Consider the following 57671-nt stretch of genomic DNA (forward strand, 5'->3'; position numbering starts at 1 on the left):
GAAACGTGTCAGCAATTAGCTTCATTAGGGTATGATGTAACGTACCTTCCTGTTGACAACGAAGGTCGAATAAACCCGAGCGATGTGGAAAAAGCAATTCGTAAAGACACGATATTAGTATCCATTATGCATGTGAATAATGAAGTTGGGACCATTCAGCCTGTTGAAGAAATAGGAAGATTACTAAAAAATTATCCAAAAGTCCTTTTTCACGTAGATTACGTTCAAGGCTGTGGTAAAGTACCTTTAGATTTATCTTCTGGCCTCATTGATTTATGTACGATTTCTGCCCATAAAATACATGGGCTTAAAGGGGTAGGGGCATTATATTTAAGAGAAGGTATCCGCATTTCCCCGCTTATGACAGGAGGAAGTCAAGAGCAAAAGGTTCGAAGTGGAACGGAAAATACGGCTGGTATTGTTGCCATGGCTAAAGCGATGCGTTTAACGATGGAAAAACGGAAAACAGAACTCCCCCGCATAATTGAAATCCATCAATTTTTACGTCAAGAGTTGGAGAAAATTGATGGGATTCAAATTAATACACCGACAAGTGGTCATGCACCACACATTTTAAACGTTTCCGCAATTGGCTTACGCGGGGAAGTCATTGTTCATTCCTTAGCGGAACGGGGAATTTATGTATCTACAACAAGTGCTTGCTCTTCCAAATTACAATCACCTAGTAAAACGTTAATGGCGATGGGGGCTTCTAAAGAAGCTGCCATTGGTACGATTCGCGTCAGCTTATCGTACGAAAATACGATGGAAGAAGCCCAACAATTTGTTGAATCTTTTAAGCAAGTGGTCGAAAATCTTTGGAAAGTAACGAGGAGTGCAAAATGAAGTACGATCGCATTGTTATTCGATATGGAGAAATGTCAACGAAAAAAAGAAACCGAAACAAATTTGTGGACAAATTAAAAGGAAACGTCCAGTCAGTGTTGAGTGATATCCCTAACTTGTCTATTCAAGCACGCCGTGAACGTATGTATATTGTCTTAAATGGAGCGGACGGGGATGAAGTTGTCTCTCGCCTAACTCACGTATTTGGTATTCAATCGATGAGTCCAGCGGTTAAAACAAGCTGGGACATAGAAGAAATTAAAGATGTGGCCTTAAAGCTTGTTCAAAAATTGCATGTCCCCGGAGGAACGTTTAAAATCTCTTCTAAACGAGCAGACAAAACGTTTCCTCTAGAGACAAATGAACTAAATCATACACTTGGGGCTCATATTTTACGTAATACACCAACCATATCGGTTGATGTGAAAAATCCAGACATTGATTTAAAAGTGGAAGTTCGTAAAGAAGGAGTTTATTTATCGAGTGAAGATATTTTAGGTGCAGGCGGCTTACCAGTCGGTTCAAGTGGTAAGGCGATGCTCATGCTTTCCGGAGGTATCGACAGTCCAGTAGCGGGATATTTATCATTAAAACGTGGGGTGGAGATCGAAGCCGTTCATTTCCATAGTCCACCTTTTACGAGCGAACGCGCGAAAGAAAAAGTACTCGATTTAGCAAAAAAACTAACAAAATATGGTCGGAAAATTAAAGTACATCTTGTTCCGTTTACTGAAATTCAGCAAAAAATTCATGAACAAGTCCCAGAAAATTATACGATGACATCTACAAGACGATTAATGCTTCGCATCACTGATATTCTTCGTGAAAAACATGAAGCTCTGGCGATAATTACAGGAGAAAGTCTTGGACAGGTAGCGAGTCAAACGTTAGAAAGTATGTTCGCTATTAACGATGTCACGAACACACCGATTCTTCGTCCGCTTGTGTCCATGGACAAGACAGAGATTATTCAAATAGCTAAAGAGATCGACACATTGGACATTTCCAATCGTCCGTATGAAGATTGTTGTACGATTTTTACTCCGCCTTCTCCAAAAACGAAACCGAAAAAAGAGAAAGTCCGTTATTATGAGAGCTTTATTGATTTTGAGCCATTAATTGAGCGAGCGGTGGAGGGGACAGAAACCATTATTGTCGATTCGAAAAAAGCCCAAGAAAAGAATTTATTTGACGATTTACTATAATTCTAATATTTTAGGAACTATTACCAATTGTTTTTTTTGTATGATGCCATGTGTTTTCGCAAAACATATACACACAAGGAGGTGAAAACACATGGCAAATAACAATAATAACCAATTAGTAGCTCCTGGCGCTCAACAAGCAATCGATCAAATGAAGTATGAGATTGCTCAAGAGTTCGGTGTACAACTTGGTCCAGATGCAACATCTCGTGCAAACGGTTCAGTTGGTGGGGAAATTACGAAGCGTCTTGTTCAAATGGCTGAGCAACAATTAGGTGGTTACGCAAAGTAAATAAGTGGATGGCTATAGAAGCGGAAGAAATTCCGCTTCTTTTATTTTTCGTAAAAGTTTGATTACTTTAAGAAAAGTGGCGCATTGTCTAGTCACATTATGTTAGTATGAATAAAAAAATGCTATTTATTGAAAAACATTTTATTTTTCAATTTTAAATTTTTTGATTATTTTATATAATTTATATATAACGCTTTCATTAAACAAAGGGGGAGAGAGTGATGAAAACAGGAGATTTGTTGGCACCAGAAAAATACAATTTAATCGAGGAGATTGAACGGTTTGCCAAACAATCAGAAAAAATTGCGTTAAAATGGGAGAATGAACACGGGGAGCAAAGGGAAGTTACATATGAAGCCCTTATGAAAAAAGCGAATCAAATTGGACATGTTTTAAAAAATCACGGTCTTAAACAAGGTGAAACGATCTTAATTATGCTACCTCGAATTATCGAGGCCTATGAAGTATACATTGCTGCTTTAAAATTAGGACTCGTCGTCATTCCAAGTTCAGAGCTATTACGAGCAAAAGATTTATCTTATCGTATTAACCATGGTGACGTAAAAGCCATTGTAGCGTACTATAAATACATTGACGAATTAGCGCAATTAGAAGAAGCGAAATCATTACCAAAATTCGTAATCGGTGAAAAGGTAGAAGGGTGGATTCATGTCGATTCATTAAGAGAAAAAGAGTCTGATGAATTGACAATGGCACCTACATCAAAAGATGATATGGCCTTTTTATCATATACTTCCGGTACAACTGGTAATCCAAAAGGAGTTATTCATACGCATTCATGGGCTTATGCTCACTTACGGACTGCTGCAAAAAACTGGTTGTGTATTAATGAAGGTGACACGGTATGGGCTACCGCTGGTCCTGGATGGCAAAAATGGATTTGGAGTCCGTTTTTATCTGTTCTCGGTTCTGGTGCAACAGGTATTGTCTATCATGGGAAATTTGATCCAGAGAAATATTTACAACTTTTAGATAAATATGATGTCAATGTGTTATGTTGTACCCCAACAGAATACCGTTTAATGGCTAAGGTCGATGACTTACACAAATATCAATTAAAAAATTTGCATAGTGCAGTGTCAGCTGGTGAACCGTTAAATCGAAAAGTCATCGATACGTTTAAAGAACATTTTGGCGTAACCGTTCGTGATGGATATGGTCAAACCGAAAATACGTTACTTGTTGGTGTGCTAAAAGGAATGGAAGTTAAACCAGGTTCTATGGGTAAACCAACACCTGGGAATTATGTCGAAATCATCAATGATAAAGGAGAGCCATGTGGTGTTGGAGAAGTAGGAGACATTGCGGTGCATGTCGATACCCCAGCGTTATTTAAAGGATATTATAAAGACCCAGAACGAACAGCTATGCAGTTTAGAGGAGATTGGTATATCACAGGAGACAAAGCGAAAAAAGATAAGGATGGATATTTCTGGTTTGAAGGACGCGGAGACGATATCATTATTAGTTCTGGATATACGATTGGACCGTTTGAAGTAGAAGATGCGTTAGTGAAACATCCAGCCGTAAAAGAATGTGCGGTTGTCGCTAGTCCAGATGAAGTACGCGGGCATGTCGTTAAAGCATTTATTGTCTTAAAGCAAGGAGTAAATCCGAACGATCCAGATCTAATACCAGCTTTACAAGAACATGTGAAAAAGCTTACGGCACCATATAAATATCCTCGTAAAATTGAGTTTGTCGATGATTTACCGAAGACAGCGTCCGGAAAAATTCGTCGCGTAGAATTACGTCAACGGGAGTTAAAAACATTACAAAATTAATCTTATTCGTAGTCGAGAGCAAAGATAGCTCTCGATTTTTTATGGAAACATATTTTAAGTTGACTAGTAAAACGGACAATTTCAAATAAATGATGAGATGGGTATGTAAAGTTTTAAAAGAGTAAAATAAAATGTCGAGATTTGCTAGTGACAATTAATTAGCTCAATCCGGTAAGTAAAATCAAATAGTGGCAAGTAGAATTACATAATTTCCAAAAAATCTCTCAATTTAGATGGAAATAATAACTATGCAAAAAAATCTTAAAATGGATAACAAATATATCCAAAAACTTAAATAGAAAGTTCCAATTTCATCTTGCCGCGTTAAAATGAATTATAAAAAATTATTTTTATTACAAAGCATTTGCTTATTAAAAAAAAACAGGAAGTTTCTCCAAACAATACGAAATAGGAAACGTAATATAAGATAATTATAAAGTCCAAAAAAGGAGAAAGAACGTATGGGAACATTATGGTATGGTGGAACGATTTATACAATGGATAAAGAAAATGAACAAGTAGAAGCTGTTTATACTTCCAATGGCGTTATTCAAGGAGTCGGTCCTTTAACACAACTTGAACAAGTGTTTTCTTCCAGTATTGAGCAGCGCATAGATTTAAAAGGGGCGACAATGCTACCAGGGTTAGTTGATAGTCATATGCATTTAATTGGTTTAGGAGAAATGTTGCACCGTCTCGATTTATCAACGTGTCGTTCAAAAAAAGAACTGCTTACGAAAGTGAGAGAAAAAGTGAACGAAACGAAAGACGGTGAATGGATTATCGGAGAAGGATGGAATGAAAATTTGTGGGCAGACGCTGATGAGTTAACTCGCTGGGATTTAGATCCAATCACGAACATCCATCCTATTTTATTGAAGCGAGTGTGCCGGCATGCTCTTGTTGTCAATACTGTTGCACTGAATCTATGTGGAATAACCGAGCAAACAAAAGAGCCGTTCGGAGGAGTGATTGAACGAAAAAATGGAGCACTTTCGGGTGTATTTAAAGACGATGCTCAACAACTGATATTCAATCGAATCCCGAAAGCTTCTATAGCTTATTTAGAGGATGCATTAAAACGAGCGATTGAACATTGTTGGAAGCATGGGATCGTCGGAGGCCACACGGAAGATTTAAGTTATTATAGTGGTTTTAAAACTACGTATCAGGCATTCCACCACGTCATTCACGAATCGGACTATCCGTTTCGGGCCCATTTATTAGTCCATCATCACGTGATTGATGACTGGTACAAGGAAGGACACACGTATTTAAGTGGTACGCCTTTTATCCGTTTTGGTGCGATGAAAATATTTGCTGATGGGTCTTTAGGAGGACGAACGGCTTTGTTGAGCGTCCCTTATACCGATGACCCGTCAACTCAAGGAGTAGCCATTCACACGTTACCAGAACTAAAAGAGCTTGTCCAAAAAGCGCGAAAAATGGAACTGCCGGTTGCCATTCATACGATTGGAGATTTAGCTTTTGAATATGCGCTGGAAGCGATATCTGCTTGCCTACCAAAAAATGGACAACGAGACCGCCTTATTCATGCACAATTGCTTCGGGAAGAATTAATTAGAAAAGCTCAATCATTACCAGTTGTCCTTGATATTCAACCTTTGTTTGTCGCATCTGACTTCCCTTGGGTACTTGAACGCGTGAATAAAAATAACATACCTTACCTTTATGCTTGGAAAACGTTACTTAACGCATCCATTCCGTGTGCAGGTGGATCGGACGCACCAATCGAACGAGTGAATCCGTTTCATAGTATTTATACGGCGATTACTCGTAAAAAACCGAATGAACCAAGTACCGCCTATCTACCAGAAGAAGCGTTAACTCCATATGAAGCCTTTCGGTTGTATACGGTAGGAAGTGCTTATGCCGCACAAGAAGAGAATAAAAGAGGATGTATTAAAAACGGACATGTTGCAGATTTCACCATCGTTAACCACGATGTTATGAACGTACCACCGGAGCAGTTGTTGAATTCGGAAGTGGTAATGACCGTCGTCAATGAAAAAATCGTCTACTCACGTAAGCAATAATATTGTCAATCATCCTTTTCCCGACTTATAATGAAGATATTTCGAGAACAGAAATGATAGGAGAGCGGATGACATGAAGCAATCAGAGAAAACGGGGATCTTTTATGCAGCGTTCGCTTATTTGTTGTGGGGGTTATTACCGATTTACTGGAAACTGCTAGAGCATGTTCCAGCCAAAGAAATTTTAGCTAGTCGCGTATTTTGGTCATTTTGGTTTATGGTCATTGTCTTATGCATCGCCCGACGACAAGCCGAATTTCGCGAGACGTTAACGGAGGTCATCCGTCATCCGAAAAAAGGTTGGGCCCTTGTCATCGCTGGCTTTTTAGTAACAGGTAATTGGTTTATTTATATTTGGGCCGTTAACTCAGAAAAAATGGTAGAAGCGAGTTTAGGTTATTATATTAACCCGCTCGTCAACGTGGTGCTAGGAATTTTTGTATTAAAAGAAGTCGTAAATCGGACTCAAATATTTTCCTTTTTGTTAGCAGGGATCGGGGTCATGATCTTAACCGTTTCATATGGCAAGTATCCTTGGGTCGCTTTTAGTTTGGCCTTCACGTTTGCCCTTTATGGATTAGCGAAAAAACTTGTCAAAGTCGATTCAGCGATTGGTTTAACTTTAGAAACAATGGTGGTAACACCAATGGCCTTCATTTATATGATTCATTTATTTTTACAAGGAGAGCTATCTTTTCTTGCACATACGTGGACCACGGATGTCCTATTAATCGGAGCAGGAGCTGCCACGGCGATTCCCTTGCTTTATTTCGGGAAAGGGGCACAATTAATCCCGTTTTATATGCTCGGATTTTTACAATATATTGCACCAACACTTACTTTGCTATTAGGAGTATTCGTATATAAAGAAACCTTTTCAAGTACCCATTTATTAGCGTTTACGTTTATTTGGGTAGCCCTCATACTCTTTTCTGTGTCTAAAACAAAAAGGTACGAAGCATTCGGGAACAAATGGAAAAACAAACGGTCGCTCAGTACATAAAAAAGGATCTGCTTTTTCGCAGATCCTTTTTTGCCCATTATAAAAATATCCGTTTCACTTTTTCCCAGAACGAGTTATCTTTCAGTTTTACAGTTTTAATTTTTTTGTCGCTTAACTTGATTTCTACATGTTCCACATGTTGCAAGCTTAAGGCTTCATTATCCATTCCCATTGTTGGATACGTACTACCTTCTGGTACAATTTTTAATGTTAATTGTCGATCACCACTTAAAATGAACGATGATCCTAGCGTTCGATAACGGTTGTTGTTTAAAGAAGCTAATTCACTCACTTGTAAGCAAGGTAACAGAGGATCGACGACCGCCCCATTCACCGATTTGTTGTAAGCAGTGCTACCAGTTGGTGTGGAAATGATCATTCCATCTCCCCGGAACGTTTCAAAATGCAGTTGATCGATAAATACGTCCATAACAAACGTTTTAATAATACTTGAACGGATCGAAAATTCATTTAAGCAATGAAATGTTGTCCCATGGTCAACCGTCACATCGATGACAGGGTATCTTCTTACTTCGATTTGCTCTTTTGTCATGGCATCAATCATCTTCGAATGGTCATGCAAATCAAAATCGCAGTACATGCTCAGCTTCCCAGTGGTAGAGATGCCGGCATACAAACAATCTTGGCGGAACCCTGTTTTACGGACGGCTTGTAAAAAGGTACCATCTCCCCCAATGCTAACGATGATGTTGGCCTCTTGGGGATGTTCGACGATGTGGAATCCATAACGTTTCGCTAAATCAATTAACGGGGTAATTTGATTTCGTAAATCATCATGATAGAAAAAATATAAATTTCGGCGATCGTTCATAATTAGTCCTCCTTTTTTTAAAAAAATTGTCCAATATTTATTAATTTTGTTAGAATATTGATAAGTATTTTTAGTGTACCATTTATTTGAAACTTATTTAAACGAAATTCGTAGAATTAAATGCAAACATGAAAAAGGAGGCATACATGAATGAATAAAAAAAGGTGGGGAGCCCTCGCTATCGCAGCAGGGATTTTTATTGTTTCCATTGTGGTTAATATGGCGTCCATGGCCTTTTCAAGCGATTTTGAAAAAACGTTTAATTCATTGTTTTTAGAGGAAATGGATCAACCGTTTAAAGAAAATGTAGTCGAAGATGGTGATCCATTTAATAAAATTGCGGTGTTACATGTAGAAGGAGTTATTCAAGACACAGGTGATACAGTATCTTTTTTCGAATCTGTTGGATATAATCATCGGTTATTCATGGAACAACTAAATGCGGTGAAAGAAGATGATTCCATCGCAGGAGTCGTTTTACGGGTAAACTCTCCTGGTGGTGGTGTTGTGGAGAGTGCCGAAATTCATGAAAAATTAGTTGAAATTATAGAAGAGACCAAAAAGCCTGTGTACGTTTCTATGGGTTCCATGGCTGCTTCAGGTGGATATTATATTTCTGCGCCAGCAACGAAAATTTTTGCTAGTCCGGAAACGTTAACTGGCTCATTAGGAGTCATTTTACAATCCATTAATTATTCGGAGCTGGCAGAAAAATACGGTGTCGAATTTGTTACAATAAAAAGTGGTCCGTATAAAGATATTTTGAGTCCAACAAGACCAGTAACGGAAGAAGAAAAGAACATTTTACAAGAATTGATTAACCGTTCGTATGAGGGATTTGTAAAAGTCATCGCTGAAGGACGCGGAATGTCGGAAAGTGAAGTTCGTAAAATTGCAGATGGTCGTATTTATGACGGTCGCCAAGCGAAGCAATTAAATTTAATTGATGAATTTGGTTATTTAGAAGATGTGATCATCGCTATGAAGGAAGATTTAGGAATCGAAGATGCGCAAGTGATTGAATACCAACCAAGCTTTGGGTTTGAATCATTTTTTGCAATGAGCGCACAACGCTTCTTCCATGGAGACGTAGAATTGGCTAACTTAATGCAACTGTTATCTCGACCAAATTCCCCTCGGCTGATGTATTTATATTCGGAGTAAAGGGGGTTATTGTGTATGACACAAGAAGAAAAACGCGATAATGTGCAGCAAGAAGCGATGGAAGAAACGGCTTTTGAATTAACTGAGCCGACCAAGGTCGAATCCAAACCTTCTGTACATGTTCCGTCGTATGACATTCATTATGCCGGGTTTTGGATGCGCTTTTGGGCTTATTTAATCGATTTAATTGTGATTGGAAGTTTAAAATGGTTGTTCATTCACCCGACGTTTCGCTTCTTTGATTTACCGATAGATAATGACATGTTCTCGCTGTATTGGTTTTCAACGGGTATTGTCTTCTTTAGTTATTTCATCTTTATGACGAAATTTTTCGGTCAAACGATCGGGAAAATGATCTTTGGACTAAAAGTGATTTCATTAAAAAGTGATAAACTTACTTGGGATACGGTTCTGTTCAGAGAATTCATTGGGAGATATATTAGTTCTACCGTTAACGTGCTTTATCTTTTTGTTGCCTTTCTTCCGAAAAAGCAAGGCATTCATGATATATTTTCCGATACGACGGTTGTTCATGAAAAAACGGTTTTACTTCATAAACCCGCTGTTTAAGCGGGTTTATTTTTTTAAATATTGGACCATAATGGGAGGGGAAAGGTTGGGGAAAAGTATGATTGTATTTGGCATCATTATCTTTCTATTTTTTTTACTTGTACTCCTAAGTGTGACGAAACTTTTTATAGACATTGAAATCAAACATGGGTATGACAACGATCATATACGCATTACGTTTTCTATCTGGTTTCGCATCATTCGCTATACAATAGACATTCCGTTTGTAAAGATTGATACGAAAGAGGCCAAAATCGTTTTTCAAGAGCAAACAGTTGAAAAAAGTGGGGAAAAGAAAAATAAGAAAGAGCGTTCTATCACACCGGAAAAACTACTACGCAGCCTTCATAATACAAAAGAAATCATTCGTCATGTCGTCAAATTACATAAAATTGTGCATTCATTTTTACAAAAAGTATCGGTACAGCACTTAGAATGGCATACCGTTATTGGGTTTCATGATGCGGCTCTTACCGGCGTCATTACAGGAGGAATTTGGAGCATTAAAGGTTGGTTTCTTCGATTTCTATACCATCACTTGCAAGTCAAATCACACCCATCGTTAACAGTTACGCCTTCGTTTCAACAGGCTGTAACGCAAATCGCATTTTCATGTATGATTTATTTTCGTATCGGGCATGCTATTTTAGTAGCGATAAAAATGATCAAGCATTGGCGTGGAGGAAAAGTTACGTTCAAATCAAAGACTCCTTTTTCTTCGATTAAATGAAAAATATGACCAGTTATGTAAGGAGGCGTTGTCATGTCTGATCATCCCATTGAAGGCTTAATGACGACCGCAATGGAAAATTTAAAAGAAATGATTGATGTCAATACAATCATCGGAGACCCTGTAGAAACGCCAGATGGGAGTGTGATCCTAACCGTTTCTAAGGTTGGGTTTGGATTTGCGGCAGGTGGTAGCGAATTTATGCTTCAAGACCAGGAGCTATCTCAACGTGGTCAGTCAAAACAACCGTTTGGCGGCGGAAGTGGCGGCGGAGTTTCCATTACACCAATTGCTTTTCTAATCGTAAACAGCCAAGGAGTAAAAATGCTCCATTTAGATGAAAGCACCCATTTATTAGAAAAAATTCTTGATTTAGCGCCAAGTGCAATGGAAAAGCTGCAGCATATGTTCAAAAAGAAAAACGATAACAAAGATGAGATTAATCCTAACCAGTATACCGATTCCTATAAACAAGATTTTGATATATAACAATCATAATTCGGAGAAATTCTTTTCTCCGATTATGATTGTTTTTATTTGATAAAAAACAAGATATTTCGGTATGATGAAGAGGAAGAAGATCGTTAGGAGGAATCGCAATGGTAACGTTCAAAGGGAAAAAAGTTACATTATTAGGAAATCAGGTGCAGGTAGGGGATAAAGCGCCGAACTTTACAGTATTAGCGAACGACTTATCAGAAGTAACATTAGACGATACGAAAGGTTCCGTTCGCCTCATCAGCGTAGTACCTTCTCTTGATACTGGGGTTTGTGATGCACAAACACGTCGTTTTAATGAAGAAGCGTCTAAATTAGATAATGTAAAGGTATTAACCATTTCAGTTGACCTTCCATTTGCTCAAAAACGTTGGTGCGGGGCAGCTGGTGTTGAAAACGTTCAAACATTATCTGATCATCGTGACCTTTCTTTTGGTAAAGCCTATGGAGTAGCTATTAAAGAATTACGTTTATTAGCACGTGCTATATTTGTTGTCGATTCCTCAGACACAGTAACCTATGTTGAATATGTTGACGAAGTGACGAATCATCCAAATTACGAAGCAGCAATTGAAGCGGCAAAAGCAGCAAAATAATTTTTCATCTTAGACTCCCCGTTTAATTCGGGGAGTTTTTCATTCAACTGTTGTTCTTTTTTAATCCATGATAAAATAGGGCGATAGAATGTAGTCAGGAGGAATGAATGGTGAAAGTTTCGCCAGTAGAACAATTATTTACGGCATTTGATGAAACGGCAACGTTGCTTGAAGAAGAACTATCTTGCACTTATTTAGAAGCACTTGCTGAAGCCGGAGAAGACTTTTTTCATTATACTGTACTTCAAGACGAAGTGAGCGAAGTTACAAAAAAGCGTATTCAAAAAAAAATAGAGGAAGTAAATGTCGATCGGTTTTCCAGTGAACAAATTCGAAAAGCATTTCAACTGTGTATTTTAAAGGGAATGAAAAAACATACGCAGCCTCATCATCAAATGACACCTGATTCCATTGGCTTAATTGTTAGCTATCTTATAGGGAAGTTTATGAACACTTCTTTATCATTCTCTTTACTAGACCCGGCCATTGGAACAGGAAACTTAGTGTATACCATTTTGAACGGGATGCCGGAAAAGCAAATTCAAACATATGGGGTCGATGTGGACGATGTACTCCTAAAGTTAGCATATACAAATGCCAATTTACAAAAGCATTCCATTCAACTATACAATCAAGATTCGATAGCACCACTTCTTGTTCCAAAAGTAGACGCTGTTGTATGCGATTTACCAGTTGGGTACTATCCTGATGATATTAGAGCCCAAGAATATCGCTTAAAAGCAAAAGAAGGACATTCATATGCTCATCATTTATTACTAGAACAAAGTATCAATTATACAAAAGATGGTGGATACTTGTTTTTTGTGATACCTAATCATTTATTTGAGTCTGATCAATCGAAGCAATTACACGAATACATTAAAGAGGTTGCCAACATTCAAGCAGTATTACAGTTGCCTTTATCCATGTTCAAAAGCGAAAAATTAGCTAAGAGTATTTTTATTTTGCAAAAGAAAAAAGACGGCGTGAAACCACCGAAGCAAGTATTACTTGCTCAATTACCAAAACTGTCCGATGGTCAAGCGATGGAGCGATTTTTATGGAAGGTAGACAATTGGTTTGAAGAAAATAACTAATCTTTAGGCTGGAGTTAAATACTTCAGCCTTTTGCTATGAATATTTTTCAAAACAATTCGAAAATAATTACATTAAGATGAAAACGATAACAATCATGAGAGGTTCTTGCAATCTTTAAGAGTGAGTGATTAAATGGAGAAATGGATATGTTTTTTTCGGACACCGAATTTTTCACATAGAAGGAGCGGTATAAATGACTAAAATTATTGCAATTAACGCGGGAAGTTCATCGCTTAAATTTCAGCTTTTTGACATGCCGAAAGAAACGGTCATTACGAAAGGAATTATTGAGCGAATTGGTTTAAATGATTCTATTTTTAACATTACATTAAACGGAGAAAAGAAGAAGGAAGTTTTAGATATTCCAAATCATGAAGTAGCAGTAAAATTGCTTTTAGATAAATTAACTTCGTATGGCATTATTAATTCCCTTGACGAAATTGAAGGAATTGGACATCGGGTGGTCCATGGAGGAGAAGAATTTACAGATTCTGCATTAATTACGGACGAAGTGTTAGCAAAAATCGAAAAGCTATTTGATTTAGCTCCGCTTCATAACCCAGCGAACGTAACGGGAATTAAAGCGTTCCAAGCAGTGTTACCAAATGTTCCAGCGGTTGCGGTATTTGATACAGCATTCCATCAAACAATGCCAGAAAGCTCCTACCTTTATAGTTTACCATACGAATATTATGAGAAATTTGGAATTCGTAAATATGGGTTCCATGGAACGAGCCATAAGTATGTTTCCCAGCGGGCAGCTGAACTATTAGGTCGTCCAATTGAGCAATTACGTCTCATCTCTTGTCACTTAGGTAATGGGGCAAGTATTGCCGCAATTGAAGGTGGAAAATCGATTGATACGTCGATGGGCTTCACACCGTTAGCAGGTGTCACCATGGGAACTCGCTCAGGTAACATTGACCCCGCATTAATCCCATACATTATGGACAAAACCGGTAAATCCGCTGATGAAGTGTTAGAGATTTTAAATAAGAAAAGCGGAATGCTTGGAGTGTCTGGTTTCTCTAGTGATTTACGTGACATTGAAGACGAAGCAGCAAAAGGTAACGAACGTGCTGAACTAGCCCTTGAAGTGTTTGCTAACCGTATTCATAAATATATTGGTTCATACGCAGCTCGTATGTGTGGTGTAGATGCGATTATCTTTACGGCTGGAATTGGGGAAAATAGTGATGTGATCCGGGCAAAAGTATTACGCGGACTTGAATTTATGGGAGTATATTGGGATCCATCTTTAAACAAAGTGCGTGGAAAAGAAGCGTTCATTAGCTATCCACATTCTCCAGTAAAAGTATTAGTGATCCCAACGAACGAAGAAGTGATGATTGCGCGTGACGTTGTGCGTGTGGCAGGATTATAAATTTTTTATGGATCAGCTAAGAGAAATTCTCTTAGCTGTTTTTTTTGTCTTTGCAAATGGTACTTCCTCTTAGGATAATATGCTTTCTTAAGTACATTTTAAGCCATCGTTTGAAAAGAGAAAAATATGGTATACTAAACGTAATATGGATGAATGTGGAGGTTAAAATAAATGGTTTGGTCTGAAAGGGAGCAAGCATATTGGAATGAAATTCTTGACTTTGAAAGGAACCTCCTGCAATACGAACCGAACGACTTTGAGCTTACATATGAAAAATGGTTAGAAAAAGGGTTGACGCTTGTCCCAGCGGAAACGCGAGAACTATTTTTTGAGCAATTTGATCAACTGTTTTTTCATATTCATTCCCTTCTTCAAGGTTCTCAATTTCAAATGGATGCCCGTGATCGAATTTTAACCGCTGCCCGAGCGTTTGATGATACAGTAGAATCTATTTCTGATTTGAAGCGATTGTCGATCGACCAGCTTCATTATATTGCTCAACAGCAAAGCTCCAGGCATCGAATTTATTCTCTTCTTCAAGGCGCAGCTGTTGGGATAGGTGGAACTTTAGCTTTAAGCAGTGATTATTTGGCGATGACTATCATCAATTTACGGGCAGTACAATTGATTTCCATGTCGTACGGTTACGAGGTAAATTCACCGTATGAAATGATGACATCGTTAAAAGTGTATCATACATCGACGTTACCTTTACGTTTACGTGCTGCCGGATGGATGAAATTGAAAGAGGAGATTGGAGACGAGCACTACTTTTATTTTGGTTCAGAAAAGTTGACGAATGAAACTTGGTTGCAAGGACCGTTGAAACAAGTATTAAAAACAATGTTGATTCTAACTTTTAAGAGAAAGCAATTTTCAGGAGTTCCTTTCATCAGTATGGCTATTGGCGCTGGGGCCAACTATCAACTGACGCGCAATGTCACGAACATGTCCGAAAAATTTTATCAAATGCGCTTGTTAATGGAAAAACAAGCCCAAACCTAATGAAAAGGCAAAAGGCATCATGCTTTTTGCCTTTTTTGATTATGTATCCGCTTTTTTCACTGTGATGTGCCCTTGTACTCGATACCAAATCCATAAATCGTTAATAATAGACGCAAGTTCTGCTATCTGTTGATTGATTTGACATGATCGTTCAAATTTTTCTTCTTCCCCTAATTGGTGTTGCAGCATGTCAATTTGTTGCTCTACCTCTCGAATCCGATCAGGAATTTGCCCACGAATATGCTCCCATTCTAATAAAATCCTCATCTGTTCTTCTTTTAAATACTGCTCCCACTCTTTGGACAAGTGAGGGAGGTAAATACCAAGGCGTTGATCCCAACAAAAGTAATTTGTCATTTTTATCATCCTTTTTACGTGTGAATTCCTATGTCTATTGTAAGGGACTTTCATTATTTTTACTAACTACTAATATTTATTCAATTATATAAATAAATATTGAAATAGTACTTAATAAGTGCTATCCTTTTACCATAGAAAATAAGAATAAATTATTATTTGTTTGTATTTTTATTCAATTAAGGAGGAGGACAATCCAGTGGCGGAAAAGGTAGTATTAGCGTATTCTGGGGGACTTGATACATCTGTTGCAATACAATGGCTAAAAGATCTAGGGTATGAAGTGATTGCTGTTTGTTTAGATGTTGGAGAAGGAAAAGATTTAGAGTTTATTCAAAAGAAAGCTCTTCAAGTAGGGGCGTTAAAAAGTTATGTGATCGATGCGAAAGAAGAATTCGCCAACGAGTATGCGTTAGTAGCCCTTCAAGCTCATACGTTATATGAAGGAAAATATCCACTCGTGTCCGCTTTATCACGTCCGTTGATTGCGAAAAAATTGGTGGAAATAGCAGAACTCGAAAGGGCAACAGCGGTTGGGCACGGTTGTACGGGGAAAGGAAATGACCAAGTTCGTTTTGAAGTTTCTATTAAAGCTTTAAATCCTTCGTTAAAAGTGGTGGCGCCTGTTCGTGAGTGGAGCTGGTCGCGTGAAGAAGAAATCGAATATGCAAAACAAAGAGGAATTCCGATTCCAGTCGACATAGATAGCCCATATTCTATCGATCAAAATTTATGGGGAAGAAGTAACGAATGCGGCATATTGGAAGATCCGTGGGCTGCACCACCTGAAGAGGCGTACGATTTAACATCTTCAATTGAAGACGCTCCCGATAAGCCTGAATGGATAGAAATTGAATTTGAAAAAGGAGTACCTGTAGCGATAAATGGACAGACTTATCCTCTTTACGAACTGATTTTAACGCTCAATCAGTTAGCAGGTAAGCACGGAGTTGGGCGTATTGACCATGTAGAAAATCGATTAGTCGGTATTAAATCACGTGAAGTATATGAATGTCCAGCTGCGATAACTCTTATCAAGGCGCATAAAGAACTAGAAGATTTGACACTTGTTAAAGAGGTTGCCCATTTTAAACCGTTCATTGAACAAAAATTAGCGGAGCTCATTTATAACGGATTATGGTTTTCCCCATTGAAAAATGCGCTTGTGTCATTTTTAAAAGAAACGCAACAAGTGGTGACAGGTACGGTACGAGTGAAATTGTTTAAAGGTCATGCAATCGTAGAAGGTCGAAAATCACCGTTTTCGTTGTATAATGAAAAGCTTGCTACGTATACGGCTGAAGATGAATTTGATCATTCTGCAGCTGTCGGGTTCATTCAATTATGGGGACTTCCAACAACGGTTCATCGTATGGTGCATCAATCGGAGAAGGTGACAAAATGACAAAATTGTGGGGAGGCCGCTTTACGAAAACGGCGGCTGAATGGGTAGATGCTTTTGGTGCTTCCATTCCTTTTGACCAAGAACTTGTCTTTGAAGATATCGAAGGAAGCAAGGCGCACGCCCGTATGTTAGGAACATGCGGCATTCTAACAGAAGAAGAAACGAATAAAATTCTTCAAGGGTTGCAATCAATTCAGAAAAAAGTCGAAAAAGGGGAAGTCGAGTTTTCGATTGCACTGGAAGATATTCATATGAACATCGAAAAATTGTTAATCGATGAAATCGGACCGATTGGAGGAAAATTGCATACAGCACGAAGTCGGAACGATCAAGTGGCTACCGATATGCACCTTTATTTGAAAAAGAAAGTGAAAATGATTATCGAGGCCATTGAAGAAATGCAACAAGCACTCCTTCATCAAGCGGAACAACATGTAGAGACAATTATGCCTGGATATACCCATTTACAACGTGCACAACCGATCTCATTTGCTCATCATTTAATGGCGTATTTTTGGATGCTTGAACGTGATAAAGGACGGTTGAAGGATTCGTTAAAACGAATCGACTACTCTCCTTTAGGTGCAGGAGCGTTAGCCGGAACTACTTTTCCGATCGATCGTTCGTTCACAGCGGCCGAACTGGGGTTTACTAACATCTACGAAAACAGTATGGATGCTGTAAGCGATCGTGATTTTATCGTCGAATTTTTAAGCCATGCATCGTTGTTGATGATGCACTTATCACGCTTAGCGGAGGAATTCATTTTATGGTCGAGCCAGGAGTACCATTTTATCGAACTAGATGATACGTTTGCTACGGGCAGTAGCATCATGCCGCAAAAGAAAAACCCGGATATGGCTGAGCTCATTCGTGGAAAAACAGGACGAGTGTACGGTCATCTTTTCAGTTTGCTAACTGTTTTAAAAGGATTACCACTTGCGTATAACAAAGACATGCAAGAAGACAAAGAGGGGATGTTTGATACGGTTGCTACCGTTACTGGTTGTTTAAAGATTTTTACGGGTATGATTGTGACAATGAAGGTAAATCACATGAATATGGAACAAGCAACAAAACAAGATTTTTCAAATGCAACTGAGCTAGCCGATTATTTAGCGAGTAAAGGCATTCCGTTTCGAAAAGCTCATGAATTGGTTGGAAAGTTAGTATTATTATGCCTGCAAAAAGGATGTTATTTAACGGATTTAACGTTAGCTGAGTTTCAGAAAGCATCTCCATTAATTGATGAAGATATTTACAATATCTTATCTCCTTACGAAGCAGTAAAAAGACGTAATTCCGATGGTGGAACAGGCTTTCAACAAGTAAGGAAACAAATTGAAAAAGCAAAAAAATTGCTTCATCCAAACTTATAGTTCTGCTCCCTCTTTATTTCGAAGAAGAGAATTACTTAATTGATGGAAGGCCTAAGGACGACTAACACAACATACGGGGCATGGCGAGTGAAATATTCGGAAACGCTACCTAATTGGAAGTCCATTTTTGGAGAAGGAGAACCAGCTGGCAATCATGATGTGCTGATATAGGTTAACACTCCTTTCCTGTTTATAATTGACATTTTTAAAAATGGATAATGCACCCCTTTTCTCAAATACTAATGCTGTATTAAAAAGAGGAAAGGGGTATTTTATGAAAAAACGTGAGCCAAAAGAATCACTCACATACGACGAAAATGGGACTGAACAAGTGAGTCAACAAATTATGAATGCCTATTTTTCAGGCAGTATGGACGAACAAGAGGAATTTTTTCCTTCAAATAACGAGGATCCAAATGAACGATAAGGCACTTTCATAGTGCCTTTACATATTCTTGCTCCTGTTTGTTGAATTAGGTAATACCATTAAATTTGTTTAGCATTTTTTTTGTGAAAATGTTATATTAATTATGATTTGTCCCTATTGTACTAATTTTTTTATGAATTTTAACAGGAGGTTGGCATTATGCGAATCGGGGTACCTAAGGAAATAAAAAACAACGAAAACCGTGTTGCCATGACACCTGCAGGGGTCGTCAACCTTGTCAATAATGGACATGAAGTGTATATCGAAACAGGTGCTGGACTTGGCTCTGGTTTTACAGATGACGATTATAAACAAGCTGGGGCTGTCATTGTTAACACAGCAGAAGAAGCTTGGTCGATGGAGATGGTAATGAAAGTAAAAGAGCCATTACCAAGCGAATATCAATACTTCCGTGAAGGATTAATTTTATTTACCTATTTGCATCTTGCGCCAGAACCAGAATTAACGAAAGCGTTAATCGATAACAAAGTTGTTGGAATCGCTTACGAAACCGTACAATTACCGAACGGTTCGTTACCACTATTAACACCGATGAGTGAAGTGGCAGGTCGAATGGCTACGCAAATTGGTGCTCAATTCCTAGAAAAAATTTACGGAGGAAAAGGAATCCTTCTATCTGGAGTTCCTGGTGTTCAACGTGGAAAAGTTACCATCATCGGCGGTGGTGTAGCTGGTACGAACGCTGCAAAAATGGCAGTCGGACTAGGTGCCCAAGTGACGATCATCGACTTAAATCCAGATCGTTTACGTCAATTAGACGATATTTTTGGAAGCGATGTCACAACATTAATGTCAAACCCTTACAACATTGCCCAAGCGGTAAAAGATTCTGACCTAGTTATTGGAGCTGTGTTAATTCCAGGGGCAAAAGCTCCTAAGCTTGTGACAGAAGAGATGATTAAATCAATGAAACCTGGTTCTGTTGTAGTTGATATTGCGATTGACCAAGGTGGTATCTTTGAAACGACGGACCGCATTACGACTCATGATAACCCAACCTATGAAAAACATGGCATTGTACACTATGCCGTGGCGAACATGCCAGGTGCCGTTCCACGTACTTCAACAATTGCTTTAACAAATGTGACTGTACCGTATGCGTTACAAATTGCGAATAAGGGTTACAAACAAGCGTGTTTAGACAATGAAGCGTTATTAAAAGGAATTAATACATTAAATGGATATGTCACATACGCAGCAGTAGCGGAAGCTCATGGACTAGAATACGCTGATGCACGTAAGTTATTGGAGCAAATGTAATATATAATAATTAGGGACTGGCCAAACGTCAGTCCCTTTACTTTGATGAAAACATGTAATCCATTTTATTCAATGATTTTTAGTTCTTTCGGATATTTTGTTAACACTTCTACACCATCTTCTGTCACATAAACATCGTCTTCAATGCGTACACCCGCTACATTTGGAACATAAATTCCTGGTTCAATAGTAAAAACCATCCCTTTTTGAATCGTTAATTCATTGGTAGATGTAATTGACGGATATTCGTGAACACTAATTCCAAGCCCATGGCCTAATCGGTGAGGGAAAAAGTCTCCATAACCGGCCTCGTGAATGATTTGACGAGCAATTTGGTCTAGGTGTGATGCAGTTACCCCCGGCTTTGTGGCAACGACAGCTGTTTCTTCCGCTTTTCTTACCGTTTCGTAAATCGCTTTTTGTTCTTCGGAAATATCTCCAAACGCTACTGTCCGCGTAATGTCCGAGCAATATCCTTCGTAAACGACACCTAAGTCAAAAAGGACGAGATCGCCTTTTTTAATTTTCGTTAAACCTGGCGTACCGTGCGGAGAAGCGGCATTAGCCCCAGTAAGAACCATAGTAGAAAATGACATTTCAGTAACGCCTTTTTTCTTCAATTCATATTCAATCGTCGCAATAATCTCTAACTCTGTTGCTCCTTCATAAATGGCATTTACACCCGTTTCGATGGCAAAATCCGCGAGTGCTGCCGCTTTACGAATTGCCGCCAATTCTTGGTCATCTTTAATCATGCGTAGCTCTCGTAATTTTTCTTCAGCGGAAACAAATTGGACGTTTGGGAAGCGTTTCATGATTTCTTCATAGCGCTCGACATTTAAATGTACTTTTTCAATTCCCCACGTCGGTTGTTTTGGTAAGCGCTGATGAATTTTTTGTTGAATGATGTCCCAAGGGTTTTCGGTGTCTTGATACCCGATGATTTCATATTCCCACCCGGCATTTTTGACATCATTTTGTTCCATAGCAGGGCAGATTAAAATTGGTTCACTTTGTTGGAAGACTAGAAGGCCGAGTAAACGTTCATGAGGCTCGCTTCGGAATCCACTAAAATAAAAAACATTTTCTTTCGATGAGACGAAGCAAACGTCCATCTCTTTTTCTTGCATCCAGTTTATCAGTTGTTGTAAACGTTGTTTCATTCATCCAGTCCCCTTTTTTTATTATGTATACCTTGAGATTATCAGTAACCATCCCATTTGTAAACTTTTACTCACTGTTCATCTTGGTAAACATAGCGAATGATATATTTAAAATATTAATTTAGAAGGAAAATGTCATTCTAAAGAGAATAGTATCGATGGAGGACAAATTAGAAAGGGGATTTGTATGAAAGTTTCATTCCATGGCCATGCGGTTGTAAAAATTGAAACAAACGGTACGCAAATTTTAATCGACCCATTTATTAATGGAAATGAAATAACGGATTTAATTGTAGAAGAACAACGCCCAGATGTGATTATTTTAACGCACGGTCATAATGACCATGTAGGAGATACGATTGAAATTGCTAAAAAAAATGATGCCCTTGTTGTTGCCAATTATGAATTAGCTACATACCTAAGTTGGAAGGGACTGCGTACCCATCCAATGCATATTGGTGGTGCCCATCACTTTGATTTTGGAAAAGTAAAATTAACTCCAGCCCTTCATGGTTCAGGATATGTAACGGAAAATAATGAACTTGTATATATGGGGATGCCGACAGGTGTATTGCTTACAGCTGAAGGGAAAACAATCTATCATGCAGGAGATACGGGATTGTTCTCAGATATGAAACTAATTGGAGAGATGAACGACATCGACCTCGCGTTTTTACCGATTGGAGATAACTTTACGATGGGACCAGAAGATGCAGCGGTCGCCGCGAAGTTTTTACAAGCGAAAACAGTTGTACCAATTCATTTCGATACCTTCCCGAAAATTAAACAAGACCCAGAGAAATTTGTTCAGCTTCTTGGGGAAGGCATTCAAGCAAGAGTTATGAAAGCTGGAGATGTTATCGAGTTATAAGAAATGCAGGACTGACCTGACTTTATGATAAAGTTGGGCCAGTCCTTTTTTATAGGTATGATATGGTTTACCTTTTGCATAAAATGAGAAAAACGAGAGAGTCGATGCATAATGGAAGGGGAGATTTTCGTGAAAGCCAAATATATTTTATGTATTCTTGTCACTTGTTTATTATTGTATATCGCATTACCATATTTCTCGTTTTCTGGGACTACATTACGAATTTTGTTTGAAGGAACATGGTTAGCTTTTGCTTTTGTTGTCATATCAGGAAATGTTGTCGCCCTTCTCTTTTCTGTTGAACGAAGTATACGGCCAGTACGAAAAAAAGAACAAAAGCAAGAAGGCAAGCGAATGTATCATTCATCAAGCCGTTGAATACCCTTCCTTTTCTCTTTATAATGATAGTAAGTTGATATATGGGCGAGAAAAGGGTGAATGGCTTGGCGACAAAGCACGAACAAATTTTACAATATATTGACCAACTGCCAGTTGGAGAGAAAATCTCGGTCAGACAAATTGCAAAAGCGCTAAACGTAAGTGAAGGAACTGCTTATCGCGCGATCAAAGATGCCGAGAATAAAGGATATGTGAGCACAATTGAACGTGTCGGTACGATTCGAATCGAACGAAAGAAAAAAGAAAATATTGAAAAGTTAACCTTTGCCGAGGTAGTTAATATCATCGATGGACAAGTACTTGGCGGAAAAGCGGGACTACATAAAACATTAACGAAATTTGTTATTGGCGCCATGAAGCTGGAAGCGATGATGCGATATACCGGAGCGGGAAACTTACTCATTGTCGGAAATCGGACAAAAGCCCATGAACATGCACTCAAAGCAGGAGCAGCTGTATTAATTACCGGTGGTTTCGATACAGAAGATCATGTGAAAAAGCTGGCCGACGAATTAGAATTGCCGATTATTTCGACAAGCTACGATACGTTTACGGTTGCGACAATGATTAATCGGGCGATTTATGACCAGTTAATTAAAAAAGAAATTGTGTTAGTTGAAGATATTTTAACCCCATTAGAAAAAACGGTTTACTTGTCCGTAAAAGATACGGTAGGCAGCTGGTACGAAAAAAAACGAGAAACGCTTCATAGCCGTTTCCCAGTAGTAGACCAAGGTTTAAAAGTGCTCGGTATGGTCACCTCAAAAGATGTGATGGGTCAAAACGAGGACACCCCTATTGAGAAAGTTATGACGAAATCGCCAATTACCGTACATGGCAAAACGAGCGTAGCTTCTGCCGCTCATATGATGATTTGGGAAGGGATCGAACTGCTCCCGGTGGTTGATCAACAAAACAGACTAATGGGGATCATTAGTCGACAAGATGTTTTAAAAGCGTTGCAAATGATACAACGGCAACCCCAAATTGGCGAAACGATTGACGACATCGTTGCTGCACAATTAACGACTCTTGAAGATGAACAAGAAGAAGATGTTTTCCAATTTGAAGTAACCCCGCAAATGACAAACCAATTAGGAGCAATTTCCTATGGAGTATTTACCTCATTAGTGACCGAAGCAACTAACAGAGTATTACGGAATCATAAAAAAGGAGATTTAGTCGTAGAGAATATGACTATCTATTTTATTAAACCGGTTCAAATTGAGAGTAAAATCACGATTCATCCTAAGGTACTAGAAGTCGGCCGAAAGTTTGGAAAGGTCGATGTAGAAGTTTTCAATGAAGGGGTATTAGTCGGTAAGGCATTAATGATGTGTCAGCTTATTGACCGATAGAAAAGGGACGCCTAATGAGACGTCCCTTCTTTTTCAATCGATTATTCGTTTATTTGTTTTAAAAAGTATGGCAAATAATGACGATACGCTCGATATCCGGACCAAGCGCTTAAGCTTCCGATAAGAATAAACAGTCCGCCAACAATGTATGTAACGGTTGTATGGTATAAGAAAAATTGATTTAAGCCAAAAAGGGCAACAAACAGTCCGAGAGCGATACTTGATTTACTAGAGATCCATTTCTTTTCTAAATCGTTTTTGCTTCGAAAGTAACGCGCTTTATAATAGACGTAAAAGGATAACGAACTAATAATCAAGATAACTAATACTGGCATTGTTGTATCCCCCATTTTCTACTGTCATTCCCCTTTATTGTAACGGCATTAGAAGAAAAATGCCAATAAAGATATATAGAAAAGGAGTCAACCAATATGAAAGAGACGATTTTACAATTAATTCAATCCTATGAAACCATCATCGTTCATCGCCACGTCCGCCCTGACCCGGATGCATACGGTTCGCAAGGAGGACTAGTGGAAATTTTACAAGCATCGTTTCCGGAAAAACAAATTTTTGCCGTAGGCGAAGATGACCCATCATTACAATTTCTCCGGAAGGTAGACCAAGTTGATGATCAACAATTTGAAAATGCCTTAATAATTATTTGCGATACGGCGAATAAAGAACGAATCGACGATGAGCGATATCGATTAGGTAAACAGGTGATAAAAATCGACCACCATCCAAATGAAGATCCATATGGGGATGTTAATTGGGTAGAGACGTCGGCTAGTTCAACGAGTGAAATGATTTATGAATTTTATTTGTTTGGAAAAGATAAAGGATTGAAAATAACAGACGAGGCAGCACGCCTGTTATACGCTGGGATTGTTGGGGATACAGGGCGTTTCTTATATCCAAGTACGACAGAAAAAACGTTTCGGTATGCCGGTGAATTAGTGAACTATTCCTTTGACCGAAATGAATTGTATAACCAACTATATGAATTAGAAGAAAAAGTCGTTAAATTACAAGGATACGTACTGCAAAATTTCCAAATGTACGAAAATGGAGCTGCTTTTGTTACGATGAAAAAAGATTTGCTCGAGGAGTTTCAAGTCACTCCTTCTGAGGCCTCCCAAATTGTTAGTATTTTAGGAAACGTAAAAGGAATTAAAGCATGGTGTTTCTTCGTGGAGGAGGAAGACCAAATTCGCGTCCGCTTACGTTCCAAAGGTCCAATTATTAATGAAATTGCCAAAAAATATCATGGTGGGGGACATCCTTTAGCAGCTGGTGCCTCCGTTTATTCTTGGGAGGAAGTTGAAAGCGTTAAAAAAGATATTTTAGATGTTTGCGACCCACATCAATAACTGAAGTACAAAAGAGGGATATTTTTTGGATCCCTCTTTTTTTACTCCGCAAGCCTGAGTTCTAAATACACATAAATAGTTGTAAAAAAATACAATTCCTTAACGACAAAACGGTATCGTTTTTCGTTTATTTTGATTGTTTTATTTTCAATCGTCTTCTTTAACAATTCACGGTTTTTAAACACCACTTCTAAATCTTTAGCTAGTAACACTTGTAAATCTTTTTTAACCGCCTCTTCTGTTAAGAAAATGCTATGCTTATCTTCAATTTCGTACCTTTGGAAGTTCGTAATTTTTACTTTAATATCTTGTACTTTTAATAGTTCTTTATTTTTTTTGTTCACCGCGATAAACTCTTCCTGCCAAATGGAGATACTATGTTTTAATTCTTTAATTTCTTCTTGTTGCTGATCAATTAACTTCGTTTGTTTTTCTTGGAGCGAACCGAAGATAAATAAAAAAATGAGCCAACTAATCATCCCTCCTAAGGCAACGCCGGCAAGAAAACGTTGCATGTGCGGTTGGTGATGGTAAGACGATACCCTCATGAGGTAATGTACTCCTGTGTAAACCATTTGATGATAAGGGCTCCGGTTTGGGCACCACCTAGTGCCGAAAGAATAAGTAAAAATTGTTTAAATAAGTCTTTCGTTTCTCCCTCGATTAACCCTCGTTCCATATGATAAACCGTATCGAACGTTCCACCGATAGCTGCGACAATCGCCCAGATGCGAAGTAACTTTGATAAACGATAAATGTGAGTAAATGGAGGTTCTCCCGTTAAAAAGGCCGCTAGCCCACCGATAATCGATCCTCCGAGAATAACGCCTAATGCAATAAAATAACTATTAAAAAACGTCGGAAAAAACGCTTCATTCAAACTGATCATCCTCTCATGATCAAATTACGCTTTAATACACTATATGGGACAAACATAGAAAATATGTGACGGTACAAAAAGCGAACATAATTTCTTTTTTATAAAAAGGAATCTATAATGAAAGTAGCATAAAAAAGGAAGTGAAGAGAGTGTCGTTCGTTCATTTACAAGTAATGAGCGCTTACAGTTTATTATCAAGTACAATTTCGATTTCCTCTCTTGTAAAACAAGCGCTAAAGCTAAACTATTCAGCTTTAGCGCTTACGGACCGAAATGTTTTGTATGGGGCCATTCCTTTTTACAAGGAATGTATGGCCCATGGAATTAAGCCGATTATCGGTTTAATGATTGATGTGGAAAGTGTACTCGAAGAAGACAAAGCATTTCCTCTCGTATTATTAGCACAAAATAACGAAGGATATAAAAACTTAATTAAACTATCAAGTGCTTACGGAACTAAAGGGGTCTCCGGCGTCCGATTAAAGTGGTTGCAAGCGTATCGGGATGGAATCATTGCTATCACTCCAGGAATGGAAGGAGAGATTGAGCAATGTCTTCTCCAAGGAGATCAGGAAGGGGCTATAAAAGTCGCTGCAACGTTTCGAAGAATTTTTCCACAGTTTTATTTAGCACTCCAACATTTAAACAAAAAAGAAGAACGGACGTTAGTTCCTCAAATAAAAGAGTTAGCCCATTCGTTAACCATTCCACTTGTAGCTACAAATGATGTTCGTTATTTAACAAAGGAGGACGCGTTTACGTATGAATGTCTTGTGGCGATAAAAGAAGGACGTATGATAAAAGAAGATGAACGACTAGAAGATACCAACCATTACCTTAAGTCAAAAAAGGAAATGGTCGAACTCTTTCAAGATGAGGTGGATGCTCTAGAACAATCAGTTTTAATTGCCCAAAAGTGCCATGTGGAACTTTCGTTTGATCAACCCCACTTGCCGAAATATCCATTGCCATCAAATCAAACAGCTAGTACATTTTTGCGTACCCTTTGTGAACAAGGATTGAACGATCGTTATTCGGAAGTCACCGAAAAACATCGAGCACGGCTAAACTATGAACTACAAGTTATTGAGCAAATGGGGTTTGCTGATTATTTTTTAATCGTCTGGGACTTTATGAAATTTGCACGCAAAAAAGGTATTTTAACTGGTCCCGGGCGGGGATCGGCAGCTGGTTCGCTCGTCGCTTATGTACTACATATTACCGATGTCGATCCATTAAAGTATGGTTTGCTTTTTGAACGGTTTTTAAATCCGGAACGTATTACGATGCCAGATATCGATATTGACTTTCCAGATCATCGTCGGGAAGAAATCATCAATTATGTTGTCCAAAAATACGGAAGCATGCATGTCGCCCAAATTATTACATTTGGTACGTTCGGGGCAAAAGCGGTCATTCGAGATTTAGGAAAGGTGTTCGGTTTTCAAAATAGAGAAATTGATCAATTGTCTAAGATGATTCCGTCCAGAACGGGTATTACTTTAAAGGAGGCGTATCAAGAATCTGTTCCCCTCCAACAATTTGTTCAATCATCTCCCGTTCATCAAACCTTTTTCCAAACGGCCGTCAAGCTTGAAGGATTGCCGCGCCATACGTCAACCCATGCAGCGGGAGTGGTCATTACCGATGAACCATTAACAGACATTGTACCGATTCAACGAGGGCAACAAGATTTTTATTTAACGCAATACTCAATGGATGTGTTAGAAACGCTCGGAGTTTTAAAAATGGATTTTTTAGGCCTGCGGAATTTGTCAATCATTGAACATATTTTGCACATGATTCAAAAAGAACAAGGAGTACGTATCGATATTCGGTCGATTCCACTCGATGATGAAAAAACGTACCAATTGTTAAGCCGTGGAGATACGTTAGGAATTTTCCAATTAGAATCAGAAGGGATGAGACGCGTATTACGTGAGTTGCGACCAACGCATTTTGAAGATATTGTGGCGGTCAATTCGTTGTATCGTCCTGGACCGATGGAGCAAATTCCTCTCTACATCCAACGGAAACACGGCCGTCAAGCCGTACCGTCCATTCATCCAGATATTGATCAGATTTTACATACAACGTACGGTGTGATAGTGTACCAAGAGCAAATTATGGAAATCGCAGCCGAAATGGCCGGTTTTTCATTAGGAGAAGCAGATTTACTTCGGCGTGCGGTCAGCAAAAAAAAGAAAGAAGTGCTTGACCGTGAACGGAGTCACTTTGTGGAAGGGGCCTTAGCGAAAGGGTATGATCAAGCAACAGCAACCTCTGTTTATGACTTGATTGTACGTTTTGCCAATTACGGATTTAATCGCAGTCATGCCGTTGCCTACAGTTTGATTGCCTATCAAATGGCGTACTTAAAAACACACTATCCACTCGCTTTTTATGCGGCGTTATTGTCATCGGTGATTGGACATGAACAAAAGATTAGTCAATACGTGATAGAGGCGAAACAGAAAGGTTTAACCATTTTGCCACCTTCTGTCAACAACAGTCATTATGTCTTTCAAGTGGAGAATAACGGAATTCGGTTTAGTTTAGCTGCCATCAAAGGAATCGGCGGAGCCGTATGGAAAGAAATTGCACGTAGTAGGCAGCAAAGGCCATTTGAAGATTTATTTGATTTTTGCTTACGCGTGTCATTAAAAACGATTAATCGCTCTGTTTTAGAATCCCTCGTGTTATCAGGTAGCTTTGATGATTTTGGAAAAGATCGGGCAACGTTATTGGCTACCATCGATGTTGCCCTCGAACATGCTGAATTAGTAAAACCAGATGATCATTTTACTTTATTTCAAGATGACGAGTCGCTCTTTTTAAAACCTAAATACGTTGAAGTAGAGCCCATGTCGCTTGATGATAAGCTAAAGGCGGAAAAGGAAGTATTGGGTATTTATTTAACTGCTCATCCCGTATCTCCATATATTTCTTTGTTCCAGCGGTTAGGTGCGACAACTATTTTTCATGTTTCGGAAGGGTCAGATGTTCGTCTAGGTGTTTATATTTCAGATCAGAAAACGATTCGCACAAAAAAAGGAGACGTGATGGCGTTTGTCCAATTAAGTGATGAAACGGGCGAAATCGAGGGGGTTCTGTTTCCGAGAGTGTATCGTCAATATGCCTCATTATGTCAAAAGGGAAAGGTTGTATTCGTAAAAGGGAAAGTCGAGGACCGGCAACTGAAAAAGCAATTGATTATCCAGCAAATGTACAACCTGGAAGAAGCGAAACAAATGGAGAGTGATTTGAAAAAAGGATTGTATATCAAAATAGAGAAACAGCGGAATGAGCAGGCGGACTGGTTACAAATAAAAAACATCATTGAAAATTATCCTGGCACTTTCCCGGTATATATATATCACGAAAAAAATGGGAAAATAATACAATTATCAAGAAAAGAATGGGTCTCTTATTCGAACGACTGCCTTCTCCAATTAAAAAATCTTTTAGGAGAGAAAAATGTTGTGTTTCGAAAGTAGAGAGGCTGGAATTACAACACTGATCAAAAGAAAAAAGGAATAAGATGCTCATTAAGTGAATGTAAGAATCAAAGAAGAAATTCTTTACATTTGTTAGAATTATGTTATATTTGTAAGAGATTCATGTGGTCAGACCACTAGGTAGGGAAAAGAAGTCTGAACTGTTGAAGGAGTGTATACCCATGACATTACGTGAAGAAGCATTACATATGCATCGTGTTCATAGAGGAAAACTTGAATCAAAATCAAAGGTGGAAGTTCGTAATGCGAAAGATTTGAGTTTAGCATACTCTCCTGGAGTGGCTGAACCTTGTAAAGTGATTTACGATAAGCCGGAGACGGTTTATGACTATACGATGAAAGGAAATATGGTTGCTGTCGTATCTGACGGGACTGCCGTATTAGGATTAGGAAATATCGGTCCTGAAGCCGCTCTGCCAGTTATGGAAGGAAAAGCGGTATTATTTAAAAGCTTTGCGGGAGTAGATGCGTTCCCGATTTGTTTGAATACGACTGATGTTGATAAAATTGTCGAAACGGTAAAATTATTAGAACCAACTTTCGGTGGAGTAAACTTAGAAGATATTGCCGCGCCAAACTGTTTCATTATTGAGGAACGTTTAAAGAAAGAAACAAACATTCCAATTTTCCATGATGACCAGCATGGTACAGCGATTGTAACAGTTGCGGGGCTTGTGAATGCTTTGAAACTTGTTGGCAAAAAAATGTCCGAAATTAAAGTTGTTGCTAACGGGGCTGGCGCAGCAGGAATTGCCATTATAAAGCTTTTATATAGTTATGGTGTTCGAGACATTATTATGTGCGATTCGAAAGGTGCTATTTATGAAGGGCGTCCTTATGGGATGAACGAAGTAAAAGCAGAAGTAGCTAAGTTTACAAATAGAGATAGATTGTCAGGTAGTTTAGCAGATGTTATTAAAGGAGCAGATGTCTTTATTGGTGTGTCTGTAGCGGGTGCTTTAACGGAAGAAATGGTTCGTTCAATGAATAGGGACCCAATTATTTTTGCGATGGCAAACCCGGTTCCTGAAATTATGCCAGAACAAGCAAAGGCAGCAGGAGCTAAAGTAGTCGGGACAGGTCGATCTGACTTCCCAAACCAAGTAAATAACGTACTTGCATTCCCTGGAATTTTCCGCGGGGCATTAGATGTTCGTGCGACCCACATTAATGAAAAAATGAAGGTAGCGGCAGTAGAAGCCATTGCCGGACTTATTGAAGAGCATGAATTAAGCCCTGATTACGTCATTCCAGCTCCGTTTGATCCACGAGTGGCACCAGCTGTTGCTGCTGCGGTGGCTAAAGCAGCTATGGAAACTGGTGTTGCACGCTTAAAAGCTGATCCAGAAGAAATTCGAAAACGGACGATGGAAATGGCGGTCATTGGAAAAAGTGAGTGATGAAAATGAATACATCGCGCTCACAATCAAAGGTATATATTGAAATTGTGGAAAGTATCCGTGAAATGATTCAAAAAGATGGTCTGCAACCAGGAGACCGTCTTCCTTCTGAACGAGAATTGAGTGAGTCTTTAGGGGTTGGACGTTCATCTGTACGAGAAGCGCTTCGTTCCCTTGAATTGCTCGGATTAATTGAAACAAGAAGAGGAGAAGGTACGTTCATTCGGGATTTTAAAGATCATCGACTCGTTGAGCTGTTAAGTACGTTTATTTTAACCGACGGAAAAGTGCAAGAAGACATTTTACACACACTCTTTTCCGTTGAACAAGCGTGTTTATTGCTTATGAAGCGTCAAGCTACTTTCCATACCGACGTTTTTAATGAACTTTTGCATGCCGACAAAAATGAAAACGGTGAACATTTATGGCGTAAACTGTTTTCAGTACTAGACAACCGTTTACTAATGAAAATTTGGTCAATACTTTATGAATACGTACATCCTTTAAATCGAGAAACAAACATATCGGTTGAATCTTTTCAACATTTAATTCAAGCACTTGTAAACGGGACGGAAGAGGATGTCATTTTGCAATATAGACGTATTCGCAATTTGTCGGATGCTTAACGACACCGTATTACAAACAATTAACGCATTTTAAAGTACATTGGTTAAGACAAACATCTTTAACAGGAAAGTCGAATGCCTTACGTAAGGGAGGGTCATCATTGTTAAAGGAATTATTTGCGAAGAATAAGAAAAAGAAATACGCCACCATCCCTTCAGAAGCAGCCAAACAAGATGTGCCTGAAGGAATTATGACAAAATGTCCACAATGTAAAAAAATTATGTATACAAAAGAGCTTGAAAAAAATTTAAAAGTATGCTCGCATTGTGGGTATCATCACCAAATGAATGCCCATGAACGTATTCAAAGCTTACTTGACGAAGGATCATTTCAAGAATTTGATCAAAACATGGTTTCTACAAACCCGCTCCAGTTCCCTGACTACTTAGAAAAACTAGAAAAGGACCGTCAAAAATCTAAATTAAATGAAGCTGTTGTCACTGGAATCGGAAAAATTAATGGCTTTGAAGTGGTCATTGCGATTATGGATTCAAGTTTCCGAATGGGAAGTATGGGTTCGGTCGTAGGCGAAAAGATCACAAGAGCAATTGAATTAGCGATGGAACGATCATTACCTTTCATTATTTTTACTGCTTCCGGTGGCGCACGGATGCAAGAAGGAGTTTTATCCTTAATGCAAATGGCTAAAACGAGCGCTGCATTAAAAGCGTTTAGTGAAAAAGGTGGACTCATTATTTCCGTGATGACTCATCCGACAACTGGTGGGGTATCAGCAAGTTTTGCGTCCCTAGGAGATTATAACTTTGCTGAGCCCGGTGCATTGATTGGCTTTGCTGGACGTCGAATCATTGAACAAACGATTCGCGAGGAGCTTCCTGAAGATTTCCAAACGGCCGAGTTTTTATTAAAACACGGTCAATTAGATGCGGTGATTTCCCGTCTAGAATTAAAGGACAAGTTAACAACAGTCTTAGACATCCACCATGCTGGAGGTGAGGGCGGATGGTAAACACGTTAGAATTTGAACGTCCGGTCGTTGAACTGCGCCAAAAAATTGCCGAACTAAAAGAATTCACGAAAACCTCTGACGTGGATTTGTCATCTGAAATTGAAAAATTAGAGGCAAGACTTGAAAATTTAGAAAAAGAAATATACGAAAATATGAAGCCGTGGGATCGAGTACAAATTGCTCGACATCCACAACGACCTACAACGTTAGATTATATTTCTTATTTATTTACTGATTTTATGGAATTGCATGGGGATCGTTTATACGGTGATGATGAAGCCATTGTCGGTGGAATTGCGAAATACCACGGGTTACCGGTTACGGTCATCGGACATCAACGCGGAAAAGATACGAAAGAAAACATTCGTCGAAATTTCGGTATGCCTCATCCAGAAGGCTATCGAAAAGCGTTACGCCTCATGAAACAAGCTGAAAAGTTTTCACGTCCGATTATTTGTTTTATAGATACAAAAGGGGCGTATCCTGGGAAGGCTGCTGAAGAGCGTGGCCAAAGTGAAGCTATTGCTAGAAATCTGTTTGAAATGGCTGGTTTGAAAGTACCGATTGTATGTATTGTCATCGGTGAAGGTGGAAGTGGTGGAGCGCTGGCATTAGGAGTTGGAAACCATATTCACATGCTTGAAAACTCAACTTACTCTGTTATTTCTCCTGAAGGTGCAGCAGCGCTTCTTTGGAAGGATTCCTCTTTAGCAAAACGGGCGGCAGAAACGATGAAAATTACGGCTCCAGACTTAAAAGAACTTGGCATTATTGATGAAATCATTCCAGAAGTACGTGGAGGAGCTCATCAAGATGTGAAAGCTCAAGCGGAAGAAATCGACAAAGTCTTAAAAACATCGCTTCAACAATTGATGCAGTTAAGCGAAGACGAATTAGTTGCTCATCGATACGATAAGTATAAACAAATTGGTAAATATACAACAATCCAAACATTGGAAGAAGTGAAATCATAATGAAACCACAGCTGACTCAACACCTCATTGGGTCAGCTGTTCCTTTTTTGAAAAAATTTAGACAAATTTAAAACGCTTTCAGTTACCTAATAATTTCGTCTTTTTTTAACTCAGTTGAGATACATTTCTCTTCATGTTATGTTAGAAATGCTTGAAGTGTATATAAAAAAAGGGGCATGAATTCCTGATAGATACTGTTAAATTTAGGAAATGACGTACATAGTAATACTAGAACTTTTTTACATCTGATACGTCTTCCTTCAAATGTCTCATATTTGTCATACGCTTAAATAAGTTTAAGCACAATACATGTGAAAGAGTTAACAAATTGTTGGAGGGATCTTCAAATGAAACGAATTGGTGTTTTAACGAGCGGTGGCGACGCACCTGGTATGAATGCAGCTGTTCGAGCAGTTGTTCGAAAAGCGATTTACCATGGATTAGAAGTATACGGTGTGTATCAAGGGTATAATGGATTAATTAATGGAAATATTAAGAAATTGGAACTCGGTTCAGTAGGAGATATTATTCATCGTGGCGGCACGATTTTACGTTCAGCACGTTGTGAAGAATTTAAAACAAAAGAAGGACAAGCAAAAGGGATTGAACAATTGAAAAAATTTGGAATCGAAGGGCTTGTTGTTATTGGCGGAGACGGTTCATACCGTGGAGCTCAAAAACTAACAGAACAAGGCTTCCCATGTGTCGGTATTCCAGGAACTATCGATAATGACATCCCAGGAACAGATTTTACGATTGGTTTTGACACAGCGTTAAATACCGTGATTGAAGCGATTGACAAAATTCGCGATACAGCAACGAGTCATGAGCGGACGTTCGTCATTGAAGTAATGGGACGGGACGCTGGTGATATTGCGCTATGGTCTGGGCTTGCCGGTGGAGCAGAAACGATTTTAATTCCAGAAGATCCATTCAACATCGACGAAATTGTCGAACGCCTTCGAAAAGGACAAGAACGTGGCAAGAAACATAGTATTATTGTTGTTGCTGAAGGAGTTATGAGCGGTACTGAGTTTGCTCAAAAATTAAAAGATGCGACAAATATGGAAACGCGTGTCTCTGTATTAGGGCATATTCAACGTGGGGGTTCTCCAACTGCCTTCGACCGAGTATTAGCTAGCCGTTTAGGAGCACGTGCAGTAGAATTGTTATTGGAAGGAAAAGGTGGCCGGGCTGTTGGAATCGTCAACAATAAGCTTGTTGATTACGATATTCTTGAATTATTTGACATGCCACATCAATTGGATCTCAAAATGTATGAATTATCAAAAGAACTTTCGATCTAATCGTATATAACAATGGAGGTTTTATACGCATGAGAAAAACAAAAATTGTTTGTACCATTGGTCCTGCAAGTGAAAGTGTTGAGAAGTTAGTACAACTAATGGAAGCGGGTATGAACGTCGCTCGTCTTAACTTCTCTCACGGAGACTATGAAGAACATGGACAACGGATTAAAAACATTCGCGAAGCAGCAAAAATCACCGGGAAAACAGTAGGGATTTTACTTGATACAAAAGGTCCAGAAATTCGTACACATACGATGGAAAACGGAGCGATTGAATTAAAAGAAGGTACTAATGTCATCGTCTCCATGAAAGAAGTTGTTGGAACACCAGAAAAATTCTCGATCACCTATCCAGGTTTAATTGATGATGTAGAAGTTGGTTCAAAAATATTATTAGACGACGGATTAATCGGGTTAGAAGTCACTCAAATTGATAAAGAAAACGGTGAAATTCATACGAAAGTATTAAATAGCGGAACATTAAAAAATAAAAAAGGTGTGAATGTACCTGGAGTTTCCGTCAAACTTCCTGGTATTACAGAAAAAGATGCGAACGATATTGTGTTCGGTATCGAACAAGGTATTGATTTTATCGCTGCATCTTTTGTTCGTCGAGCATCTGACGTATTAGAAATTCGTGAATTACTTGAAAAACATCATGCAACACACATTCAAATTATTCCAAAGATTGAGAATCAAGAAGGCGTTGACAACATCGACGAAATTTTAGAAGTGTCAGACGGCTTAATGGTTGCGCGTGGGGACTTGGGAGTAGAAATTCCGGCTGAGGAAGTACCGCTTGTGCAAAAAGCATTGATTAAAAAATGTAATGAACTTGGAAAACCTGTTATAACGGCTACACAAATGCTTGATTCAATGCAACGCAATCCACGTCCGACTCGTGCCGAAGCAAGTGACGTTGCCAATGCAATTTTTGACGGAACTGATGCTATTATGCTTTCTGGAGAAACTGCAGCTGGTTTATATCCAGTAGAAGCAGTACAAACAATGCATAATATTGCTTCTCGTGCAGAACAAGCGTTAGATTACCGAAAAGAACTTTCTAATCGTACAAAAAAATGTAACCACACCATGACAGATGCGATTGGACAATCGGTTGCACATACAGCTTTAAACTTAGATGTGAATGCGATTGTGACACCGACGGAAAGCGGCCATACAGCTAAAGTCATTTCTAAATATCGTCCGAAAGCCCCGATTGTTGCAGTTACATCTGACGAATCAGTTTCACGTCGTCTTGCCCTTGTATGGGGAGTGTATCCACAATTAGGTAAGCGAGTAGATACCACAGACGAAATGCTTGAGATGGCTGTTCATGAAAGCTTAAATAGCGGTATCGTTTCTCACGGAGACATTGTCGTTATTACAGCAGGTGTTCCTGTTGGTGAAACTGGTACAACGAACTTAATGAAAATTCACGTCGTTGGCGATATTTTAGCTAAAGGTCAAGGAATTGGTCGCCGTTCCGCATACGGGAAAGTAGTTATTGCTAAAACGGCTGAAGAAGCATTACAAAAAGTGACAGAAGGATCTGTTCTTGTCACTTTAGGAACAGATAAAGAAATGATTCCTGCGATCGAAAAATGTAGTGCAGTAATTACTGAAGAAGGCGGATTAACAAGTCATGCCGCTGTGGTCGGTATTAACTTAGGCATTCCTGTCATCGTTGGTGTAGAAAATGCGGTTGGTATGTTAAAAGACGGACAAGAAATTACCGTCGATGCTGCTCAAGGTGTTATTTACAATGGACATGCCAGCGTGCTTTAATTGATGGTAAGACTGACTTTTCCTGTTTTTTAGGGAGAGTTGGTCTTTTTTTATTAAAAGGCTATGTTATGTTTCATTGTTGATTTTTAGCAAGTTGTTCACACGGCGGCGACTCCAGCGGGAACAATAAGACAAGCAAGACCCTTACTTGAGCGTAGCGAGGGAAGCGGCTTGCGGCTTGCGGCTTGCCCGCGGAAAGCGTCCGCCACAAGCGTAATGTATACATATCAACAGTATCATTTAACTGAGCCAATTAAAAATATTGTGTACTCATATGATAAGAAATGGATAGAAACCGATGATAGTAGAAAGTATAAGGGAAAGGTGTCAAGTAAAATGTTGTATAACCTTTGGTACATACTTTTAGATAAAAATATGATATACTTTCACATAATAAAAAAGATGGGGGATCGATTTTTCGAATGAGATACTTGATTTTATTATTAATTGTTATGCCTGCCTTAGAAATTGGGCTGCTTCTATATTCAGGAAAAGTGTTAGGAGTATTACCAACGGTGTTTCTCATTATTTTCACAGGGGTATTAGGTGCCTATTTAGCTAAAAAACAAGGATTAGATATTTTGAACCAAGCGAAAAAAGAACTACAATACGGTCGAGTACCAAGTGAAGCAATCATCGACGGATTATTTGTTCTTGTTGGAGGTACGGTGTTACTTACGCCCGGGTTTATTACTGATACACTCGGATTTTTATTCCTTTTCCCATACACACGTCGATGGTTCAAACCTCTCGTTTATCGCTTGTTTCGAAAATGGATTGACAAAGGGAATATCATTATACTGCGGTAACTAAAAAGAGCTGACTGCTTAACCGGGTCAGCTCTTTTTAGTTGTTAGTTTGTTTTTGGTCCCATAATAAAATTCCATACATCACGAAACACATTCGCTCGATTTAGTGCGGATAGTACCACTAAAGCGACAGGCCCTAAAATGAGTCCTAAAAATCCAACAAGCTTAAAGCCAACAAATAAGGCGACCAGCGTAGCGAGTGGATCGAGCCCGATGCTTGATGATAAAATTTTAGGTTCCATAAATTGACGCTGAACAACGACGACCAAATAAAGAACTCCTAATCCGATTCCTAAACCAATATTACCTGTTACGATTTCATAAATAATCCAAGGGACAAAAATGGCCCCTGTTCCTAAATAAGGTAGAATATCGACCACTCCGATAATTAAGGAAATGGTAATCGCATAATCTACTCGCAAAATTAACAAACCGATCAATACGATGACAGTTGTGATTGAAATCAATGTCAATTGAGCACGGATGAAACCAACTAACGCTTTCTTTAAATCATTAAATACGGTCCGCCCACTCAATTGAGCTTTTTCTGGTAACCAACGGACGAATAGATTTTTCAAGCGGTCCCAATCTTTGCTAATAAAGAATGTAGCCAACATAGAGAAGACTAGGACGGTCGCCACGTTTGGAATCCATGAAATTAAAATAGGTAACTTTTGAAAAAAGGATTGAATAAACGTTCCAACGCTTGAGGCGATTTTTTCACCTGTGTTTTGGATATTCTCTATAATCGTTTCTTGCTGGCTAGCGTCTAAATTATTAAAAAAGCTTGAAGCGTAATTATAAAACGGAATGACTTGTGCGGTAATTAACTGCTCTCCATATTCAATCAATGTGGCAAAATGTTTTGGGACGATTTGTGCTAAATAGTCAGCTCCTGACACAATTTCAGCGATTAGAAGCGTAATTAGCCCTATCAACACCCCGATAATAATGACCAATGCAATAAAAACAGCAATTCCTCTTGGCATTTTTGCTTTTTTCTCTAATAAGTTCACGAGTGGATTAATCATTAATGCAATTAAAATAGCAATAATAAATGGATATGTCAGCTTTGACAATTCAATCAATGCCCATCCGCCAAAAAAGACGATGCCGACAACGAGTAAAAATCGAATAGTGCGATTTATGTAGACAATGTTCAATCATTTTCCCTCCTATATCAAGGTTATACTTTAATTTTACGTGTCCTCTCTTCTAAAAAAAAGTACTAATCTACTCTACGAATCAAACGAATTGGAGATTCAATTATCAAGATATTTTTTCACTTCCTCAACATGATTTCCAGCCTCCACTGTTTTTATATGTTTTTCTAAAAAAATATTTTTTAAATATTTTAAGTTGTTTGGATTCACAAAAGTCTGATAATTGTTTATAATAAGAATGTAAGCGCATCCCAATTTTATCCTTCATTTGTAAAACGATTTGGACAAGCAAACTGTAGCAGTGTTGAACAAGCGCTCGCTTGTCGTTTGGAAAAGCTTTTTACACCCACTCATAGTTTCATGAGTGATAGGGAAATTATAAAGGCAAAGGAGAGATGGTTTATGACAGCTACTCGCGGTCTTGAAGGCATTGTAGCGACAACATCTTCAATTAGCTCCATTATTGATGACACCCTTACATATGTTGGGTACAACATTGATGATTTAGCAGAACACGCAAGCTTTGAAGAGGTTATTTATTTGCTTTGGCATCGTCGTCTACCAACAAAAGCTGAATTGGATGAGATTAAAAAAGATTTGGCAGAAAATGCGGAATTACCGAAAGAAGTTCTAGACCACTTTAAAACATATCCAATTAAACAAGTTCACCCAATGGCAGCTCTTCGCACAGCGGTTTCTTTATTAGGATTATTTGACCCTGAAGCGGACGAAATGACAGAAGAAGCGAACTATCGTAAAGCGATTCGTTTACAAGCAAAAATACCAACAATTGTTACTGCGTTTTCTCGTATTCGCAAAGGGTTAGAACCGGTAGCTCCACGAAAAGATTTAAGTTTTGCGGCTAATTTCTTGTATATGCTTACTGGAAACGAACCTGATGAAATTGCGGTGGAAGCGTTTAACAAAGCGCTTGTTTTACATGCCGATCATGAATTAAATGCGTCTACATTTACGGCTCGTGTTTGTGTTGCGACCCTTTCCGACGTGTATTCAGGTATTACATCGGCCATCGGTGCTCTAAAAGGACCTTTACATGGTGGTGCTAACGAGCAAGTAATGAAAATGTTAACAGAAATTGGATCTATCGAAAATGTAGAACCATATATTCACAACAAGTTGAACAATAAAGAAAAAATTATGGGCTTTGGCCATCGCGTTTATCGTAAAGGTGATCCTCGTGCAAAACATTTACGTAAAATGTCTGAAAAACTGACGAAACTTACAGGTGAACCTCATTGGTATGACATGTCTACAAAAATTGAAGAAATTGTTACATCTGAAAAAGGCTTACCACCTAACGTCGATTTCTATTCTGCGTCTGTGTACCATAGCCTAGGAATCGATCATGATCTATTTACCCCAATTTTTGCCGTAAGCCGCGTATCCGGATGGTTAGCTCATATTTTAGAGCAATATGCAAACAATCGTCTCATCCGTCCGCGTGCTGAATACACAGGTCCTGGTAAGCAACAATACGTACCAATTGAACAGCGTGGATAATCCTCTATTTACAAATATTAAAAATATTGATTCAATAGTTATTGAATAAAGGTTAGAGGCGTCATGCTTTCTAACCTTTGATATTGAAATTGGAGGGAATAGCATGTCACAAGGTCAAAAAATCACTGTAGAAAATGGAGTATTAAACGTACCAAATGATCCGATTATTCCATTTATTGAAGGAGACGGAACAGGTCCTGACATTTGGGCAGCAGCTTCCCGTGTTCTTGACGCTGCAGTAGAAAAAGCGTACAATGGCGAACGCAAAATTGTTTGGAAAGAAGTCTACGCAGGTGAAAAAGCATATAAAAAAACAGGTGAATGGCTACCACAAGAAACATTGGATACGATTCGTGAATATTTACTTGCGATTAAAGGTCCACTTACTACACCAGTTGGTGGAGGTATTCGTTCATTAAACGTTGCGCTTCGTCAAGAACTTGACTTGTTTGTGTGCTTACGTCCAGTTCGTTACTTTGAAGGTGTTCCTTCTCCAGTGAAACGTCCACAAGATACAGATATGGTCATTTTCCGTGAAAATACAGAAGATATTTATGCCGGTATTGAATATGCGAAAGGAACGGAAGAAGTAAAGAAAGTTATTGATTTTTTACAAAATGAAATGGGCGTGAAGAAAATTCGCTTCCCAGAAACATCTGGTATTGGTATTAAGCCAATTTCTGAAGAGGGTACAAAACGTCTCGTTCGTGCCGCTATAAACTATGCGATTAAGGAAGGACGTAAATCAGTCACCCTTGTACATAAAGGGAACATCATGAAATTTACTGAAGGTGCGTTTAAAAATTGGGGTTACGAATTAGCTGAAGAAGAATTTGGAGATAAAGTATTTACATGGGCACAATACGACCGTATTAAAGAAGCGGAAGGTGTCGAAGCGGCAAACAAGGCTCAAGCAGAAGCAGAAGCACAAGGAAAAATTATCGTAAAAGATGCTATTGCAGATATTTTCTTACAGCAAGTGTTAACACGTCCACGTGAGTTTGACGTTGTTGCCACAATGAACTTAAATGGTGACTATATTTCTGACGCATTAGCGGCCCAAGTTGGTGGTATCGGTATCGCACCAGGAGCAAACATTAACTATGAAACTGGACATGCTATTTTCGAAGCAACACACGGTACCGCTCCAAAATATGCTGGTTTAGATAAAGTCAACCCATCTTCTGTGATCCTTTCTGGCGTGCTTATGCTTGAACATTTAGGATGGAATGAAGCTGCTCAACTGATTATTGAAGCGATGGAAAAAACAATTGCTTCTAAAGTGGTTACTTATGACTTTGCTCGTTTAATGGAAGGCGCTACGGAAGTAAAATGTTCCGAATTTGCCACAGCTTTAATCGAAAATATGGGTTAATATTAATAAGAGAGCTTACCGATTTGGAAAGCCTCTTACATAAGTTGAAAAGAATAAAGGGGGACGTAACAGATGGCAATGAAGCGTAAAAAAATCTCAGTCATTGGTGCAGGATTTACTGGAGCAACAACGGCCTTTTTACTTGCTCAAAAAGAACTAGGGGATGTTGTGCTTGTGGATATTCCTCAATTGGAAAAACCTACAAAAGGTAAAGCCCTTGACATGCTTGAAGCTGGACCAGTACTAGGGTTCGATGCGAATATTATCGGAACTTCTAACTACGAAGATACGAAAGACTCCGATATTGTCGTCATTACAGCAGGTATTGCGCGTAAGCCAGGTATGAGCCGGGATGACTTAGTACAAACAAACCAAAAAATTATGAAAGAAGTTACAAAACAAATAGTTAAATATTCTCCTAATTGTTATATTATCGTTTTAACAAACCCTGTTGATGCGATGACATACACTGTATATAAAGAATCTGGATTCCCGAAAAACCGTGTTATCGGACAATCTGGTGTTCTTGATACAGCTCGTTTCCGCACATTTGTTGCGCAAGAACTAAATCTTTCTGTAAAAGATATCACTGGTTTCGTCTTAGGTGGACACGGTGACGATATGGTACCACTTGTACGTTACTCTTATGCTGGTGGTATCCCGTTAGAAAAGTTAATTCCGAAAGATCGCCTCGATGCGATTGTTGAACGGACGCGTAAAGGTGGCGGAGAAATCGTTAATTTATTAGGTAACGGGAGTGCGTACTACGCTCCAGCAGCGTCCCTCGTTGAAATGGTAGAAGCGATTGTGAAAGATCAACGTCGGGTTCTTCCTGCTATTGCTTACTTAGAAGGAGAATACGGATTTGAAGGTATTTATTTAGGAGTTCCAACCATTTTAGGTGGAAACGGACTAGAACAAGTGATCGAACTTGAATTAACAGAAGAAGAAAAAGCAGCTCTAGAAAAATCAGCTCAGTCTGTTCGAAATGTTATGGCGGTATTAGTTTAATCAATGATTTAGTGTCGAGTGGAGAAAACTCCCTCGGCACTTTTTTATTGAATAGTATTGATGAAATAATTTTTCTTTGAATGGGGATGCTAAAAATGATATAATTATAAATAACAGAACATAATGATAATTCGATATTTTATATACAATTATTTTTATTATAAATTGTAACCGTTTTCAAAATAATGGAGGTGCTAGGCATGTTGTTAGGAAGAAAAATTAAGCTAGGTCGAAAAATTGGAGAAATTAGCGTTGGAGAAAAGCTATCGTTAACAGAGAAAATTGAAGACAAAGACCTTTTACTCTATTTGGGATTAACAAATGATGCCAATCCACTATACATTCAACACGATTACGCGTCACAAACTCCGTTTAAAAAACCAATCGTGCCAACTGTAATGATTAATGGAATTATTACATCTGCTATCTCGAAATACTTGCCAGGTCCTGGATCACATGTTGTTGGTCAACAACTGGAATTTCCAAAACCAGTGTATCATTACGCAACAGTGGAATTCTTATTCGAAATAATTGATATCGATTCGAAAAATCATACAATCATCGTAAAAGTACAAGGAACAAACGAAGAGGGAGAAACGGTTGTTCAAGGAACGGTATCTGTATGCCCTCCGCATAAATTAGAGCAAATGACAGGAAGAGCATTAGAAAACTTCTAATATCATCCCACTACATTTTCTAATTTTTTTAGAGTGCTCCAAGCGAGCGCTTTTTTTATTAATCATTTTTCAGTAATTCCATCGATTTTTTAGTAAAAAATACAAAGGAGAAACATTGGGTTTTTTCACGTCATTTTATATAATAAAAAGAAAGAACGGCTTGCTTATATGAAGGGGAATAAAATTTTTGGAGGAGCTTATGAGTATAAAAGTACTAGTTGTTGATGATGAACAATCAATCAGTACACTTCTTGAGTACAATTTAAAACAAGCAGGCTTTGATGTAATAACCGCCTCTGACGGAGAAGAAGGGAAAGAAAAAGCTATATCTGAAAAGCCAGATTTTATTATTTTAGATTTAATGATGCCCAAATTAGATGGCATGGAAGTATGTAAACAATTACGACAACTAAAAATATCTACGCCGATTTTAATGTTAACGGCAAAAGATGATGAATTTGATAAAGTATTAGGGCTTGAATTAGGGGCAGACGATTACATGACCAAGCCGTTTTCCCCTCGGGAAGTCGTCGCTCGAGTAAAGGCAATTTTACGCCGGACGCAGCATGAAGTCAAATCTTCTCTGTCTGCTGAACCAAAAGATTTTATTCAAGTTGGAGACGTCAAAGTGTTTCCTGAACAGTATGAAGCATATTTTCAAGATCGTTTGTTGGAACTGACTCCGAAAGAGTTCGAACTACTCCATTACTTAATGAAAAATAAAGGTCGCGTCATGACTCGAGATCAGTTGTTAAGCTCTGTTTGGAATTATGATTTTGCCGGTGATACGCGAATCGTTGACGTCCACATCAGTCATTTGCGCGAAAAAATTGAACAAAATACGAAAAAACCAACGTATATTAAAACCATTCGGGGCTTAGGGTATAAGTTTGAGGAGCCAAAACGTTCATGACCCGCTTTAAAACGAGATTATTATTTGCACTTATTACATTAATTTTTACTGTTTTTATTGGTCTCGGGTTACTCCTTGGTCAATTGTTTCAAAACTATTATTTACACGGATTTAATGAACGAATGAAGAAAGAGACCGAATGGATTACGCATTTCATCGAAAAAAGCGGTGGAATCGATGAACTCAATGAAGAACAACTGCATCGCTTTAGTGACCTGATGGATTTACGTTTAACCATCATTCGGATAGATGGGACGGTTATATTTGATAGTGGTTCTAAAAAAGAAACGGTACCTGGCCATCAGGCAATGATAACGAAAATAGGCAAAGTATCGAAAGAAAAAGGTTATGAATCGCTGAATGGCGATATTCAATATTATTGGCAGTCCATTAAAGACGATGCACAAGAACGAGAAGCGTATACGGTCGTTAGCACTCAAATAAATGTATTAGAAAAAGTGAATCGGCAAATTTGGATTTTGTTAGCCGTCACTCTCGGCATTGCTTTAGTGGTCATTATTCTGCTTGGTGCTAAAATTACCGATCGCTATACAAAGCCTATTGAGTCGGCTACGAAAGTCGCTATTGAACTTGCAAAAGGGAATTACCGGGCCCGGACGTATGAAGACCATGTAGATGAAACAGGGATGTTAAGCACATCCATTAATATATTGGCACGTAATCTTCAGGATATGGTAAAAGCCCATTCTATGCAAAAAGATCGGCTGACTACCTTAATTGAAAACATGGGAAGCGCCCTTATTTTAATTGATGCTCGAGGCTACGTCAGCTTAATCAACCGGGCGTATAAAGAAATTTTTCAAGTACAGCCATCGAAATTTTTATTTAAACGATACCATGAGGTCATTGAGCAAGAAGAAATAAAAAAATTAATCGAAGAAGTGTTTATGACAGAAAAGGGGATTCGTCGCCAAATTCTCCTCCCATTAAAAATTGAACGAAAGCACTTTGAAGTTTATGGCGCTCCGATTATTGGGACAAACGATGAGTGGAAAGGAATTGTCCTTGTTTTCCATGATATTACCGAGCTGAAAAAGTTGGAACAAATGCGCAAAGACTTTGTTGCTAACGTTTCCCATGAATTAAAAACACCGGTCACCTCTATCAAAGGGTTTACAGAAACATTGTTAGATGGAGCGATGCATGACCCTGAAACGTTAAAACAATTTTTAACGATTATTTTAAAAGAAAGCGATCGTTTACAAAACTTAATTCATGATTTACTTGATTTATCGAAAATTGAACGGCAAGGATTTACGTTGTCTATCGAACAGGTCCATTTAGATAAACTATTAAAAGAAGTAGTGGCCGTTCTAGAAGGAAAAGCAAAGGAAAAGCAAATCCAACTGTTGTATGAAGAAAACGGGGCTCCAGTTATTGAAGGGGATAACGCAAGATTAAAACAAGTGTTTATGAACATTATTAGCAATGGAATCAACTATACTCCTTCTGGGGGAATAGTGAAAGTCTCTATTCATGAAAATGAATCAACAGTTACCGTCAACGTTAAAGATACAGGTATTGGAATTGCGGAGGAAGAAATTCCGAGAATTTTTGAACGTTTCTACCGTGTAAGTAAAGATCGAAGTCGCAATTCTGGAGGGACTGGGCTTGGTTTGGCAATCGTAAAACATTTAGTAGAAGCTCATAAGGGAAAAATAATGGTAACAAGTCAATTAGGGGTAGGAACGACATTTTCGATTGTTTTACGAAAAAAACTTTCTCAAAAAGGATGATTATTTACAGTCTCTTTACATTCCTTTTAATTGGAATTAATATACCGTTGCTACAATTGTTTACGAAAACCCCTTCATCCAAGGAGCCGAAAAAGAGAAGGTGAGAACTGACCCCGTTCTCACCTTCTCTTTTTCTATTTTTATGGAACTTTTGTCACAAATTATTCGTATATAAAGTAAAACATCCATCATGAAAGGAAGAGATGTATGAATTTAAGGAAACTTTATTTGATGACGGGATTATTTATTTCTGCACTCATTATTTTTGCTGTTGTCCTTACTACTTGGTATACCGTCGATGAGTCAGAGCAAGCGGTCATTTTAACGTTTGGTAAAGCAGACCAGACGATACAAGAACCGGGACTTCATTTTAAACTACCATGGCCTATTCAAACAGTCGAAAAACTATCAAAAGAAACGTTTAGCCTTCAGTTTGGCTATGAAGAAGAAAATGGGAAAATTAGGGATTTTCCAGAAGAAACAAAAATGATTACGGGTGATGAAAATATCGTTCTAGCTGACCTTGTTGTGCAATGGAAAATTACGAATCCGAAAAACTATTTATTTAATGCCGAAGACCCAGAAGAAATTTTACATGATGCGACTTCTGCCGCGCTACGGAGCATTATCGGCAGTTCAAAAATTGATGATGCCTTAACATCAGGAAAAGCGGAAATTGAAGCAGAAGTGCGAGAATTATTAACATCGTTAATTGACAAATATGATATTGGGATTTCCGTTTTAGCCGTGAAATTGCAAGACGTTGAACTACCGAATGATGAAGTTCGTCGGGCATTTACAGCTGTTACCGATGCACGTGAGACGATGAACACAAAGATTAATGAAGCGAAAAAATATCGCAACAAACAATTAAATGAAGCATTAGGAGAAAAAGACGCCATTATCTCTAAAGCAGAAGGGGATAAAGCAGCTCGAATTGAACGTGCCCGTGGGGATGTTGCGGTCTTTAATAAGCTGTATGAAGAATATAAAAACAATCCAAACATTACGCGTGAACGATTAGTATTAGAAACGTTGGAGCAAGTGCTACCAAATGCTGAAATTTATATTATGAATGACGATGGAAGTACGCTTAAATATTTCCCCATTCGACCGTTAGAGAAGCAAGAACCTCCGAAAGTGGAAGGAAGTGATTCGAATGAGTGATCAAAATGTAATTAATATGAATGAAAGACAAAGAACGGGTTTTGAATGGCGAAAATATTCTCGCTTTGGTATTTTCTTATTAGTCCTTCTTGCGTTGTTCCTTCTTGTGATTTCTAATGTGTTTATCGTTAAAGAAGGAGAGTACAAAGTCGTTCGTCAATTTGGGGAAGTCGTTCGAATCGTGAAAGAACCAGGATTAAACTATAAAATTCCATTTATTCAAAGCGTTAGCACACTCCCTAAATATCAGCTCATGTACGATGTATCAGAAGCAGAAATTAATACAAAAGATAAAAAGCGAATGCTTGTTGATAATTATGCAGTATGGAAAATTATCGACCCGAAAAAAATGATTACAAATGCTCGAACATTAACCAATGCGGAATCAAGAATGGAAGAATTTATTTATTCTGTTGTTCGTGCTGAATTAGGGCAACTGAACTACGATGAAATTATCAATGATGAAAAATCGTCCCGCGGTAGTTTAAATGACCGTGTCACAGCGAAAGTCAATGAACTATTAGCCAAAGACGAATACGGGATTGTCGTTGTTGACGTCCGAATGAAACGTACGGATTTACCGGAAGAAAACGAAAATTCCGTTTATACGCGAATGATTTCTGAACGGGAATCAAAAGCTCAGGAGTATTTATCTAAAGGGGACGCAGAAAAGAATCGAATTACCGCTCAAACGGATCGTGAAGTAAAAGAAATTATTTCGAAAGCTGAAGCTGACGCAGAAGTGATTCGGGCGGAAGGAGAAGCGCAGGCTGCAAAAATTTATAACGAATCATTTTCCAAAGATCCAGAGTTTTATTCGTTGTACCGGACATTACAAACGTATAAACGTACCATTAATGAAGATACCGTAATAATCATTCCATCCGATTCACCATATGCGAAAATATTATCCGGTTATTTTGAATAACGAATAAACGATCTTTATAAGCTAGTCCAATTAAAATAAGGAAACTCCATACCTCTCTGTTTTTTTCATTCTGAATCAAACATGATAAAATAAAGGAAAAAATGGAGAGGTTTTTATACGCAAGAAAACCTACGATGGTAGGAAGGAGTAGGGTATGAAAAAGAAAATTGTATTAATTGATGGAAATAGTATTGCATACCGGGCTTTTTTTGCCTTGCCATTATTAAATAACGATAAAGGTGTACATACAAATGCCGTTTATGGGTTTTCCATGATGTTAAGAAAAATTATTGAGGAAGAACAACCAACCCATATGTTAGTCGCGTTTGATGCAGGAAAAACAACGTTCCGGCATGAAACGTATAAAGAATATAAAGGCGGCCGTCAAAAGACACCTCCTGAATTATCCGAGCAATTCCCTTTTATTCGTGAATTGTTAGATGCATACGGTATTCCACGGTATGAACTGGAAAATTACGAAGCAGATGACATCATTGGAACTCTTTCTTTACAGGCAGAAAAAGAAGGATTTGAAGTTATCGTTATTTCTGGTGATAAAGACTTAACACAACTTGCATCTGATTACACAACCGTTTCCATTACGAAAAAAGGGATTACGGATTTAGAAAAGTATACACCTGCTCATATACAAGAAAAATACGGTATCTCCCCAGAACAAATCATTGATATGAAGGGGTTAATGGGAGATTCGTCAGACAATATTCCAGGTGTACCAGGGGTTGGCGAAAAAACAGCCTTAAAATTATTGCATCAGTTTCATTCGATCGAAAATATTTTCGAATCATTGGATGAAGTAAACGGGAAAAAGTTAAAAGAAAAATTAGCAGCAAATAAAGATATGGCATTAATGAGTAAAAAACTAGCAACAATTACACGCAAAGCGCCTGTAAACATATCTTTAGGTGATTTAGAATATCGGGGAGCGAATGAAAGCCAATTAATTTCCCTATATAAAGAGCTTGGTTTTCAATCTTTGCTAGAAAAAATGAATACGGTAACGGATCAGGGGTCTACCAGTCAATTAGAAACAGTAAACTGGGAAATCGTACAAGAAGTGTCGGAAGAAATGTTTGCCAATGAAAACGCTCTGTATGTAGAAATGCTAGGGGAAAATTATCACACAGAAGAAATTGTAGGGATTGGAATAGCAAACGAAAAAGGGAATTTCTTCATCTCCCCAGATGTAGCGTTTCAATCGGATGTGTTTAAACATTGGGTGGAAAATCCCAACCAGAAAAAATGGGTGTTTGATGCGAAACGAACAAAAGTAGCTCTACGGAGAAATGGGGTAGAGCTTGACGGAATTGAATTTGACCTATTGCTAGCGGCTTATTTAATTAATCCAGCCCATTCTTCCGAAGAAGTAGCTGCCGTTGTTTCTGGGCAACTTGTCCAATGTGATGAAGCCGTTTATGGAAAAGGGGCCAAACGCCAACTTCCTGATTTAGAGGTATATGCAGAACACATTGTTCGCAAAGCGGTAGCTATTGCCCAAGAAAAAGAGAAGGCGCTCGAACAATTACGGGAAAATGAACAATTCGAGCTATTTTATGATTTAGAGATGCCGTTATCGCTAATTTTAGCAGATATGGAATCAAGAGGTGTTCAAGTGGATGTGGAACGACTTCATCAAATGGGAGAAGAATTAAAACAACAATTATCGGCCATCGAAGAACGTATTTATGAACTAGCTGGCGAAACATTTAACATTAATTCTCCGAAACAGCTTGGAGTCATTTTGTTTGAAAAACTCGGTCTCCCTGTAATCAAAAAGACGAAAACAGGGTATTCCACTTCTGCGGATGTCTTAGAAAAGCTTGCTCCAGAGCATGAAATTATTCAAGAAATTTTACATTATCGCCAATTAGGGAAGCTGCAATCAACGTATATTGAAGGGCTATTGAAAGTAGTTCATCCAGATACAAATAAAGTGCATACCCGCTTTAATCAAGCGCTCACACAAACCGGCCGACTCAGTTCAACGGACCCTAACCTACAAAACATTCCGATTCGATTGGAAGAAGGCCGAAAAATTCGTCAGGCGTTTGTCCCATCTGAGGAAGGATGGGTGATTTTCGCTGCTGATTATTCCCAAATTGAATTACGGGTTCTTGCCCATATTGCTGGAGACGAAAAACTGATCGACGCATTTAAGCAAGATATGGACATTCATACGAAAACTGCGATGGATGTGTTCCATGTGTCTCAAGAAGAAGTGACTTCTAATATGCGTCGTCAAGCAAAAGCGGTGAACTTTGGCATCGTGTATGGAATTAGTGATTACGGATTGTCTCAAAACTTAGGTATTACAAGAAAAGAAGCAGGAGAATTTATTAAGCGTTATTTCGAAAGTTACCCAGGAGTAAAAGCATATATGGAGGACATCGTTCAAGAAGCAAAACAAAAAGGGTATGTATCCACTTTACTACATCGCCGTCGGTATATCCCTGAGATTACAAGTCGTAATTTTAATGTGCGGAGCTTTGCAGAACGGACGGCCATGAATACGCCGATTCAAGGAAGTGCCGCTGATATCATTAAAAAAGCGATGGTTGAGATGGATGCTGCTTTAAAAGAGCATGGCTTACAAGCTCGGATGTTGCTTCAAGTACATGATGAACTCATTTTTGAAGCACCGAAAGAAGAAATAGAAACCCTTAAAAAAATCGTCCCTGAAGTGATGGAAAACGCCATTGAGTTACGCGTTCCATTAAAAGTAGATTATGCGTACGGGGATACATGGTACGATGCGAAATAACCATCACCCTATGGAAGGTGAATGAACTTGCCAGAACTGCCTGAGGTCGAAACTGTCAGAAAAACATTAGCTGATTTAGCGATTGGTCGAATCATTCGTCACGTATCCGTTTATTGGCCAAATATAATCAAATATCCAACCGTAGAACAATTCCAGCGTTCCTTACAAAATGAACGAATCGAACAAGTTGGCCGGCGTGGGAAGTTTTTAATCATTTACACGAATCGTTGGGCACTTGTCTCCCATTTACGGATGGAAGGAAAATATCGACTTCTTCCTTCCGACTCACCGCTTGAGAAACATATGCATGTCGTCTTTCATTTTACTGATGGAACGGAATTGAGATATCACGATGTTCGTAAATTTGGAACGATGCACTTGTATCGTAAAGGTGACGAATGGAAAAATCCACCGTTAAACCGATTAGGTGTGGAACCACTCTCCGATGATTTTACCTTTCAACAAATTCGTTCCATTTGCTTATCGACAAGGCGGAAAATAAAAGTGGTTCTTTTAGATCAACAAAAAATAGCGGGTTTAGGGAATATTTATGTAGATGAAGTGTTATACCGATCATCCATTCATCCTGAGCGGGCGGCTAATACGTTATCGGAGGAAGAAATCATCACATTGCATCAATCCATTCAACAAACGTTGCAGGAAGCCGTTAAGCTTGGGGGAACAACCATTCGGACGTATAAGAATACCCAAGGAAAAATCGGTACGTTTCAAACACGATTGTTAGCATACGGACGAGTCGGAGAGCATTGTCAAAAGTGTGGCCGACCGATCGAAAAAATAAAAGTAGGGGGACGGGGTACTCATATTTGTACGTTTTGTCAACGATAAAAAGTTTGAACGTGGTCAAAGCTCCTTCCATATACTTTATATTGACATTTCATAGGAAGGGGCTTTTTCGATGACACCAATCGTTTCACTGATCATGTTGGCATTTGCCGTGAGCCTAGATAGCTTTAACGTTGGCCTAACGTACGGCATGAGAAACATGAAAATACCCCTAAAATCTGTATTAATCATTGCCCTTTGCTCCGTAGGCTCACTTTTAACGGGTATGTTTGTAGGGAAAATGATTGGTGCGTTTTTTTCGTCAGAAATAGCTGATCGAGTTGGCGGATTAATTCTTGTTTTTCTTGGACTTTGGGTACTGTATCAATTGGTTCATCCGAACAACGATAAAGAGGAAAAAGAGCGTATATTATTGAATTTTGAAATTGCCTCCCTTGGCTTAGTGATTCACATTTTAAAAAAACCGTTATCTGCTGATATTGACCAATCCGGAACGATTACGGGCTTAGAAGCATTTCTACTAGGACTCGCTTTGTCCCTCGACGCTTTTGGAGCAGGCGTAGGTGCCGCCATGTTAGGTTTTTCCCCCTTATGGCTGGCGATTTATGTGAGTTGTATGAGCACATTATTTGTTTTAACGGGCCTCTCGATAGGTCGTACGGTATCTGAAATCGCGTGGATGAAGAAACTATCTTTTTTACCAGGTCTTTTATTAATTTTTCTAGGTCTTATTAAAATGTAGATATGTTTTAAGGAAGGATGGAGTAATGGTTTTGGTAATTGGTTTAACAGGTGGTATCGCAAGTGGAAAAAGCACGGTGTCCAATATGTTACGAAGTCGAGGATTTACGATTATTGATGCAGACATCACTGCACGGGAAGTGGTTCAAATAGGGGAACCAGCGTATAGAGAAATCGTTAATACATTTGGAAAAGACATTTTACTTGAAGATCAAACGATAAACCGTCAAAAATTAGGGGAAATTGTTTTTTCGGATCCTACTGAACGGGAGAAGTTAAATCGAATCGTCCATCCAGCTGTTCGAAAGCGAATGCTAGAGTTAAAGGAAGAGGCAATTCGAGAAGGCAAACAGACCGTAATATTTGATATTCCTTTATTGTTTGAAAGTAAACTTACTCATATGGTCGAAAAAACGATCGTTGTCTATGTTTCTCCAGATGTGCAGCTACGAAGATTGATGAAACGAAACAACTTCACGGAAGAAGAAGCGAAAGCTCGTATTTCAGCCCAATTACCATTAAAACAAAAGGCGGAATGGGCCGATGCCGTCATTTATAATGATGGATCATTAATTGAAACAGAACGGCAATTAGACCAAATCATTGCAGGATGGAAGTTAATACCATGATATTTCTGTAAAACCTGGCATAAGCCAGGTTTTTTATTGCGTACAAGGAAAAAATGTCTTTCAACTTAAAATTCAGAATAATAAAAAAATAATAAATAAGCAAATTAATCATTACACATTTTTGAAAATATGTTATACTAATTACGACTGGAATACCTAAAAAGTATAACGTTAATATAGGGGGAAGCCGAAAATGAAGGCAAGAATTGCAATTAACGGCTTTGGTCGTATTGGAAGAATGGTTTTTCGTAAAGCGATTTTAGACGGGAATTTAGAAATTGTAGCTGTCAATGCCAGCTATCCAGCAGAAACGTTAGCCCATTTAATTAAGTATGACACAAATCATGGTAAGTTTGAGGCAGACGTTCAAGCAGATGAAAACGCCTTAATTGTAAATGGTCATAAAGTGAAATTGCTCAATCATCGTGACCCACGTGAATTACCATGGAAAGAGCTTGATATTGATATTGTCATTGAGGCGACAGGAAAATTTAATTCCCGTGACAAAGCGGTCTATCATTTACAAGCAGGAGCTAAAAAAGTGATTTTAACGGCACCTGGAAAAAATGAAGATGTAACCATTGTGATGGGAGTAAATGAAGACGTATTAGACGTGACCAAACACGATATTATTTCGAATGCATCTTGTACGACTAACTGTCTAGCTCCTGTAGCGAAAGTATTGGATGAGCAATTTGGCATTGAGAATGGTTTAATGACCACTGTTCATGCTTATACAAATGATCAGAAAAACATTGACAATCCACACAAAGATTTACGTCGTGCGCGTGCATGTGCTCAATCCATTATTCCGACAACAACTGGAGCAGCTAAAGCTTTATCAAAAGTTTTACCTCAATTAGAAGGCAAACTACATGGTATGGCGTTACGAGTCCCAACTCCAAATGTGTCCCTTGTGGACTTAGTTGTCGATTTAAAACGTGATGTAACGGTAGAGGAAGTAAATGAAGCATTTATTCAAGCTGCTGATAGTAAATTAAAAGGAATTTTACAATTTACGACCGAACCACTTGTTTCCATCGATTTTAATACAAATCCACATTCAGCGATTATCGATGGACTATCTACGATGGTTATGGAAGGTCGAAAAGTGAAAGTATTGGCATGGTACGACAACGAATGGGGTTATTCTTGTCGTGTCGTGGATTTAGCGAACTATGTGGCTGAACAAATGAAAACTGTTGTTCATGTAGGATAATTTATATTCACAGGTTAGATGATCTTTTCCCTAATAGCTTATTTCTTTCGATATTCTGTGTTCCTGATTATATATATGTTAGTAGGCTAATTATTTGGTAAGCTCAAATAATTAGCTTTTTTTTTCTTAAACGATGCAAGATGACAAAGTCTAAGATAACGAACCGAGAAAAATGAAGTGTTATTGATTTTTTTTACTGATTTCAATTCGAAGAAAATTTCTAGAAAAAATTTAAAATCAATTATTGCAAAAAAAAATTAAACAAAGTATACTATGACTCGTGAACTTCTTAACTGTTTGTAATTGGGAAATAACTACTTAAAGGGTTAGGACCTCTTCGGACTAACTTTCCCCCGTGGTAGTTATGTTACAGGCAATCAATTTGAAATCTTTGATTAAAAAATATTAGATCAAAGGGGGAAGCGATCGATGGAAACAATGGGTCGTCACATAATTTCTGAACTTTGGGGTTGTGATTTTGACAAATTAAACGATATGGAACAAATTGAAAAAATCTTCGTTGATGCTGCTCTAAAATCTGGTGCGGAAATTCGCGAAGTAGCATTCCATAAGTTTGCTCCACAAGGTGTTAGTGGTGTTGTCATCATTTCAGAATCACATTTAACTATTCACAGTTTCCCAGAGCATGGATATGCAAGTATTGACGTGTACACTTGCGGCGATTTAGATCCAAATATTGCTGCTGACTATATCGCAGAAGCACTTGGAGCCCAAACACGTGAAACAATCGAAATTCCTCGTGGAATGGGTCCAATTCAAGCAAAAGAATCGAAAGTAAAAGCATTATAATGGAAAAGAGGTGTAGCAATACGCCTCTTTTTTTTGTTGTGCGCCCGGCATGGGTGTAATCTATAAAGTGAAAGTCCCGAACTGTGAAGGCAGAAGTAGCAGTTAGCTTAACGCAAAGGTGTCCGTGGCGACGCTTAATCTGAAGGAAGCGGGCGGCAAACTTCCGGCCTGAGGAATACGAACTTCATATAAGGCTAGGTATCACTGGGTGAGTTTGCAACACAAGACAAAGCCCTAGTCGCCCTCTCCTACTCGATTACAGGAAGTTAAACTTGTGATTTTACGTCGTTTTTTATAAGATGAAATTATAAGATTGAATCGGAGCTGATGGTATGAAATGTCCTTCTTGTCAACATAATGGAACCCGTGTGGTGGATTCACGCCCTGTTGATGAAGGGAAATCGATACGGCGGCGACGTGAATGTGAAGAATGCGGGTATCGATTTACCACCTTCGAACGAGTGGAGGAATTACCATTAATTGTCGTAAAAAAAGAAGGTACGCGCGAAGAGTTTAGTCGGGAAAAAATTTTACGTGGTTTAATTAAAGCGTGTGAAAAACGGCCGGTAGCACTTCAACAATTAGAAGAAATTACGTTAGATATTGAAAAAGGGCTTCGGAATCAAGGGGTTACCGAGGTAAAAAGTGAAGTGATCGGAGAGCTCGTGATGGACCGTTTATCCAAAGTTGATGAAGTTGCTTACGTTCGTTTTGCTTCTGTTTATCGGCAGTTTAAAGACATTAACGTCTTTTTAGATGAACTGAAAGAATTAATAAAAAAGGAGCAATCTAATTAAGAGCTAGAGGCGAACTCTTAGCTCTTTTTTTCGACTGTCTTATTTTTCGTAAGAAAGGTTGAAAGCAAATGTCATTATCTCATCATTGGAATGAAGTTCAGCCTGTCGATGTGTATCGAGTAAAAGTGAACGGTATTTTAACGGAATACGACCAAAAAGTGATTACGTATTTATATCAACCGCTCATTGGACCGATTTGCTTAAGTTTATACACAACCCTTTGGAGCGATGTACAAGTCCATACAATGTGGGGACGCGAATGGACTCATTACCATCTCATGAATATGATGAATGTAAGCTTAAAGGAAATCTATGAAGCCCGGTTAAAGTTAGAAGGAATTGGTTTGTTAAAAACGTTTGTCAAAGAAACAGAAGAACAAAGGTTTTTTATTTATGAGTTGCAGCCACCATTAGATCCTGAACGATTTTTCTCAGACGGAATGCTTAACGTCTATTTGTATCAAAAAATTGGGCGAAACCATTTTATGAAGGTCAAATCACTGTTTTTAGCAGAAGATCTTCCACAACGAGAGTACGCCGATATTACCCGTTCCTTTCAAGATGTGTATACGTCCGAAAAAATGAGCAAAGTTGATGAAGAAGCATTAACATCCAGTCAAGCGGAACAAGGGACTATTTTTTTTGAGCGTAAAAAAGGAACCTCTCCTGCATTAGATGACCGTCACTTTGATTTTGATTTACTGTTGGCTGGACTAACCGAGGCGATGGTTCCACGCCGTTCCATCACTTCACGTGTGAAAGAGGCAATTATTAAGCTATCTTATTTATATCAAATCAATGCGATTGACATGAAAAACATCGTCTTAAGTTCGGTGAATGTTGATCAAACGATTGATATTGAAGCGCTTCGAAAAGCCGCCCGAGATTGGTATCAATTGCATCACGAAAACCAGCTACCGGAACTAGTTGACCGCATACAACCGGTTGAGCATCGAACAGAAGCTACACCGAACACGGAGGAGGAACAGCTTATTTCTTATTTAGAAACAACCTCTCCTCGACAATTGTTAATTGACATATCAGGTGGTGCCACACCAGCAAAGTCCGAATTAAAAATTATTGAGGATGTCATGTTTCAACAAAAATTACTTCCTGGCGTTGTCAACGTATTAATTCATTATGTGATGCTGAAAACGGATATGAAACTCACGAAAGGGTATGTCGAAAAAATAGCGTCCCATTGGGCGCGAAAAAATATTCGAACGGTTCGGGAAGCGATGGAATTAGCCAAAAAAGAGCATCGACAATATTTAGATTGGGCGGAAGGGAAGAAAAATCATTCAACGAAACGAAAACCAGTCCGAACGGAAAAGCTACCGGACTGGTTTGTAGAAGAAAAAAATAGGAATACCCAAACCTCGTCAGAACCGGAACTTGATGACTTTGATTACGAAGCAGAAAAGCGTAAACTAGAAGAAGAGTTGCGGCGTCCAAAAAATTAGGGGGTGTAACCTTGGAGCGAATTAACGAAACCCTACAAAAATTGGCGAAAAACGAAAACTTTCAACAACGCTACCAATCCCTTAAACAAGAAATTCTGCAACATCCAGATATCATTGATTTTGTAGAAAAATATGAAAACGATCTAACATCCAGCATTCTGGAAAAAAGTTTGGTGAAGTTGTACGAATATATCTCACAAACGAAAGAATGTCGCCGGTGCGAGAGCTTAGAGTCGTGTGTGAACATGATGAAAGGCTATCAACCTGAACTGATCTTTAATGGGCGAACGATTGAATTACAGTATCAACGCTGTCCACAAAAAGTAGTGTACGATGAACGAAAAAAGACAGAAAAATTAATCCGGAGCATTTATGTTCCCAAAGACATTTTAGAGGCTTCCTTTGAAGAAATTGATTTAGAAGGCGTTTCCCGCTTAAAAGCCGTCAAGATGGCGAAAGAATTTTGCGATCAGTTCGAACCGGGTAAAAAGATGAAAGGACTGTATATTTGGGGACGCTTCGGTGTTGGGAAGTCATATTT

At 38.6% G+C, this 57671-nt stretch carries 54 protein-coding genes (2 of these 54 cut by a window edge); 47 read left to right on the plus strand and 7 right to left on the minus strand.

The features are described from left to right. The 6 genes from ABES52_RS09260 to rarD form a co-directional block, all read left to right on the plus strand. Positions 1-846, plus strand: the 3' portion of a protein-coding gene (locus ABES52_RS09260; protein ID WP_429650874.1) for a cysteine desulfurase family protein. Its footprint begins 306 nt before the window's first position; the window shows 846 of its 1152 coding nt (coding positions 307-1152); its start codon lies off the left edge, out of view; its stop codon occupies positions 844-846. Continuing rightward, a complete protein-coding gene (gene thiI, locus ABES52_RS09265; protein ID WP_429650875.1) occupies positions 843-2051 on the plus strand; it encodes a tRNA uracil 4-sulfurtransferase ThiI in 1209 nt (402 codons plus the stop codon). Before ABES52_RS09260 ends, thiI begins: the two co-directional genes overlap by 4 nt. Positions 2052-2142: 91 nt before the next feature. Further along, a complete protein-coding gene (locus ABES52_RS09270; protein ID WP_429650876.1) occupies positions 2143-2343 on the plus strand; it encodes an alpha/beta-type small acid-soluble spore protein in 201 nt (66 codons plus the stop codon). Positions 2344-2564: 221 nt separating this feature from the next. Then, positions 2565-4148 (plus strand): acyl-CoA synthetase MbcS, encoded by a 1584-nt coding sequence (gene mbcS / locus ABES52_RS09275; RefSeq protein WP_429650877.1) that lies wholly within the window; start codon positions 2565-2567, stop codon positions 4146-4148. Positions 4149-4609: 461 nt separating this feature from the next. Beyond that, on the plus strand, positions 4610-6205 hold the full coding sequence (locus ABES52_RS09280) for an amidohydrolase (protein ID WP_429650878.1): 1596 nt from the start codon (positions 4610-4612) through the stop codon (positions 6203-6205). A 73-nt stretch (positions 6206-6278) separates the two neighbouring features. Further along, positions 6279-7208 carry an EamA family transporter RarD gene (gene rarD / locus ABES52_RS09285; RefSeq protein ID WP_429650879.1) on the plus strand — a complete coding sequence of 310 codons (930 nt, stop codon included), beginning with the start codon at positions 6279-6281 and terminating at the stop codon, positions 7206-7208. A 37-nt stretch (positions 7209-7245) separates the two neighbouring features. Here rarD and ABES52_RS09290 read toward each other — a convergent pair whose 3' ends face one another. After that, complete coding sequence (locus ABES52_RS09290) at positions 7246-8040, minus strand: NAD kinase (RefSeq protein WP_429650880.1); 795 nt, start codon at positions 8038-8040, stop codon at positions 7246-7248. Positions 8041-8190: 150 nt separating this feature from the next. On the opposite strand from ABES52_RS09290, the gene sppA reads away from it, so the two are divergent. The 8 genes from sppA (at position 8191) to ABES52_RS09330 (ending at position 15085) form a co-directional block, all read left to right on the plus strand. Then, on the plus strand, positions 8191-9204 hold the full coding sequence (gene sppA / locus ABES52_RS09295) for a signal peptide peptidase SppA (protein WP_429650881.1): 1014 nt from the start codon (positions 8191-8193) through the stop codon (positions 9202-9204). Between the two features lie 15 nt (positions 9205-9219). Next, positions 9220-9774 carry an RDD family protein gene (locus ABES52_RS09300; protein ID WP_429650882.1) on the plus strand — a complete coding sequence of 185 codons (555 nt, stop codon included), beginning with the start codon at positions 9220-9222 and terminating at the stop codon, positions 9772-9774. A 46-nt stretch (positions 9775-9820) separates the two neighbouring features. Further along, positions 9821-10504, plus strand: coding sequence for a DUF2953 domain-containing protein (locus ABES52_RS09305; protein ID WP_429650883.1), 684 nt, complete (start codon positions 9821-9823; stop codon positions 10502-10504). A gap of 33 nt (positions 10505-10537) precedes the next feature. Beyond that, positions 10538-10993, plus strand: coding sequence for a GerW family sporulation protein (gene ytfJ, locus ABES52_RS09310; RefSeq protein WP_429650884.1), 456 nt, complete (start codon positions 10538-10540; stop codon positions 10991-10993). 104 nt (positions 10994-11097) lie between these two features. Further along, a complete protein-coding gene (gene tpx / locus ABES52_RS09315; RefSeq protein WP_429650933.1) occupies positions 11098-11598 on the plus strand; it encodes a thiol peroxidase in 501 nt (166 codons plus the stop codon). A 107-nt stretch (positions 11599-11705) separates the two neighbouring features. Continuing rightward, positions 11706-12695: a class I SAM-dependent methyltransferase gene (locus ABES52_RS09320; protein WP_429650885.1), complete on the plus strand. Its 990-nt coding sequence runs from the start codon at positions 11706-11708 to the stop codon at positions 12693-12695. Between the two features lie 194 nt (positions 12696-12889). Beyond that, entirely contained in the window at positions 12890-14080 is a 1191-nt protein-coding gene (locus tag ABES52_RS09325) for an acetate kinase (protein ID WP_429650886.1), read from the plus strand. Positions 14081-14251: 171 nt separating this feature from the next. After that, positions 14252-15085: an EcsC family protein gene (locus ABES52_RS09330; RefSeq protein WP_429650887.1), complete on the plus strand. Its 834-nt coding sequence runs from the start codon at positions 14252-14254 to the stop codon at positions 15083-15085. A 39-nt stretch (positions 15086-15124) separates the two neighbouring features. On the opposite strand, the gene ABES52_RS09335 is transcribed toward ABES52_RS09330, so the two are convergent. Next, positions 15125-15442 (minus strand): hypothetical protein, encoded by a 318-nt coding sequence (locus ABES52_RS09335; RefSeq protein WP_429650888.1) that lies wholly within the window; start codon positions 15440-15442, stop codon positions 15125-15127. 199 nt (positions 15443-15641) lie between these two features. On the opposite strand from ABES52_RS09335, the gene ABES52_RS09340 reads away from it, so the two are divergent. From ABES52_RS09340 to ald, 4 genes are all read left to right on the plus strand, one after another. Next, positions 15642-16847 (plus strand): argininosuccinate synthase, encoded by a 1206-nt coding sequence (locus ABES52_RS09340; RefSeq protein ID WP_429650889.1) that lies wholly within the window; start codon positions 15642-15644, stop codon positions 16845-16847. After that, positions 16844-18226 (plus strand): argininosuccinate lyase, encoded by a 1383-nt coding sequence (gene argH / locus ABES52_RS09345; RefSeq protein ID WP_429650890.1) that lies wholly within the window; start codon positions 16844-16846, stop codon positions 18224-18226. The genes ABES52_RS09340 and argH overlap by 4 nt, the downstream gene beginning before the upstream one ends. A gap of 274 nt (positions 18227-18500) precedes the next feature. Continuing rightward, positions 18501-18653 (plus strand): hypothetical protein, encoded by a 153-nt coding sequence (locus ABES52_RS09350; protein WP_429650891.1) that lies wholly within the window; start codon positions 18501-18503, stop codon positions 18651-18653. Between the two features lie 159 nt (positions 18654-18812). After that, a complete protein-coding gene (ald, locus tag ABES52_RS09355) occupies positions 18813-19934 on the plus strand; it encodes an alanine dehydrogenase (protein ID WP_429650892.1) in 1122 nt (373 codons plus the stop codon). Between the two features lie 65 nt (positions 19935-19999). Here the strand turns inward: ald and ABES52_RS09360 are convergent, their stop codons facing one another. Beyond that, entirely contained in the window at positions 20000-21097 is a 1098-nt protein-coding gene (locus ABES52_RS09360; RefSeq protein WP_429650893.1) for a M24 family metallopeptidase, read from the minus strand. 187 nt (positions 21098-21284) lie between these two features. Here ABES52_RS09360 and ABES52_RS09365 point away from each other — a divergent pair, with 187 nt between their 5' ends. The 3 genes from ABES52_RS09365 to ABES52_RS09375 all read left to right on the plus strand — a co-directional run bounded on the left by ABES52_RS09365 (position 21285) and on the right by ABES52_RS09375 (position 23725). Further along, the gene (locus tag ABES52_RS09365) at positions 21285-21968 is read left to right on the plus strand and encodes a metal-dependent hydrolase (RefSeq protein WP_429650894.1); all 684 of its coding nucleotides are present in this window, start codon (positions 21285-21287) and stop codon (positions 21966-21968) included. A gap of 129 nt (positions 21969-22097) precedes the next feature. Then, entirely contained in the window at positions 22098-22346 is a 249-nt protein-coding gene (locus tag ABES52_RS09370) for a hypothetical protein (RefSeq protein WP_429650895.1), read from the plus strand. A gap of 65 nt (positions 22347-22411) precedes the next feature. Beyond that, entirely contained in the window at positions 22412-23725 is a 1314-nt protein-coding gene (locus ABES52_RS09375) for a DRTGG domain-containing protein (RefSeq protein ID WP_429650896.1), read from the plus strand. A 41-nt stretch (positions 23726-23766) separates the two neighbouring features. Here ABES52_RS09375 and ABES52_RS09380 read toward each other — a convergent pair whose 3' ends face one another. After that, complete coding sequence (locus ABES52_RS09380) at positions 23767-24060, minus strand: YtpI family protein (RefSeq protein ID WP_429650897.1); 294 nt, start codon at positions 24058-24060, stop codon at positions 23767-23769. Between the two features lie 96 nt (positions 24061-24156). On the opposite strand from ABES52_RS09380, the gene ABES52_RS09385 reads away from it, so the two are divergent. Further along, positions 24157-25098 carry a DHH family phosphoesterase gene (locus tag ABES52_RS09385; RefSeq protein WP_429650898.1) on the plus strand — a complete coding sequence of 314 codons (942 nt, stop codon included), beginning with the start codon at positions 24157-24159 and terminating at the stop codon, positions 25096-25098. 41 nt (positions 25099-25139) lie between these two features. Here the strand turns inward: ABES52_RS09385 and ytrI are convergent, their stop codons facing one another. Beyond that, positions 25140-25646, minus strand: coding sequence for a sporulation membrane protein YtrI (ytrI, locus tag ABES52_RS09390; RefSeq protein WP_429650899.1), 507 nt, complete (start codon positions 25644-25646; stop codon positions 25140-25142). Further along, the gene (gene ytrH / locus ABES52_RS09395; protein ID WP_429650900.1) at positions 25643-25987 is read right to left on the minus strand and encodes a sporulation membrane protein YtrH; all 345 of its coding nucleotides are present in this window, start codon (positions 25985-25987) and stop codon (positions 25643-25645) included. The genes ytrI and ytrH overlap by 4 nt, the downstream gene beginning before the upstream one ends. 140 nt (positions 25988-26127) lie before the next feature. Here ytrH and dnaE point away from each other — a divergent pair, with 140 nt between their 5' ends. The 8 genes from dnaE (at position 26128) to ABES52_RS09435 (ending at position 37373) form a co-directional block, all read left to right on the plus strand. Then, the gene (gene dnaE / locus ABES52_RS09400; RefSeq protein WP_429650901.1) at positions 26128-29475 is read left to right on the plus strand and encodes a DNA polymerase III subunit alpha; all 3348 of its coding nucleotides are present in this window, start codon (positions 26128-26130) and stop codon (positions 29473-29475) included. A gap of 182 nt (positions 29476-29657) precedes the next feature. Further along, complete coding sequence (gene ystJ / locus ABES52_RS09405) at positions 29658-30896, plus strand: NADP-dependent malic enzyme (protein WP_429650902.1); 1239 nt, start codon at positions 29658-29660, stop codon at positions 30894-30896. After that, positions 30896-31522: a FadR/GntR family transcriptional regulator gene (locus ABES52_RS09410; protein ID WP_429650903.1), complete on the plus strand. Its 627-nt coding sequence runs from the start codon at positions 30896-30898 to the stop codon at positions 31520-31522. The genes ystJ and ABES52_RS09410 overlap by 1 nt, the downstream gene beginning before the upstream one ends. A 101-nt stretch (positions 31523-31623) precedes the next feature. Continuing rightward, positions 31624-32493, plus strand: a complete 870-nt coding sequence (accD, locus tag ABES52_RS09415; protein ID WP_429650904.1) for an acetyl-CoA carboxylase, carboxyltransferase subunit beta — start codon at positions 31624-31626, stop codon at positions 32491-32493. Further along, on the plus strand, positions 32487-33467 hold the full coding sequence (gene accA, locus ABES52_RS09420) for an acetyl-CoA carboxylase carboxyl transferase subunit alpha (RefSeq protein WP_429650905.1): 981 nt from the start codon (positions 32487-32489) through the stop codon (positions 33465-33467). The genes accD and accA overlap by 7 nt, the downstream gene beginning before the upstream one ends. Before the next feature lie 347 nt (positions 33468-33814). Continuing rightward, a complete protein-coding gene (gene pfkA, locus ABES52_RS09425; RefSeq protein WP_429650906.1) occupies positions 33815-34774 on the plus strand; it encodes a 6-phosphofructokinase in 960 nt (319 codons plus the stop codon). 29 nt (positions 34775-34803) lie between these two features. Further along, positions 34804-36564 (plus strand): pyruvate kinase, encoded by a 1761-nt coding sequence (pyk, locus tag ABES52_RS09430; RefSeq protein ID WP_429650907.1) that lies wholly within the window; start codon positions 34804-34806, stop codon positions 36562-36564. A 422-nt stretch (positions 36565-36986) separates the two neighbouring features. Continuing rightward, complete coding sequence (locus ABES52_RS09435; RefSeq protein WP_429650908.1) at positions 36987-37373, plus strand: FxsA family protein; 387 nt, start codon at positions 36987-36989, stop codon at positions 37371-37373. Between the two features lie 44 nt (positions 37374-37417). Here the strand turns inward: ABES52_RS09435 and ytvI are convergent, their stop codons facing one another. After that, entirely contained in the window at positions 37418-38536 is a 1119-nt protein-coding gene (gene ytvI / locus ABES52_RS09440; protein WP_429650909.1) for a sporulation integral membrane protein YtvI, read from the minus strand. A gap of 402 nt (positions 38537-38938) precedes the next feature. Here ytvI and citZ point away from each other — a divergent pair, with 402 nt between their 5' ends. The 17 genes from citZ to dnaI form a co-directional block, all read left to right on the plus strand. Next, positions 38939-40057, plus strand: a complete 1119-nt coding sequence (gene citZ / locus ABES52_RS09445) for a citrate synthase (RefSeq protein WP_429650910.1) — start codon at positions 38939-38941, stop codon at positions 40055-40057. A gap of 103 nt (positions 40058-40160) precedes the next feature. Beyond that, entirely contained in the window at positions 40161-41432 is a 1272-nt protein-coding gene (icd, locus tag ABES52_RS09450) for an NADP-dependent isocitrate dehydrogenase (protein ID WP_429650911.1), read from the plus strand. Between the two features lie 72 nt (positions 41433-41504). Then, positions 41505-42443 (plus strand): malate dehydrogenase, encoded by a 939-nt coding sequence (gene mdh / locus ABES52_RS09455; RefSeq protein ID WP_429650912.1) that lies wholly within the window; start codon positions 41505-41507, stop codon positions 42441-42443. A 200-nt stretch (positions 42444-42643) separates the two neighbouring features. Beyond that, complete coding sequence (locus ABES52_RS09460; protein ID WP_429650913.1) at positions 42644-43120, plus strand: MaoC/PaaZ C-terminal domain-containing protein; 477 nt, start codon at positions 42644-42646, stop codon at positions 43118-43120. Between the two features lie 199 nt (positions 43121-43319). After that, positions 43320-44033: a response regulator transcription factor gene (locus ABES52_RS09465; protein WP_429650914.1), complete on the plus strand. Its 714-nt coding sequence runs from the start codon at positions 43320-43322 to the stop codon at positions 44031-44033. Further along, entirely contained in the window at positions 44030-45790 is a 1761-nt protein-coding gene (gene pnpS, locus ABES52_RS09470) for a two-component system histidine kinase PnpS (protein WP_429650915.1), read from the plus strand. Before ABES52_RS09465 ends, pnpS begins: the two co-directional genes overlap by 4 nt. A 231-nt stretch (positions 45791-46021) precedes the next feature. Next, positions 46022-46957 (plus strand): FtsH protease activity modulator HflK, encoded by a 936-nt coding sequence (gene hflK, locus ABES52_RS09475; RefSeq protein WP_429650934.1) that lies wholly within the window; start codon positions 46022-46024, stop codon positions 46955-46957. After that, entirely contained in the window at positions 46950-47885 is a 936-nt protein-coding gene (gene hflC / locus ABES52_RS09480; RefSeq protein WP_429650916.1) for a protease modulator HflC, read from the plus strand. Before hflK ends, hflC begins: the two co-directional genes overlap by 8 nt. 154 nt (positions 47886-48039) lie before the next feature. Beyond that, the gene (polA, locus tag ABES52_RS09485; RefSeq protein WP_429650917.1) at positions 48040-50664 is read left to right on the plus strand and encodes a DNA polymerase I; all 2625 of its coding nucleotides are present in this window, start codon (positions 48040-48042) and stop codon (positions 50662-50664) included. A 27-nt stretch (positions 50665-50691) separates the two neighbouring features. Further along, positions 50692-51513 carry a DNA-formamidopyrimidine glycosylase gene (gene mutM / locus ABES52_RS09490; protein WP_429650935.1) on the plus strand — a complete coding sequence of 274 codons (822 nt, stop codon included), beginning with the start codon at positions 50692-50694 and terminating at the stop codon, positions 51511-51513. A gap of 70 nt (positions 51514-51583) precedes the next feature. Further along, positions 51584-52213: a sporulation membrane protein YtaF gene (ytaF, locus tag ABES52_RS09495; RefSeq protein WP_429650918.1), complete on the plus strand. Its 630-nt coding sequence runs from the start codon at positions 51584-51586 to the stop codon at positions 52211-52213. Between the two features lie 25 nt (positions 52214-52238). After that, complete coding sequence (gene coaE, locus ABES52_RS09500; RefSeq protein WP_429650919.1) at positions 52239-52841, plus strand: dephospho-CoA kinase; 603 nt, start codon at positions 52239-52241, stop codon at positions 52839-52841. A gap of 193 nt (positions 52842-53034) precedes the next feature. Beyond that, positions 53035-54060, plus strand: a complete 1026-nt coding sequence (locus ABES52_RS09505) for a glyceraldehyde-3-phosphate dehydrogenase (RefSeq protein ID WP_429650920.1) — start codon at positions 53035-53037, stop codon at positions 54058-54060. A gap of 429 nt (positions 54061-54489) precedes the next feature. After that, entirely contained in the window at positions 54490-54870 is a 381-nt protein-coding gene (gene speD, locus ABES52_RS09510) for an adenosylmethionine decarboxylase (RefSeq protein ID WP_429650921.1), read from the plus strand. A gap of 332 nt (positions 54871-55202) precedes the next feature. Next, entirely contained in the window at positions 55203-55667 is a 465-nt protein-coding gene (gene nrdR / locus ABES52_RS09515) for a transcriptional regulator NrdR (RefSeq protein ID WP_429650922.1), read from the plus strand. A gap of 68 nt (positions 55668-55735) precedes the next feature. After that, a complete protein-coding gene (locus ABES52_RS09520; RefSeq protein WP_429650923.1) occupies positions 55736-57130 on the plus strand; it encodes a replication initiation and membrane attachment family protein in 1395 nt (464 codons plus the stop codon). 11 nt (positions 57131-57141) lie between these two features. Continuing rightward, on the plus strand, positions 57142-57671 hold the 5' portion of the coding sequence (dnaI, locus tag ABES52_RS09525) for a primosomal protein DnaI (protein WP_429650924.1). It continues 406 nt past the right edge of the window; only the first 530 of its 936 coding nucleotides appear in the window; the start codon lies at positions 57142-57144; its stop codon lies off the right edge, out of view.

The sequence above is a fragment of the Aeribacillus pallidus genome (assembly GCF_050478865.1).
Lineage (GTDB): Bacteria > Bacillota > Bacilli > Bacillales > JACDOC01 > JACDOC01.

Coding starts and splice junctions, on each gene's coding strand:
- ytaF (WP_429650918.1), top strand. CDS start 51,584: ATGACACCAATCGTTTCACTGATCATGTTGGCATTTGCCGTGAGCCTA.
- ABES52_RS09520 (WP_429650923.1), top strand. CDS start 55,736: ATGTCATTATCTCATCATTGGAATGAAGTTCAGCCTGTCGATGTGTAT.
- ABES52_RS09465 (WP_429650914.1), top strand. CDS start 43,320: ATGAGTATAAAAGTACTAGTTGTTGATGATGAACAATCAATCAGTACA.
- argH (WP_429650890.1), top strand. CDS start 16,844: ATGACAAAATTGTGGGGAGGCCGCTTTACGAAAACGGCGGCTGAATGG.
- ABES52_RS09460 (WP_429650913.1), top strand. CDS start 42,644: ATGTTGTTAGGAAGAAAAATTAAGCTAGGTCGAAAAATTGGAGAAATT.
- ABES52_RS09410 (WP_429650903.1), top strand. CDS start 30,896: ATGAAAATGAATACATCGCGCTCACAATCAAAGGTATATATTGAAATT.
- pnpS (WP_429650915.1), top strand. CDS start 44,030: ATGACCCGCTTTAAAACGAGATTATTATTTGCACTTATTACATTAATT.
- ABES52_RS09350 (WP_429650891.1), top strand. CDS start 18,501: ATGAAAAAACGTGAGCCAAAAGAATCACTCACATACGACGAAAATGGG.
- ABES52_RS09435 (WP_429650908.1), top strand. CDS start 36,987: ATGAGATACTTGATTTTATTATTAATTGTTATGCCTGCCTTAGAAATT.
- icd (WP_429650911.1), top strand. CDS start 40,161: ATGTCACAAGGTCAAAAAATCACTGTAGAAAATGGAGTATTAAACGTA.
- rarD (WP_429650879.1), top strand. CDS start 6,279: ATGAAGCAATCAGAGAAAACGGGGATCTTTTATGCAGCGTTCGCTTAT.
- ABES52_RS09280 (WP_429650878.1), top strand. CDS start 4,610: ATGGGAACATTATGGTATGGTGGAACGATTTATACAATGGATAAAGAA.
- coaE (WP_429650919.1), top strand. CDS start 52,239: ATGGTTTTGGTAATTGGTTTAACAGGTGGTATCGCAAGTGGAAAAAGC.
- sppA (WP_429650881.1), top strand. CDS start 8,191: ATGAATAAAAAAAGGTGGGGAGCCCTCGCTATCGCAGCAGGGATTTTT.
- ABES52_RS09325 (WP_429650886.1), top strand. CDS start 12,890: ATGACTAAAATTATTGCAATTAACGCGGGAAGTTCATCGCTTAAATTT.
- pfkA (WP_429650906.1), top strand. CDS start 33,815: ATGAAACGAATTGGTGTTTTAACGAGCGGTGGCGACGCACCTGGTATG.
- ytrI (WP_429650899.1), bottom strand. CDS start 25,646: ATGAGGGTATCGTCTTACCATCACCAACCGCACATGCAACGTTTTCTT.
- hflC (WP_429650916.1), top strand. CDS start 46,950: ATGAGTGATCAAAATGTAATTAATATGAATGAAAGACAAAGAACGGGT.
- ABES52_RS09365 (WP_429650894.1), top strand. CDS start 21,285: ATGAAAGTTTCATTCCATGGCCATGCGGTTGTAAAAATTGAAACAAAC.
- ytrH (WP_429650900.1), bottom strand. CDS start 25,987: ATGATCAGTTTGAATGAAGCGTTTTTTCCGACGTTTTTTAATAGTTAT.
- ABES52_RS09335 (WP_429650888.1), bottom strand. CDS start 15,442: ATGACAAATTACTTTTGTTGGGATCAACGCCTTGGTATTTACCTCCCT.
- ytfJ (WP_429650884.1), top strand. CDS start 10,538: ATGTCTGATCATCCCATTGAAGGCTTAATGACGACCGCAATGGAAAAT.
- accA (WP_429650905.1), top strand. CDS start 32,487: ATGGTAAACACGTTAGAATTTGAACGTCCGGTCGTTGAACTGCGCCAA.
- ABES52_RS09385 (WP_429650898.1), top strand. CDS start 24,157: ATGAAAGAGACGATTTTACAATTAATTCAATCCTATGAAACCATCATC.
- ald (WP_429650892.1), top strand. CDS start 18,813: ATGCGAATCGGGGTACCTAAGGAAATAAAAAACAACGAAAACCGTGTT.
- nrdR (WP_429650922.1), top strand. CDS start 55,203: ATGAAATGTCCTTCTTGTCAACATAATGGAACCCGTGTGGTGGATTCA.
- polA (WP_429650917.1), top strand. CDS start 48,040: ATGAAAAAGAAAATTGTATTAATTGATGGAAATAGTATTGCATACCGG.
- ABES52_RS09330 (WP_429650887.1), top strand. CDS start 14,252: ATGGTTTGGTCTGAAAGGGAGCAAGCATATTGGAATGAAATTCTTGAC.
- ABES52_RS09270 (WP_429650876.1), top strand. CDS start 2,143: ATGGCAAATAACAATAATAACCAATTAGTAGCTCCTGGCGCTCAACAA.
- ABES52_RS09505 (WP_429650920.1), top strand. CDS start 53,035: ATGAAGGCAAGAATTGCAATTAACGGCTTTGGTCGTATTGGAAGAATG.
- hflK (WP_429650934.1), top strand. CDS start 46,022: ATGACGGGATTATTTATTTCTGCACTCATTATTTTTGCTGTTGTCCTT.
- ABES52_RS09380 (WP_429650897.1), bottom strand. CDS start 24,060: ATGCCAGTATTAGTTATCTTGATTATTAGTTCGTTATCCTTTTACGTC.
- ABES52_RS09300 (WP_429650882.1), top strand. CDS start 9,220: ATGACACAAGAAGAAAAACGCGATAATGTGCAGCAAGAAGCGATGGAA.
- speD (WP_429650921.1), top strand. CDS start 54,490: ATGGAAACAATGGGTCGTCACATAATTTCTGAACTTTGGGGTTGTGAT.
- thiI (WP_429650875.1), top strand. CDS start 843: ATGAAGTACGATCGCATTGTTATTCGATATGGAGAAATGTCAACGAAA.
- mdh (WP_429650912.1), top strand. CDS start 41,505: ATGGCAATGAAGCGTAAAAAAATCTCAGTCATTGGTGCAGGATTTACT.
- ABES52_RS09290 (WP_429650880.1), bottom strand. CDS start 8,040: ATGAACGATCGCCGAAATTTATATTTTTTCTATCATGATGATTTACGA.
- mbcS (WP_429650877.1), top strand. CDS start 2,565: ATGAAAACAGGAGATTTGTTGGCACCAGAAAAATACAATTTAATCGAG.
- ABES52_RS09320 (WP_429650885.1), top strand. CDS start 11,706: ATGGTGAAAGTTTCGCCAGTAGAACAATTATTTACGGCATTTGATGAA.
- ystJ (WP_429650902.1), top strand. CDS start 29,658: ATGACATTACGTGAAGAAGCATTACATATGCATCGTGTTCATAGAGGA.
- ABES52_RS09360 (WP_429650893.1), bottom strand. CDS start 21,097: ATGAAACAACGTTTACAACAACTGATAAACTGGATGCAAGAAAAAGAG.
- citZ (WP_429650910.1), top strand. CDS start 38,939: ATGACAGCTACTCGCGGTCTTGAAGGCATTGTAGCGACAACATCTTCA.
- pyk (WP_429650907.1), top strand. CDS start 34,804: ATGAGAAAAACAAAAATTGTTTGTACCATTGGTCCTGCAAGTGAAAGT.